This window comes from Microvirga sp. BSC39 (assembly GCF_000739015.1).
In the GTDB taxonomy this organism is placed as follows: Bacteria; Pseudomonadota; Alphaproteobacteria; order Rhizobiales; family Beijerinckiaceae; genus Microvirga.
Genome location: NZ_JPUG01000022.1, coordinates 1 through 50,646, shown reverse-complemented (window position 1 = coordinate 50,646; position 50,646 = coordinate 1). Strand labels below are relative to the sequence as shown.

53 protein-coding genes and 2 pseudogenes are annotated in these 50,646 nt (G+C 60.5%); 26 read left to right on the top strand and 29 right to left on the bottom strand.

Features of this window, described 5'->3' with window-relative positions:
• From MA07_RS01925 to MA07_RS01915, 3 genes and pseudogenes are all read left to right on the top strand, one after another.
• A partial coding sequence (locus MA07_RS01925) for a helix-turn-helix domain-containing protein (RefSeq protein ID WP_036346257.1) occupies window positions 1–224 on the top strand: 224 nt, incomplete at its 5' end.
• 43 nt (window positions 225–267) lie between these two features.
• A pseudogene (locus MA07_RS30630) lies at window positions 268–423 on the top strand (IS630 family transposase); the annotation flags it as partial.
• Window positions 424–1,076: 653 nt separating this feature from the next.
• Complete coding sequence (locus tag MA07_RS01915) at window positions 1,077–1,373, top strand: hypothetical protein (protein WP_152568685.1); 297 nt, start codon at window positions 1,077–1,079, stop codon at window positions 1,371–1,373.
• A 100-nt stretch (window positions 1,374–1,473) separates the two neighbouring features.
• Here MA07_RS01915 and MA07_RS01910 read toward each other — a convergent pair whose 3' ends face one another.
• The gene (locus MA07_RS01910; protein ID WP_036346250.1) at window positions 1,474–2,346 is read right to left on the bottom strand and encodes a hypothetical protein; all 873 of its coding nucleotides are present in this window, start codon (window positions 2,344–2,346) and stop codon (window positions 1,474–1,476) included.
• Between the two features lie 204 nt (window positions 2,347–2,550).
• On the opposite strand from MA07_RS01910, the gene MA07_RS01905 reads away from it, so the two are divergent.
• Window positions 2,551–2,841 carry a hypothetical protein gene (locus MA07_RS01905; protein ID WP_036346247.1) on the top strand — a complete coding sequence of 97 codons (291 nt, stop codon included), beginning with the start codon at window positions 2,551–2,553 and terminating at the stop codon, window positions 2,839–2,841.
• 207 nt (window positions 2,842–3,048) lie between these two features.
• On the opposite strand, the gene MA07_RS01900 is transcribed toward MA07_RS01905, so the two are convergent.
• The 10 genes from MA07_RS01900 to MA07_RS01850 form a co-directional block, all read right to left on the bottom strand.
• The gene (locus MA07_RS01900; RefSeq protein ID WP_036346245.1) at window positions 3,049–3,447 is read right to left on the bottom strand and encodes a PRC-barrel domain-containing protein; all 399 of its coding nucleotides are present in this window, start codon (window positions 3,445–3,447) and stop codon (window positions 3,049–3,051) included.
• A gap of 753 nt (window positions 3,448–4,200) precedes the next feature.
• The gene (locus tag MA07_RS01890) at window positions 4,201–4,380 is read right to left on the bottom strand and encodes a GlsB/YeaQ/YmgE family stress response membrane protein (RefSeq protein WP_244445128.1); all 180 of its coding nucleotides are present in this window, start codon (window positions 4,378–4,380) and stop codon (window positions 4,201–4,203) included.
• A gap of 181 nt (window positions 4,381–4,561) precedes the next feature.
• Complete coding sequence (locus tag MA07_RS01885; RefSeq protein WP_052002735.1) at window positions 4,562–5,989, bottom strand: trehalose-6-phosphate synthase; 1,428 nt, start codon at window positions 5,987–5,989, stop codon at window positions 4,562–4,564.
• 165 nt (window positions 5,990–6,154) lie between these two features.
• The gene (locus tag MA07_RS01880) at window positions 6,155–6,394 is read right to left on the bottom strand and encodes a DUF2188 domain-containing protein (protein ID WP_036346238.1); all 240 of its coding nucleotides are present in this window, start codon (window positions 6,392–6,394) and stop codon (window positions 6,155–6,157) included.
• Between the two features lie 61 nt (window positions 6,395–6,455).
• Window positions 6,456–6,677, bottom strand: a complete 222-nt coding sequence (locus MA07_RS01875) for a hypothetical protein (RefSeq protein ID WP_036346236.1) — start codon at window positions 6,675–6,677, stop codon at window positions 6,456–6,458.
• A complete protein-coding gene (locus tag MA07_RS27425; protein WP_052002734.1) occupies window positions 6,674–7,105 on the bottom strand; it encodes a hypothetical protein in 432 nt (143 codons plus the stop codon). Before MA07_RS27425 ends, MA07_RS01875 begins: the two co-directional genes overlap by 4 nt.
• A 33-nt stretch (window positions 7,106–7,138) precedes the next feature.
• The gene (locus MA07_RS01865) at window positions 7,139–7,360 is read right to left on the bottom strand and encodes a hypothetical protein (RefSeq protein ID WP_036346234.1); all 222 of its coding nucleotides are present in this window, start codon (window positions 7,358–7,360) and stop codon (window positions 7,139–7,141) included.
• A gap of 56 nt (window positions 7,361–7,416) precedes the next feature.
• A complete protein-coding gene (locus MA07_RS01860) occupies window positions 7,417–7,635 on the bottom strand; it encodes a hypothetical protein (protein ID WP_036346297.1) in 219 nt (72 codons plus the stop codon).
• 159 nt (window positions 7,636–7,794) lie between these two features.
• Window positions 7,795–8,049: a hypothetical protein gene (locus MA07_RS01855; RefSeq protein WP_036346232.1), complete on the bottom strand. Its 255-nt coding sequence runs from the start codon at window positions 8,047–8,049 to the stop codon at window positions 7,795–7,797.
• A gap of 9 nt (window positions 8,050–8,058) precedes the next feature.
• Window positions 8,059–8,403 carry a hypothetical protein gene (locus tag MA07_RS01850; protein WP_036346230.1) on the bottom strand — a complete coding sequence of 115 codons (345 nt, stop codon included), beginning with the start codon at window positions 8,401–8,403 and terminating at the stop codon, window positions 8,059–8,061.
• 569 nt (window positions 8,404–8,972) lie between these two features.
• Between MA07_RS01850 and MA07_RS01845 the strand changes: the two genes are divergently transcribed.
• Window positions 8,973–9,194: a hypothetical protein gene (locus MA07_RS01845; protein ID WP_036346228.1), complete on the top strand. Its 222-nt coding sequence runs from the start codon at window positions 8,973–8,975 to the stop codon at window positions 9,192–9,194.
• Between the two features lie 398 nt (window positions 9,195–9,592).
• Here MA07_RS01845 and MA07_RS01840 read toward each other — a convergent pair whose 3' ends face one another.
• Window positions 9,593–9,946 carry a hypothetical protein gene (locus tag MA07_RS01840; RefSeq protein ID WP_152568684.1) on the bottom strand — a complete coding sequence of 118 codons (354 nt, stop codon included), beginning with the start codon at window positions 9,944–9,946 and terminating at the stop codon, window positions 9,593–9,595.
• Window positions 9,947–10,181: 235 nt separating this feature from the next.
• Window positions 10,182–10,583 (bottom strand): phasin family protein, encoded by a 402-nt coding sequence (locus MA07_RS01835; RefSeq protein ID WP_160195356.1) that lies wholly within the window; start codon window positions 10,581–10,583, stop codon window positions 10,182–10,184.
• Between the two features lie 396 nt (window positions 10,584–10,979).
• Here MA07_RS01835 and MA07_RS27420 point away from each other — a divergent pair.
• Window positions 10,980–11,102 (top strand): annotated as a pseudogene (locus MA07_RS27420) (cytochrome c); the annotation flags it as partial.
• Window positions 11,103–11,115: 13 nt separating this feature from the next.
• On the opposite strand, the gene MA07_RS01830 reads toward MA07_RS27420, so the two are convergent.
• From MA07_RS01830 to MA07_RS27415, 4 genes are all read right to left on the bottom strand, one after another.
• On the bottom strand, window positions 11,116–11,553 hold the full coding sequence (locus MA07_RS01830) for a universal stress protein (protein ID WP_036346222.1): 438 nt from the start codon (window positions 11,551–11,553) through the stop codon (window positions 11,116–11,118).
• Between the two features lie 51 nt (window positions 11,554–11,604).
• Window positions 11,605–12,447, bottom strand: coding sequence for a universal stress protein (locus MA07_RS01825; protein ID WP_036346218.1), 843 nt, complete (start codon window positions 12,445–12,447; stop codon window positions 11,605–11,607).
• A gap of 327 nt (window positions 12,448–12,774) precedes the next feature.
• The gene (locus MA07_RS01820) at window positions 12,775–13,239 is read right to left on the bottom strand and encodes an Hsp20 family protein (RefSeq protein ID WP_036346215.1); all 465 of its coding nucleotides are present in this window, start codon (window positions 13,237–13,239) and stop codon (window positions 12,775–12,777) included.
• 565 nt (window positions 13,240–13,804) lie between these two features.
• Window positions 13,805–15,655, bottom strand: a complete 1,851-nt coding sequence (locus tag MA07_RS27415; RefSeq protein ID WP_081928711.1) for an HWE histidine kinase domain-containing protein — start codon at window positions 15,653–15,655, stop codon at window positions 13,805–13,807.
• A 518-nt stretch (window positions 15,656–16,173) separates the two neighbouring features.
• Between MA07_RS27415 and MA07_RS01810 the strand changes: the two genes are divergently transcribed.
• Together MA07_RS01810 and MA07_RS01805 are read left to right on the top strand one after the other, a co-directional pair.
• On the top strand, window positions 16,174–17,934 hold the full coding sequence (locus MA07_RS01810) for a histidine kinase famiy protein (RefSeq protein ID WP_052002732.1): 1,761 nt from the start codon (window positions 16,174–16,176) through the stop codon (window positions 17,932–17,934).
• A gap of 57 nt (window positions 17,935–17,991) precedes the next feature.
• Complete coding sequence (locus MA07_RS01805; protein WP_160195355.1) at window positions 17,992–19,386, top strand: PAS domain S-box protein; 1,395 nt, start codon at window positions 17,992–17,994, stop codon at window positions 19,384–19,386.
• A gap of 1,024 nt (window positions 19,387–20,410) precedes the next feature.
• Here MA07_RS01805 and MA07_RS01795 read toward each other — a convergent pair.
• The 3 genes from MA07_RS01795 to phaC form a co-directional block, all read right to left on the bottom strand.
• Window positions 20,411–20,638, bottom strand: coding sequence for a DUF6489 family protein (locus MA07_RS01795; RefSeq protein WP_200879308.1), 228 nt, complete (start codon window positions 20,636–20,638; stop codon window positions 20,411–20,413).
• A gap of 133 nt (window positions 20,639–20,771) precedes the next feature.
• Window positions 20,772–21,857: a phasin family protein gene (locus tag MA07_RS29915; RefSeq protein WP_052002730.1), complete on the bottom strand. Its 1,086-nt coding sequence runs from the start codon at window positions 21,855–21,857 to the stop codon at window positions 20,772–20,774.
• Window positions 21,858–22,171: 314 nt separating this feature from the next.
• Window positions 22,172–24,013: a class I poly(R)-hydroxyalkanoic acid synthase gene (phaC, locus tag MA07_RS01785; RefSeq protein WP_244445126.1), complete on the bottom strand. Its 1,842-nt coding sequence runs from the start codon at window positions 24,011–24,013 to the stop codon at window positions 22,172–22,174.
• A 591-nt stretch (window positions 24,014–24,604) separates the two neighbouring features.
• Here phaC and MA07_RS01780 point away from each other — a divergent pair.
• The 4 genes from MA07_RS01780 to MA07_RS01765 all read left to right on the top strand — a co-directional run bounded on the left by MA07_RS01780 (window position 24,605) and on the right by MA07_RS01765 (window position 26,724).
• Entirely contained in the window at window positions 24,605–25,618 is a 1,014-nt protein-coding gene (locus tag MA07_RS01780; RefSeq protein ID WP_036346206.1) for a magnesium and cobalt transport protein CorA, read from the top strand.
• 141 nt (window positions 25,619–25,759) lie between these two features.
• Window positions 25,760–25,957: a hypothetical protein gene (locus tag MA07_RS30625; RefSeq protein WP_036346203.1), complete on the top strand. Its 198-nt coding sequence runs from the start codon at window positions 25,760–25,762 to the stop codon at window positions 25,955–25,957.
• Complete coding sequence (locus MA07_RS01770; RefSeq protein WP_244445125.1) at window positions 25,929–26,336, top strand: response regulator; 408 nt, start codon at window positions 25,929–25,931, stop codon at window positions 26,334–26,336. Before MA07_RS30625 ends, MA07_RS01770 begins: the two co-directional genes overlap by 29 nt.
• A 1-nt stretch (window position 26,337) precedes the next feature.
• Entirely contained in the window at window positions 26,338–26,724 is a 387-nt protein-coding gene (locus MA07_RS01765) for a response regulator (RefSeq protein WP_036346200.1), read from the top strand.
• A gap of 49 nt (window positions 26,725–26,773) precedes the next feature.
• On the opposite strand, the gene MA07_RS01760 is transcribed toward MA07_RS01765, so the two are convergent.
• From MA07_RS01760 to MA07_RS01735, 6 genes are all read right to left on the bottom strand, one after another.
• Window positions 26,774–27,574, bottom strand: coding sequence for a DUF72 domain-containing protein (locus MA07_RS01760; protein ID WP_081928709.1), 801 nt, complete (start codon window positions 27,572–27,574; stop codon window positions 26,774–26,776).
• 6 nt (window positions 27,575–27,580) lie between these two features.
• On the bottom strand, window positions 27,581–27,832 hold the full coding sequence (locus MA07_RS01755) for a hypothetical protein (RefSeq protein WP_036346197.1): 252 nt from the start codon (window positions 27,830–27,832) through the stop codon (window positions 27,581–27,583).
• A 298-nt stretch (window positions 27,833–28,130) separates the two neighbouring features.
• A complete protein-coding gene (locus tag MA07_RS01750; RefSeq protein WP_036346193.1) occupies window positions 28,131–28,418 on the bottom strand; it encodes a hypothetical protein in 288 nt (95 codons plus the stop codon).
• Window positions 28,419–28,523: 105 nt separating this feature from the next.
• Complete coding sequence (locus MA07_RS01745) at window positions 28,524–29,075, bottom strand: sigma-70 family RNA polymerase sigma factor (RefSeq protein ID WP_036346189.1); 552 nt, start codon at window positions 29,073–29,075, stop codon at window positions 28,524–28,526.
• Window positions 29,072–29,290, bottom strand: a complete 219-nt coding sequence (locus tag MA07_RS01740) for a NepR family anti-sigma factor (protein WP_036346188.1) — start codon at window positions 29,288–29,290, stop codon at window positions 29,072–29,074. The genes MA07_RS01745 and MA07_RS01740 overlap by 4 nt, the downstream gene beginning before the upstream one ends.
• Before the next feature lie 264 nt (window positions 29,291–29,554).
• Window positions 29,555–29,803 (bottom strand): hypothetical protein, encoded by a 249-nt coding sequence (locus MA07_RS01735; RefSeq protein WP_036346186.1) that lies wholly within the window; start codon window positions 29,801–29,803, stop codon window positions 29,555–29,557.
• A gap of 463 nt (window positions 29,804–30,266) precedes the next feature.
• Here MA07_RS01735 and MA07_RS01730 point away from each other — a divergent pair, with 463 nt between their 5' ends.
• Window positions 30,267–31,073, top strand: coding sequence for an alpha/beta fold hydrolase (locus MA07_RS01730; protein ID WP_244445124.1), 807 nt, complete (start codon window positions 30,267–30,269; stop codon window positions 31,071–31,073).
• A 264-nt stretch (window positions 31,074–31,337) separates the two neighbouring features.
• On the opposite strand, the gene MA07_RS01725 is transcribed toward MA07_RS01730, so the two are convergent.
• Window positions 31,338–32,372, bottom strand: a complete 1,035-nt coding sequence (locus MA07_RS01725) for an alpha/beta hydrolase (RefSeq protein ID WP_200879307.1) — start codon at window positions 32,370–32,372, stop codon at window positions 31,338–31,340.
• Window positions 32,373–32,973: 601 nt separating this feature from the next.
• On the opposite strand from MA07_RS01725, the gene MA07_RS01720 reads away from it, so the two are divergent.
• The 3 genes from MA07_RS01720 (at window position 32,974) to MA07_RS01710 (ending at window position 36,882) form a co-directional block, all read left to right on the top strand.
• Entirely contained in the window at window positions 32,974–33,951 is a 978-nt protein-coding gene (locus tag MA07_RS01720) for an adenylate/guanylate cyclase domain-containing protein (protein ID WP_244445123.1), read from the top strand.
• Between the two features lie 383 nt (window positions 33,952–34,334).
• Window positions 34,335–36,545: a glycogen debranching protein GlgX gene (gene glgX, locus MA07_RS01715; RefSeq protein ID WP_244445127.1), complete on the top strand. Its 2,211-nt coding sequence runs from the start codon at window positions 34,335–34,337 to the stop codon at window positions 36,543–36,545.
• 88 nt (window positions 36,546–36,633) lie between these two features.
• A complete protein-coding gene (locus MA07_RS01710) occupies window positions 36,634–36,882 on the top strand; it encodes a hypothetical protein (protein ID WP_036346181.1) in 249 nt (82 codons plus the stop codon).
• A 312-nt stretch (window positions 36,883–37,194) separates the two neighbouring features.
• On the opposite strand, the gene MA07_RS27410 is transcribed toward MA07_RS01710, so the two are convergent.
• Window positions 37,195–37,935 (bottom strand): YidB family protein, encoded by a 741-nt coding sequence (locus MA07_RS27410; RefSeq protein WP_052002726.1) that lies wholly within the window; start codon window positions 37,933–37,935, stop codon window positions 37,195–37,197.
• A gap of 176 nt (window positions 37,936–38,111) precedes the next feature.
• On the opposite strand from MA07_RS27410, the gene MA07_RS01700 reads away from it, so the two are divergent.
• Entirely contained in the window at window positions 38,112–38,603 is a 492-nt protein-coding gene (locus MA07_RS01700; protein ID WP_081928708.1) for a DUF2382 domain-containing protein, read from the top strand.
• 38 nt (window positions 38,604–38,641) lie between these two features.
• A complete protein-coding gene (locus MA07_RS01695) occupies window positions 38,642–39,532 on the top strand; it encodes a YsnF/AvaK domain-containing protein (protein ID WP_244445122.1) in 891 nt (296 codons plus the stop codon).
• A 266-nt stretch (window positions 39,533–39,798) separates the two neighbouring features.
• Here MA07_RS01695 and MA07_RS01690 read toward each other — a convergent pair whose 3' ends face one another.
• Complete coding sequence (locus MA07_RS01690) at window positions 39,799–40,749, bottom strand: helix-turn-helix domain-containing protein (protein ID WP_200879306.1); 951 nt, start codon at window positions 40,747–40,749, stop codon at window positions 39,799–39,801.
• Between the two features lie 216 nt (window positions 40,750–40,965).
• On the opposite strand from MA07_RS01690, the gene MA07_RS01685 reads away from it, so the two are divergent.
• The 8 genes from MA07_RS01685 to MA07_RS01650 all read left to right on the top strand — a co-directional run.
• Complete coding sequence (locus MA07_RS01685) at window positions 40,966–42,795, top strand: ABC transporter substrate-binding protein (protein ID WP_244445121.1); 1,830 nt, start codon at window positions 40,966–40,968, stop codon at window positions 42,793–42,795.
• A 41-nt stretch (window positions 42,796–42,836) separates the two neighbouring features.
• A complete protein-coding gene (locus tag MA07_RS01680; RefSeq protein ID WP_036346177.1) occupies window positions 42,837–43,841 on the top strand; it encodes an ABC transporter permease in 1,005 nt (334 codons plus the stop codon).
• The gene (locus tag MA07_RS01675; RefSeq protein WP_036346174.1) at window positions 43,841–44,710 is read left to right on the top strand and encodes an ABC transporter permease; all 870 of its coding nucleotides are present in this window, start codon (window positions 43,841–43,843) and stop codon (window positions 44,708–44,710) included. Before MA07_RS01680 ends, MA07_RS01675 begins: the two co-directional genes overlap by 1 nt.
• Complete coding sequence (locus MA07_RS01670; RefSeq protein ID WP_081928707.1) at window positions 44,707–45,768, top strand: ABC transporter ATP-binding protein; 1,062 nt, start codon at window positions 44,707–44,709, stop codon at window positions 45,766–45,768. The genes MA07_RS01675 and MA07_RS01670 overlap by 4 nt, the downstream gene beginning before the upstream one ends.
• Before the next feature lie 12 nt (window positions 45,769–45,780).
• A complete protein-coding gene (locus MA07_RS01665; RefSeq protein ID WP_052002724.1) occupies window positions 45,781–46,629 on the top strand; it encodes an ABC transporter ATP-binding protein in 849 nt (282 codons plus the stop codon).
• Between the two features lie 65 nt (window positions 46,630–46,694).
• Window positions 46,695–48,248 carry an alpha-N-arabinofuranosidase gene (locus MA07_RS01660; RefSeq protein WP_036346172.1) on the top strand — a complete coding sequence of 518 codons (1,554 nt, stop codon included), beginning with the start codon at window positions 46,695–46,697 and terminating at the stop codon, window positions 48,246–48,248.
• 416 nt (window positions 48,249–48,664) lie between these two features.
• Window positions 48,665–50,398, top strand: coding sequence for an IlvD/Edd family dehydratase (locus MA07_RS01655; RefSeq protein ID WP_036346170.1), 1,734 nt, complete (start codon window positions 48,665–48,667; stop codon window positions 50,396–50,398).
• A 33-nt stretch (window positions 50,399–50,431) separates the two neighbouring features.
• A partial coding sequence (locus MA07_RS01650; protein WP_200879305.1) for a dihydrodipicolinate synthase family protein occupies window positions 50,432–50,646 on the top strand: 215 nt, incomplete at its 3' end.

Genomic DNA, 50,646 nt, shown 5'->3' with positions numbered 1-50,646 from the left:
ACGGCACGGCCCGGCCGATCTGGTCCGGGAAAGTGCCGCGTGCGGATGCTGAGGAAATGACCTTGCAGGAGGTGGCCGACCAACTCGGAACCCACTGGCAGACGGTGTACGGCTGGCTGCGGCGTGGCACGCTCAAGGGCCGGCTGGCTCAGGTGGGCAAACAACGCATTTGGCTGGTGAAGCTCGCGGATAGCCCCGCAGCTCGCATCAAGCCATCAGACTGAACGTCAACAGGAAGCAGTTATTGAGAGGCATTATGGCAAAACGATCGAACAGGCCTTCGCCAAGATCAAGGCACACCTGCGCAAGGTCGAGGCCCGAACGTTCGACGCGCTCTGGCGCGCCCTCGGCGACATCTGCGATTTGTTTGAGCCGCAAGAATGTTGGAACTTCCTCAAGGCCGCCGGCTATGCGTCCGTTTAACCGTCCGATGCTCTAGCGAATGACGCCGGCTGTGGAAAACGCTGGCGGATGTGTCAGCAGGTCATGCGCTTACCGCGCTGCCCCTACAGAGCGATCAGGCGCTGCTTGACTGAAATTCATGTTTCAGTACAGGTCCTCAGCTTTACTGAGCAGAACTTGTGCTTTCCCCTGGATGCCATTTGTAGACTGAGAAGGGCTGACCTCGCTCGGACCAATGGCTCAGCTCCAGTGTACTAACATAAGTTACAAAATTTGCCCTTGTGTCGGCTTCCTGACAGACTGAGCTTCTCCGGCCCGGTATAGGATCGGCACAAATAAAAACACTCGCTGAGGGGGGGTAGATTAAGGCCGGTGAGCTGCCACGCATTTGCTCGATGTTGAAAGAGCGCTGGTGTCACCGCGTGCCCCGAGCAGTCCAATGACAAACAGGAAACGCAAGCCTACCCCTTCTGACCGTCGCCGTATCCTTCAGCTGGAGCGGGAACTCCAAGCCATTGAGGCAGAGATCGCACGTCGCGAGAAGGACAAGAGCTTGGGTCTTGCGACGCAGGATCACTTCATCCTCTGGAGGCGCCCAAGTCTGTTTGCTCCATGGTCAGCCGACCTCCAGTAGGAAGCAGCCAGCCTGGCCGATTTTTTACCCTTTGTGACCGTTGGACATCGCTTATGAACCGACATTCGTTAGTTCGCCTGTTGTCGTGATCATTGAGACAGCACCTGGGCGTAAGCGTCAGTACCCGATCAGAGATCTCTACAAAGCGATGGCCGTGATGCGCTGGTACAAGCTCAAGCCACTGATTGACCTGCGTACTGTCAATCCTGGAGTGTGGCTGGTTGCAACTGCGGCCATGAGCCGAGCGCACGAGCAGCCAGACCCTGTCGCCGTTGAGTACGCCCGGGAGATGTTCGTGGTAGTGGCAAAAGCAGCCGAGATTCTCGATGGCCTGTAGCCAGAAGACTCGCCCCGTAGAGAGTCTTGAAGTGACGCAACCAGGGTAGATGCTGCGCATTCCGGCGCATTCTCAGCTACGTTGTCCTCATCAGGCCAAGCTATCGTTGCAGCACGATAATGCCCAAGCCGAAGCCTGTGTTGTCGTAGGTGAGCCAGGCTTCTCCCTGCCCAAGCATCATCCCCTTGTCTCTAACGAAGATTGTCTCGAAGGTGGAGCTAGCGACCACCTCCCGGAGGTGCGGATCCATGACTGTTTTCTTCGCCGCTACAAGCTGGCCGCGGTTGCGGATTGTCCGCCTAATCGTTCCTGTGACGGCCAGGGGGTATCGGGTGACCCGGGCGAGAAGTTCGACATCACCGGATCGAAAGGCTGCCTTGACACGCCGGAAGCCATAGTAAGCCTCAAGCGGATCGAAGTTCTGAGCACGGTAGCTGGCCTCGATCTCCGGTGTCAGCTTCGGCCGGGAGAACCCCGCTTCAGGCGGTCTCACGGGCAGGTCCATGGACCGCCGCAGCTCCCGCGCCAGAAGGTCCAGCGCCCTATGGCGGTCGTAGAGTTGTTGCAACGCCGGCGCCTGGGTCTGCGCCGCTCCGCTCGCGAGGGATCCCGTGATTTCCTGATCGATTGTCTTTGTGTCGGACCCTGCATTCCGCGACTGCCGGGAGACAGCGGTCTCCTCCAGTTCGCCGACGAGTTGGTTGCGTACAATCCAGAGCCGCTCCTCGACCTCGGCAAGAACCTGCTCGTGTGACGGCCTGAAGCTCGGACCTTGAGCGATGTCGGCCGGCAAGGCCTCCATGGCCTCCTGGGGCGTTGGGCCCTTGAGTTCATTAGGCGGATAGCGAGGATCAACCTTGTAGGTTCTCCCATAGACCTTCACGAAGAAAGGATCCGCAGAAGCCTTAACGACACTAAGGAAAGCCAGCAGGCAGACAGATAGCCCAAGTGCCCTGGCGGTAAAGCCAGTCATCGCCGCCTCCCGCTCCGAAGGAAATCGGTCTACACATTCTACACCCTCGGCGAGGGGAAACAGATTTTATTTATCGCACTCCTCCTGACGCGGCCTTGAACCTTTTGACATAGCAATGCGAGAAAGTCCTCACATGCACGGCCACCATACGAAGACCATCTATCTGAGCTAAAGTCACCGATCCTTTCAGGTTTGGAGGTCGCCATGTACGTTGTTATCCGCAAGTTCAACCGAATGAGATCGGTTGCGGAAGCTGCCCGTCGCGCCGAAAGCGGCCTTGGCCAGATGCTCAAGCAAACGCCCGGGTTTCAGGGCTACTGCGTGTTCGACGCAGGCCATGGAATGGGTGGATCGATCAGTTTGTTTGAGAACCAGGAGGCTGCACTTGCAGCCAACGAGAAGGCATTGGCCTGGATCCAAGCGAGCCGGACGGATGTCATTGATGGTGAGCCTGAGATCACCATGGGCGAGGTTCTAGCCACCGTGACACCTTGAACAGGGTTATTTCAGTTCTCCCGCCAGCATCTCCAACGTGATCAACAACGAGCTTAAGTATTTAGGATTAAGGCCCACGCGCGACTGATGCTGCAGGGCGTACGCTTATTGTAGAACCCTGGTGCGTCGAAGGCTTGATCTAGCCATCCACCCGGGGCCGGACGTGAAGGCATCCGCGCGAAAAAGCGTTGTGGCTCTGCAAGCGGATCAACGCCTCCACTTACCTTCGTAACGGAACTCCGGGGCGGACTTCAGTTGATCAACGTCGGCGTTCATAGTCGCCTGCCACCTGTTCTCGCCCTCCGTATACCGGATCGAGATCGCTGATGGATCGACTGCCACATAGCGTTGGCCACCACCCAGGATCTCACCGACGGATAGCACGATGCCGACAATCTGGCCGCCCTCGAAGACAACGTCTTCGACCTTTCCCATTCCTTTGCCGCCCACGCTTTGAACATCCAGACCAATCAGCCTTGAGCTTAGGATGGCATTGTTGCTGATCGTGATGAACTGCGGCGCACCGGACGCAGGCGGTGTGCTCTGGGCTTGTGCCACACCTAACATGCCGAGAGTGACGAGAACCATAAGAGCTGAAGAACGCATATATATTTATCCTCGGAGCGTGATCCGAAACCAGTAGTCCGCAGGATAGTGGCCGATTTAGGAAGATCGTCTGGTGCAGTGGGCCTTGGGCTTGCCGATCTCCAACGCTGTGGCGAACTACGCCAGAACTCCACGACGAGTTCGGACACTCAACGAAGCGGAGCAATTGTTGTTGGGGAACTGCCCCGAGCCCCCATATACAAGGTTGGGGCTGCGATTTGCTGCTTCGGGAGTGACCTATGCGGATCATAACAGCTACGGCCGTGCTGGCCTTGCTAATCGCGTCCCATCCTGTCTCGGCCAAGGATGCAACTGAGCCAGGAGCAGGGATCCCAAAGGTGTCTGGGTCGAAAGCGTATACGGCTGAGGAATCTGCAGCGATGGGGAGGGCGGCTCGGACCAAGGCGGAGGCGCAGGAGAGGGTCTGGGATCGCAGGATGAAGATCATCACGAGAGGCATCTGCACAGGATGCTGAGCCTTGCACCGAGCTTCGCGGCTCAGTATCCTGATATGGGCATGTCAATCGTCAACCTGCTCTGATAGGCCGAGCCGCTCCAGCACGGCCTCGGTAGTCCGCGCAACGTGGCCGCCGGCTTATGGAAAACCCCAGTGAGGGTGGACGACAGGCTGCTGTGGAGAGACTTCCGCGGTAGGCAGAGCACGTTGGATCTTCGCTTCACCCATCTCCGGACTTAGCCCAAGATGAGCGCTCTCCCATGTTGACCAAGGATGAAGCCGTTAATTGGGGAGTGTCAAATGGAGGAGCTTGGGCGTCGGCTCCTGAAAAGGAAACCCCAAATCAGAAGCAGGACAACCGCTCCGAAGACGGATGCTACCAACCCGGTACTGTCCTCCGGCTGATACCATCCTGCCTCTTGTCCCAGATACGAGGCCGCAATGGCGCCGATGATGCCAAGGAGACCGGTCAGCATGAACCCGAATGGTCCCTTTCTGCCGGGTGCAACCAGTCTGGCGATCACGCCAGCCGCCAAGCCGAGTGCTACGGTCCACATAATGCTCATGAGAGCTCCTGCCGAGAGATATGATCTAGGGAGGCAACCCTAGTGTCCGGGTCAGGTTGCAGCCCGGGATACGGCCCTTCGTCTTCGGCCTCTAGCGATCGTTACTCTCTTTTTTCAGCCCCGTACTCCTGCGGACCCTGCTTGCCTTGTTAGCGGCCAAGTCCTTGATAAACGCGGCCGCCCACCGTGTGACATCAGAGTCCCATAGAACCTTCAGCATCGCCTGCCAGCGTGCGACCCGATCCTCTTGGCTCATGTGCAGCGCGTGCTGAATAGCCTCTGCCACCTCGACCTTGTCATTCGGGTTGACGATGAGCGCATCAGTGAGCTCCTCAGCAGCCCCGGCAAATTTCGACAGAATGAGAACACCGGGATCCTGCGGGTCCTGAGCTGCCACGTACTCTTTGGCCACCAGGTTCATCCCATCCCGCATGGGGGTCACGAGCCCGACCCGAGCCAGCCGATAAAGGCCAGCAAGGATCGCACGAGAATAGGTGCTGGTTACATAGTGGATCGGCACCCATCCCGGCTCGCCCAAGGAGCCATTGATCCGACCCAGCGTCTCATTCACAACTCGGCTGAGGGTTGCGTACTCGGGCACTTCGCTGCGGCTTGTTGGGGCAATCTGCAGATAGGTCACCCGGCCCCGCTGCTCTGGATGGCTGACCAGAAAGCGCTCGAACGCCTCCATGCGCTCAGGAATGCCTTTTGAGTAGTCCAGCCGATCAACCCCGATGATCAGCTGGCGGGATCCCAGACCAGCAATCGTCTGCTTGAGAAGCCGTCCTGATCCAGAGCGTTGGGCTGCCTGCTGGAGTCCATTGACGTCGATGCCGATTGGAGCGCTTTTGATGCGGACCCGGCGGCTTCCGACGTCCAGAAGGTCTGCCCTACGGTGAATTGCGCCAAGTTCCTGCACGAGGCTGCGTCTGAGGTTGTCGGCATCCCGCTCCGTCTGCACACCCACAAGATCATAGTCCGGGATGACGCGCAGGAGCTCGGTGCTGCCTGGAAGAGCTCCAAACACTTCAGGAGCCGGCCAGGGGATGTGGTGAAAGTACCCGATGGGGTTGATTATGCCCACAGCCCGCAGTTCGCTCGCGAGGGGGATGAGGTGATAGTCGTGAACCCAGACGAGATCGTCGGGTTGGATCAGATGCGCCAGGGCACTGGCGAAACTGCGGTTCACCCGCAAGTACCCTGCATAGTCAGCCCGCGAGAACTCGGAGAGACCAATCCGGTAGTGCATGATGGGCCAGAGGGCCCGGTTGGCGAAGCCGTTATAGTACTCCTGCCGATCAAGCGAAGTCAGGTCCATGACGGCATACTGCACCTGTCCCTTGTCGATGATCTTGGGGTGTGCCGCCGGATGGGCCGAGACCTTGCCGCTCCAGCCGAACCACAGCCCCTGGTAAGCTTGAAAGGCCTCATGCAGGGCTACGGCCAAGCCCCCTGCGGCGGCTTTTCCCGCGGCATCCGGGAGAGCCACGCGATTGGAGATGACAACGAGCCGTCGCAAATGCATCTCCCTTATAGCAAGGAAGAGGGTAGCCTAAGGATGAACACCGTGGCAAATAGCGCACCGGCTTAAGTCACATCAAGCAGTAAGAGACTATTCTAGGCCGGGACTCAGCAGGTCAAAACCATTGCTCAAGGTCGCGCACTTCGAGCGGTGCCTGACCGCTCATCCTGTGACGTCCGTCTCCGGCCGATCCGTCCCCCGAGAGACTTCTTCGTGCCAGTCACCTGCTTCGTCCTGGTACTCGATGTCTTCTGTCACGCCCGGCAGCCTCTGTTCGGCGGCTGCTCGTTCCGCCGCCTCGCGTGCTTCCTCATGGGAGGCGTAGCGTTCCGAGAAAACATCCCCGGCTTTGTAGGCCCATCCATCTTCGTGCTCGACAACCCTATAATGAACATAAGCCATAACTATTCTCCTGGGAGCCTCAACGCGGGCGACCAACCTGCGAGGAGTGGCAGCTTCAGATTTAGGCGCTGGGGCGCTCTGGACCCCAGACAAACACCTCATCGCCTGTGTGATCCAGGATCCGCAGGGCATCGGGTTTTTGCGGCATATCCAAGGTCTCAAAGAGGGACAGGGCTCTCACTTTCGCGTCGTCCAGATCCGTTGTGTCATGCTCGACACGATCCAGGATTGCATGAGCCTCGTCCATGTCTCGAACGCGAAAAAATTCGATGATAAACATCATAGAGGCTCCGTTTCGCACAGAACTGCGACATCAGCATCGTTTCGCGCCAGGATTGCCTGCAAAACAGCGAGTGCGGCCTCATCCGCTGCTGCAGTTGCAAGCTCAAAGACGGCAATGGCATAGGCTTCGGCATCGTCGGCACGGGCTTCCAACAGGTGTGACTCGTGGCGTTCCGTCCAAAGAGCCCCACCCGGAACAGGCTCGGCCGTTTTCTCAGCGAGCCATGCTTTGACCCTGACGTTAGCGGCTTCAACGGTGACGCGGTTATCATAAATGCGCTGCTCAACACGGTCGAGACGGCTCTCAAGGACTCCTTGCGAGTTGTCGAAGGTCGCCACGCCGTTCGATTTGAGAGCCTCAAGACGACGATCCATCCCGTGCAGCTTGATCCGCAGCTCGTCACAAAGGCGACCGATCCGCTCACTCATTCGCGTCTCCTGTAAGATCGCATCGGGCGATGATCATAGCGGGAGTGAGTTGACGCTGTCCTTCGACGGCCACTCGGCGCTGAACTGACTGACAATCCCCCTGCTGAAGACCTTGGCTCCTGGTCCGGCAGACTCCGCCTCCGTTATGGCGGCATTGATGGCCTCAACACGGGAGTTATACTCCCCACGGTGTTTGCCGTTCACCCGGATGCGCCAGGCGCCATGATGTCGGACGACGTAAAACTCGGTTGTCATTGACTGATCTCCTCGGGCCATAAGCCTCGCCCACCGATTCAAATCAACCAACGAAGTTAGAACTGCTTGCCCGACATCCAGCTTTGAACGTCGGCCCTGGCCTTGTCATAGGTCAGGCTACAGCGGACCTTTACCACTTCGATCAACTGCTCCTCGTTCTTGATCTGTAACAGATCCGCGGTGGTAAGGCCTCTCCACTGCCGCTTTGCATCGATGCGGTAACCTGTCTTGCGGGTGACGGTCTCATCGCTTTCGCCGCCTCTAAAGCCAAACATTGTAGCCTCCGTCTTTAAGGTGGGCCTCGCCGTGCAGCAGCCGGCTTCAGCCCGTTGCATGAAGCCAATACAAGCCAGCCGACGTGTTGGTGCTCCTTCCCATCCCTGAAAGAGTTCCGTAGACGGTGCGGTTCTCCGCACGAGCGGTTGATCGGGCTCTCAGGCGGACGGCGTTTCCTGGTGGGCTGCCGCCAACTCTTGAGGGTCGACCCTGACCGCCTGCACCGAGCCGTGGTTCCCTTGGACCAGGGGGAGGTAGATGGTGGTCGCAACCCGCCGGTAGGCGAGGAACGACAGCCCCTCAATCAGTTCCTCGTCAATGTCGACCGCGTATGTGCCGGCAGGTTGTACCTTGTCCACCGCCATCAGTGAGAACGGGTGGTCGAAGGTCAGTGTCTCTCGGGTGGTGCGCATGAGGTGCTCCTAAGCGGCGATCTTGTCGGCGCAATCTTTGGCAACCTGGCTGTTGCCTTCCGCGGTGCCTAGCATTGTCGCCCACCCGTTCTCCAGGACCAGGTCGCCCCTGTTCCAGGACGAGGCGGTCTTGATGGCAGCAACACGCTCGGCAAGCTGTGGGTCGCGCTTCGATTGATCGACGCAGATCAGGGATAAAGCCGTGACCACCTCGGCTTTCGATTGATCGGTGGCCATTGTTCGAGCTGTGCCGCCGGTGACCCAACCGCCCCAGGAAAACCCGATAGCGGCAAGCGCGACAGCACCACAGGCAGCGCCGTAGAGGCCAGGCTTCAGCCATTCTGGGGTTTTCATGATGATTTCCTAGGGATGATGAAGGAAGCGCCTCGTTTCCTCAAAGTTCAATATAACACAGTCTAAGATTTTAACTCTGTTTTATATTTGACCCGGGGTCTATTTATTTAGGTTGCTCATAGCCACATCTTTCAACAGATCGATGCAAGCTTCCGGCCTGCGGGATCAGGTGATTAGTGCCCAGGCGACACGACTTGGGTTGCCCAGAGCCTAAGGCATCCCTTGAGACGCTCCGCAATGAGGAGGCTGCCATGAGATTTCTGGTCCAGTTCAAAAGGTTTCGACGTGGTGTTCCCGAGGTTATCGGAACCCTGCCCATCGTGGCCGCTGACGGTGCCGCAGCCTTGGCATTAGTCCGGAGCCTTGCCGGAATGAGACGCTGGCCAACCCGGACCGATGCTCTGCGTCTGATGGACGATGGTGGCCGTACGCTGCTCGACTGGACAGCGCCGGTAGCAGCCGCGGAGCCGGTCTCATACGTACCTACTTCTACTCCGGGGAAGCCAACAGGCGACGTACCCCGCCGCGCTCCGCCAAGAGTGGCAGAGCACCCAGAAGAGAACCAATCAATGCCCGCCTCAGGGGAGCACCTCTTTGCCGTGGGACAAGCCATCTCCTACGCGGAGGATGGTCAGCCCGAGAGCTGGAAGGGCGGCTATGAGATCGTCAGGCTCGATGATCCACAACGTGACCCGCAATACGCGATCAGAAGCGCGGATCAGTCGTATGACCGGATTGTGCATGAGCACGAACTCCGCGAGGACCTGGGCGCCCGCGCCCGGGGCCGTTGAGCCTACATCTCCGGTTGGCCGTCTGGACCCGGTCAAGCAGCTGCACAAGCTGCTGCGGAAGCACAACGGACCCAAGCGGTTGGCTGCACGAAGGAAAGCGAGTGAGACATGGCACAGAACATCCTCAGTTTGGCGACCTCGATTATGCGCAAGGTCTGGGGTGCGTTGACGCCTGCCCCAGTTCCCGCTGTGCAACCACGGCCGCAGCTCAACGGAAGGCGAGGCTACGGAGACGACAGCATCAAGCTGCCCAACTGAGGTCTGAGGGCGTGGTCGCTCGGGGTGGGGCTGCTCATCAACGCCTCTCGCCGCTGGGCGGAAGCTGCAAGAGGAGGAACGTGTCAGTGACAAGGCGTATCTGTCCTGTTACAGACTAGCTCTAAGGGGCGCAGGCTAGACTACTGCGCCCGGGGCAGCCTCGTTTCGCGGCGGATGTTTTCCAGCTCATTGCGGGTATGTTCCATCTCACGCCGCACTGCGCCAATATCCCGGCGCAAGTCCTCGATCGAGCGAACAATCTGTTGCGTCGCTTCCCGCAGGTCACCGCGGGTGATCGATGCGTCAGTGCTGTCCTGCTGAACGCTCGCGCAGTCTGGTGTGCCGTCACGACGGTAGCGCAGGCTCAGGGCATCTCCCACCTTGAGATACACGCACCGGGTATCCGGGTCGCGCCAGGTCGATGGCGGGGCCTCCTGTGCTGTAGCTGGGATGGCGAGGGCCAACAACCCAACAGTGATTGCGACTTTGATCATCAGTCCTCCCTGGGAGAATGTGGGTGCCGGAAAATCCATGTCTCTTCCAAGAGCCGCCTCCTCAATGAACGAACACGGCCTTCGATGTAACCGTAAGGCCCCGCCCTGCTGAGGCAAGTGCTCCTCCCGAGCCATGCCAATGAGGTTCGCAAGAGCATGATCAACCATAGGACGAGAGCCGAGGTTGTTGCCTCGGCCCTCTTCTGGTTTTCTCAGCACGAGGTGCCGCAACGCATCAGGCAGCGCGGCTGGCCTTCTTCGTCTCAGCCTTGAGTGTCAGGCCGGCCTCGTTCGCCACACGTGTGGCAACCTCGGCGATCCGGCGGGTGCCCTCAATGGTCTGCTCAAGATTGTGCCGCATGATGGTGCTCTGGGCTGCCATGAAGTCTGGGAGCGACTGGCAGCGTGCCAGCACACCAAAATCCTCGACGTTCTTCTGCAAGCGCTCCTGCGTAAGGCTGAACCACTCGCGCGAGAGGTCCTGCACTCCACGCGTCAGCATGGTGCTGGCCTGCGTCATCATCTCAAGGTTCTGGGCCCCCTGACGGGTGAGCTCCTCGCGGCCCTCGCCCGTGATGCCGTAAGCCTGAGTGACCTGATCGGTGAAGCGCCGGGTGTTCTCAGAGGCAGAGTTCAAGCCAGACCGCATGGCGTCCTGTGCCTTCTCTGCGTTGTCGCGAATGTGTTCACCCGCAACTTTAGCACGGTCGTTCGCCTGATTGTTTGTATTATGAGCGACAGACATATGGATAATCCTGATATTGATAAATACAAGTACGCATAATCCCAGCCTTGCGAGCCAACTCGGAAACAGCTTGTACTTAATTGTTGTTCATTTCCTCTTTAAGATAGTCGTAGAACATTGCGTTCATAATACGACCATCAGGAGCTTTTACTGCGCAACAGCAATTCATCCTCAATTTTGTTCTTGTGATCCTGCGCACACAAAGGCTGAAGGTCGTTCCGCATAGCGTTTCGCAGGATGCCCGTTTCATGTGCCGCCCGTTCGGGCGCTGCGCAACGGCCATCCGGTGAGGACCTTGCTGAAGCCTTCGCGGAACGCATCAGGACAGGCCACCCCACCATGCCCCAGTTCAAGCTCGATCCGGCCCAGATCAACGACCTGCGCGCCTATCTGGATTCCGTTCAGGGCTAGAGCCTGAGTTCACTCAGCGCACCACGAGGACCGGAACCTTCGAGTGGGAGAGCACCTTCATGGTCTCGCTCCCGAGGAAAAGGGCCGAGACCCCGCCGCGTCCATGCGAGGCCATCACGATCAGGTCGCAGCGCTGGCCTTCCGCCGTGCGGATGATCGCCTGGTAGGGCGCGGCGTCTTCCATGTGAAGGGTCATGGCATCGACACCAAGTTTGCGCGCAATCTCGGAGGCTTCCGCCAGGGTGCGCTCGGCGTGCTTTTGCATATGCTCCCTGAACGAGGCCGGCGTTTCCCCGAGTTGATCGGCCTCAAGCGCAAAGACATGGAAGCGCTCAGCCACAGTGAGCAGCAGGACCGTCGCTCCCACAGCCTTTGCCAGGTTGGTTCCATGCTCGACGGCACGGGTCGACAAGGATGAGCCGTCGGTCGCAATCAGGATGTTCTTGTACATGCAGGCCTCCCTCGTTGAGGCGTGAAGCCCCCAAACGCAGTGCCGTCTCGTTCAGTACGACAGGAACAGGGGCACCGGGCAGTTCTTGAGCAGCGACCGCGTCGTGCCGCCAAGCATCATCTGGCGCAGGCGCGAATGCACATAAGCTCCCATCACGATCATGTCGGCCCGGATCAGGTCGGCATGGTTGCGCAAGGTTTCCGCGACGTCACCATCCTGGGCGGGCAGGGTCAACTCACCGACCTTGATGCCGTGGCGGGTGAGATGCGGGGCAAGGTCGGCACCAGAGACAGCCGGCTCCAGATCCTTTTCTCCCGTGACGCTGACCAGTTCGACGTGGGAGGCCTCCCGCAGGAGAGGCAGGGCGTCGTTGAGCGCCCGTGCCGCCTTGGCGCTGCCATCCCACGCCACGAGGATCCTGTCTCCAGTGAAGACCTCGTGGCCTTGGGGCACCACGATGAGCGGTCGCCCGCTGTCGGTGAGCACCGCCTCGATCAGCCCGCGGTCAACGGCCAGGGAAATCGGCTCGGCGTCCAAAACCGTCAGGTCGTGGGCTCGTGCCAGGGCGGTGAAGCTCTTCACCAAGTCCGGATAGGCAAGCTGCGGCGCCTGAGTGGTGCAGGCGAGGCCTGAGGCCGCCGCGGCCTGTCGCGATGCATCCGCAGCGGCGTGAGCCAAGGCATCGAGCCGGCGGTTCTCGGCGCCCACGAGTTCTTCGGCGATGTTGCTGATGAAGGCATGCGTCAGGACAAGCTTCAACGAGGCGGCTTGGACGGTGACGTGGGCACCTGCCTCTTTGGCCAGCGAAAGGCCATAGGCCAGGGCCGAGGATCGCTCCTCCGCATCCCCTTCTTCCGTCACCCCGATCAGGATGCTGTGGATGTTCTGGAGCATCAGAATTTTCCTTTGTCAGTTGAGACCAGGCTTACGCTTCCGAGTTCTTGCATGCCAGTGCTGGAGCAGGGGATCAGAACAGCACCGTCTTGCAAACGTCTCGATCCGAGACCTTGCAGAGCAGATCGGCAGCGGCATGAAGTGCACATCGCCTGTCACCGGCATGGCCGATGAACAGCCATCGTCGCAGGGGTTTCCATGAAGTAGGGCGATCTGGGGGATAAGGCTGCGGCGACTGTCAAACCACACTGAAGAAAACCAGCGTCGTCCATGGCTAAAGCGCCCGGGTTTTCCCGGGCACTCTCCACATTCAACCGGGCAGCATCCTCAGGCCGCGATCTGAGGCGGTGTGGCCTCCAGGAGCGTGCTTGGGCTTGTGATTGGGATTGTCCGAGGCTTCATCGCCTCTGGGAGCTCCCGCACGAGCTCGACGTGGAGAAGCCCGTTGTCCAAACTTGCACCCTCGACCGTAACATGGTCAGCGAGTTGGAAGCTGCGCTCAAAGGCCCGTGCCGCGATGCCCAGATAGAGCACATCGGAGGTTTTCTCCTTGGGCTGTCGCGCGCCGCGGATCGTCAGCCTGTTCTCCTTTGCCTCAATCGAAAGATCAGCCTGCGAGAAGCCGGCTACTGCAACCGAGATGCGATAGGCATTCTCACCTGTGCGCTCGATGTTGTAGGGCGGGTAGCTCGGCGCTGAACTTTCCACGCCGCCGGGTTGGTCAAGCATGGACAGCATCCGGTCGAAGCCGACGGTTGAACGATAGAGGGGAGCAAAATCGTATGTACGCATAGCATGACCTCACTGAAGGAGGGGCATGCGAAGGGCCAGCCCTGAGGGCCTGACCGTCCGTATCACGCAGCCAAATGGCCTGCACCTCTAGTATTTGGGGGTGAGGTCGAGTGATTATAAGGAGCAGCGGCAAGTATTTGCCATCATCTTACTTCAAATAAAGACAACGATGTTCCAAGAAAATTTGTGTAATAGGGCGCGACGCACCGAGGGGGTAGTTTATCGGAACATAGCCTGCCAAGATCCGCACGTGACAGAGGGCAAACCTTAGCTGTGTTTCCGCAGTGGGGGGACGGGCTGGCCTCGATGAACTCTGTTTTATGTTGCATTTTGGCTGAGGCTGGATAGGCCGCGGAAGGAAATCATTGATGGAAGTTGAGCGTTCCAGTGGCTCCGCTAATCGGATGAGGGTCATCTGCTCGATCTCAAAGGTCTGTTCCTGGCACGCCCTGGACCAAAGAGCTTGGTCTGCTTCAGCGGGTAAGAGCTGACGTTCATTGAGAAGTCTGAATGTGGAAGTTTGACCCAGAGCAGACCTTCTACCTTTGCTGATGGCTGCCAATCGTCAGGCCAGTGGAGCATTCACGGTGCAGATCACCCCGGTTGGGGCGAAGTTGATGTGAACCTGCCCGCCAAGATCCTGAGCCAGGCTTCGCTCAATCAACCGGGAACCGAACCCTCTGCGGGTGGGTATCCGCACGACGGGCCCTCCGCTCTCCGCCCAACGCAGTTTGAGCGTGGATCGCTCGCCTGGCTCCACGTTCCAGGTGATCGTGATCTGGCCCGTGGCGTTGGACAGGGCACCGTACTTGACCGCATTCGTCGCCAGTTCCTGAAGAGCCATGGCAAGGGGCAGCGCCATGCGTGGCGACAGGCGAACCTTGGGCCCGCTCAGATGAAGCCTGTTCTCGCCTGGGCTGGAGTAGGGAGCCACCGCCTGCTCCACGATCTCGTACAGATCGGCTCCCTCCCAGTTCTCCCGCGTGAGCACGTCGTGGGTTCGGGAGAGGGCAAGCAGGCGGCTCTCGATGGCCGACTTGGCTTCCGCCGCCGTCTCGGTGTTGCGCAGGGTCTGCGACGCAATGGACTGCACCGTCGCCAAGGTGTTCTTAACGCGATGGTTGAGCTCGTTGATCAGGAGTATCTGGTGCTCCTCCCACTGCTTCTGTTCGGTGATGTCCTCGAACACACCGACCTCACGCTCGGGCTGCCCCTGAGCATCCCAGTAGAGTTGGCTCAGGCTGGCAATGTGCCGGATCGAGCCGTCCGGCAAGCGGATGCGGTACTGCGTGTCCAGCCTCCCGGGGCCGCGGAGCGTCGTCTCGATTTCGGCCCGCACCCGCTCCACATCGTCAGGCACGATCCGGCTGAAGTAGTCCTTGGCCCGTCCGCCTTCGCTTTCCCCGAACCCGAATATCTCACGGGTTCGCTCCGACGCCGTGACGGTGTCGTCACGCAGGTTCCAGTCGAAGGTTCCCAGCTCGGCAATCGTCAGAGCTGTTGAGAAGCGTTCCTCACTGTGCCTCAGGGCGATCTCCGCCCGCTTGAGGTCGGTGACATCGTGCCCCTCACCGAAGATGCCGATCACCTGGCCCCGGTTGTCGGTGATCGGCTGGTACACGAAGTCGAAGTAGAGGCTGCGCGGCGGCTCGCCGGGCCGCTGGAGCGTGATCGGCATCTGCCGGCCGACGAACGGCTCGCCGCTGGCATAAACCCCGTCGAGGATCTCGAAGAAGCCCTGGCCGGCCAGCTCGGGCAAGGCCTGGCGCACCGTCATGCCGATGAGATCACGCTTGCCGATGACCTCCAGGTAGGAGGGGTTCGCCAGCTCGAACACGTGCTCGGGTCCGCTGAGCATCACCATCAGGCCCGGCGCCTGCCGGAAGAAGCCCTGAAGGCGGTCCTTCTCGGCCTTCAGAACCGCGCGGGCCTCTACCTCCCGGGTGGTCTCCGTCACGGCACAGAACATGCCGCCGAGGCCGCCCGTCTCGTCATGAACCGGGCTGTAGGAGAAGGTGAAGTAGGCTTGCTCATCAAAGCCCCTGCGCCGCACGACCAGCGGCAGATCCTCTCGGTAGCTGGCCTCACCCGCGAGGGCGTTGCCGATCAGCGGCTCGATGTCTGTCCAGATCTCGGACCAGATGTCCCTGAAGCGCCCGCCCATGGCAGCCGGGTGCTTGGCCCCGAGGATCTCGGCATAGCCGTCATTGTAGAGAAACCCGAGTTCAGGCCCCCATGCCACAAACATCGGGAACCTGGAATTGAGCAGCAGGCTCACGACCGTGCGCAGGCTTTGGGGCCAGGACTGCGGCCTCCCGAGCGGGGATGCGGACCAGTCCATGGAGCGCATGACCGCTCCCGCTTCCCCGTCTCCGCCGAGAAAGTACAGTTCAGGTTTGGTAACATCAACGCGCATATGCACCCTCGGCACCTCGGCACGGCGGACATGGTCCTCTTGCGGCCGTCTCCCCGCGCGCGACCCAAATGGGGCGAATAGCGTCCCTGCCTTCGCGGCAGGGGATCAACGGGCACCTGACCCACGCACTGAGAGACTGGTCCGGGCTCATAAACCCGGGCGAAGAGGAGTTGATGGGCATTGATGAGGATACGACAGGATGGCTGGGAGGATATCGGGTGGCTAAATAAGCCAGGCAGCTACCTATGCAATGAGCTGAGTTGACGCGTTCTGCATGTCTCCCTGCATGCGGGCGCGATCGGTACCCACTGGCCCAGGGTTCGGCAAGGAATGCGAAGGCATCCGTCGCTTGCGACATTCCGGACCCATGCAAGGGCCACGCTGGCTGCCAGGCATAGGTTGACACCTGCCCCGCCTGACATAGCTACCGCTGCTCGCCGACAGGATCGGGCGTTCCAAGCCATCGCCTCCCGTTGTGCCTCCCGAAACTTCGCCTCCACGGGCGCCGTAGGCTACCCATGACTGACAATGACGCGCCCGAGGGCGCGGGAAGCAATCCGCTGTCCCTGGATGTTCAGGGAGACGGGCAAAGCATCGGTGTTCCCGCAGCCGGCGAGCACGAGAACGGCTCCTACAGCCCGACAGGTGGAGTTGGCATCCACCACTGGCAAAGGGCGGCAATCACGAAACCGAGTCTTGATGAGCGGGGCAGCGTGTTCTTCGCCGCCATCGAGATGACCCGGATGCCGATCATCCTCACCGATCCCAACCTGCCGGACAATCCTGTCGTCTTCGCCAACCGCGCCTTCCAGGACCTGACCGGCTACAACGAGGACGAGGTTCTGGGGCGAAACTGCCGCTTCCTCCAGGGCGCCCACACGGATCGGGAGGCCGTTGCCGAACTGCGGCAGGCCGTGGAGGAGAGCCGGGCCGTCTCGGTCGAGCTCCTGAACTACAAGCGGGACGGAACCCCGTTCTGGAACGCCTGCTTCATCGCGCCCGTCTTCGACAAGGACGACAAGCTCCTCTACTTCTTTGCCTCCCAGCTCGACGTGACGCGGCGGCGGACCTCGGAGCAGGCTTACCGCCAGGCGCAGAAGATGGAGAGCATCGGCCAGCTCACGGCAGGGCTCGCCCACGACTTCAACAATCTCCTGCAAGTGGTCTCGGGTAACCTGGAGCTGGCGCTGTCCCGCACGGACGACGAGTCGTTGCGCCGCCCGCTGGAGAACGCCAGTCGTGCGGCCGAGCGTGGTGCCAAGCTGACCAAGCAGCTCCTGGCCTTCGCCCGCAAGACCCGGCTCGAGGCCAAGCCCACGAACCTGAACACCCTGATCACCGAGTTCGGCGACATGCTGGAGAACTCGGTCGGTCCGCAGGTCGAGATCCAGCTTAACCTGCGCTCCCGGATACCTGCGGCCCTGGTGGATCCGGTGCATCTGGAGATGGCGGTGCTCAACGTGCTGATCAACGCCCGCGACGCCATGCCGAAGGGGGGCTGCGTCACGATCGGCACGTCCAAGGTGCACCTCAACGGGAACGCGTCCGCCCATAATCTCCCACCGGGCGATTACGTTGCGCTGACTATCAGCGACGAGGGCGAGGGCATGCCCCCGCACGTGCTCGAGCGGGCGATCGAGCCGTTCTTCACCACCAAGACCCAGGGTAAGGGCACGGGACTCGGGCTCGCCATGGTGCACGGCTTCGTGCAGCAGTCCCTCGGGCGGCTCGAGATCGAAAGCCAACGCGGCAAGGGCACGACCATCCGCATGCTGTTTCCGGCGGCTGACACGCAGGCGCATGCACCCCGTCGGCCGAGCCAGGATCTGGCGCACACGGAACCGAAGGGCCAGGCGGAGACGATCCTCGTCGTCGAGGACAGCAACGACGTGCTTGAACTCGCACACGAGCACCTCACGGCGCTTGGCTACACGGTCCTGACCGCGCGGGACGCCGACGAGGCCCTCACCGTGTTCGACACGGCCCAAGGCAGGATCGACCTCTTGTTCACCGATCTCGTCATGCCGGGCAGCATGAACGGGCTGGCGCTGGCCGATGCCGTCCGCGAGCGCTCGCCCGCCACCGGGGTTCTCCTGACCACGGGCTACAACGATGATCTCCTGACGGAAGGAAGGGCATCGGCCGGAGCTGACGTGCTCGGAAAGCCGTACCGTCGGTCCGATCTCGCCGACCGGGTTCGGGCCGCCCTGAACGCCCGCGGGCGCGAGCGGCGGATACCTGAGGCCGGCGCGTCGCGGGGACCGCGCCACGAGGGTTGAGCCCGTGTTGCCGACGGCGGCTGCGGGATTGCAAGCTCAAGGATGGTTCAGCCGATCATGACGTCGTTCGCCCTAACCGGAAACATGGATTCAGGCCGGCAGGTCCACTTCCAGGCACAGCTCCTCAATGCGGTCGAGCAGGCGGTTATCGCGACGGATCTCGATGGCGTCGTCACCTACTGGAACCGCTGCGCCGAGCGGCTGTACGGGTGGGCCGCCGAGGAGGCGCTCGGGCGCAATATCCTGGAGCTGAACATTCCCCCGGAAGGGCTGCCCCAGGCCGAGGAGATTATAGACTGTCTCAAGGCCGGCAAGGCCTGGTCGGGGGATGTCGTCCTGCGGCACAAGGACGGACATACCTTCCCGGTTCAGGTGACCGACGCGCCGGTGCTGGACGACGGCGGGCAGATGGTGGGCATCGTCGGCATCTCGATGGAGATCGGCGACCGGGTCCGCACCCTGGCGGCGCTTGCCAGCAGCGAGGAGCGGCTGCGGATCGCCCAGCATGCGGGAGGCATTGGTACCTTCGAGTGGAACATCCGCTCAGGCGAGGTGATGGTGACGGAGGAGTTCTGCCGCATCTGGGGGATCGGGCAGCACACGTCGATCCGGGTTGGTGCGTTCGCGGAGTTCGTCCATCCCGACGACCGTGATCTGCTCGCATCCTCGCTGGCCCATCCTCTTGAGGATCTGATTGGCTACACGGAATACCGCATCATCCGCCAGGATGATCGGCAGGTGCGTTGGCTGGCACGGCGCGGGGAGATCGTCCGCGACGAAGCCGGCGAGCCTTCCCGGGTCATCGGAGCCGTCTACGACATCACAGACCGCAAGCGGGCGGAAGAGCAGCGCCAGCTCCTGATGCAGGAACTGACGCACCGGGTGAAGAACACCCTGGCTATGGTCCAGGCGATCTCCACCCAGACGATGCGAAGCGCTGCTTCGCTGGAGGAGGCGGGCACCATCTTCGGCGAGAGATTGACGGCCCTTGCGCGGGCGAACGACACGCTGCTGCAAGAGAACTGGGCCAGTGCCAGCATCAGGGTGATCGTTGCAGGTGCCACCCAGTCGCACAATGATCACGGCCGGATCCATTGCAGCGGACCTGATATCAGACTTAGCCCTAAGGCAGCGCTTGCACTCTCCCTGGCCTTGCACGAGTTGTGCACCAATGCGGCCAAGTACGGGGCGCTGTCGGCCGACACCGGGCAGGTCGGGATCACGTGGCACGTGGCAGGGGACGGGGATGCTGCCCTGTTCCAATTCCGATGGCAGGAAAGTGGCGGTCCACCCGTCAAGGCTCCCGAGCGCAAGGGCTTCGGCTCGCGCTTGATCGAGCGAAGCCTCGCGGGGAGCTTCGGTGGACAGGCCGGGATCCGCTACGAGCCAGCCGGAGTCGTCTGGAGCATTGAGACCCCGCTGTCGGCCCTTCAGGAGCCAACCTCGGGCTGATCGGGCTCTGAGGCGCCGGCACGTCACCACTGTCAGCTTGTCCGTCGGCCGAGACGTTGAGCCGACTGCCGACGCTCTTGCCGTGGCAGTAAAGGTGCGAAGGTCCTGTTCTGGCACGAAGCTGCCCCTATCCGGATTTCCGCTTTAGCCGTGTCAGCGGACCTTCATTTAGTTTGCTCCAGCGAGTTATGACTCACTGCCAACCTTCTGTATCAGGCGAGCTGGAACCCCTCAGCTAACGGATGCGGTGATTATCCGGATGAACTAGGCCGGCTTTTCGTCCGATGCGGGAGCAGCAGGCTGTGGTTCGCTAATCTTTCCGTGCGCAGGATTGTAGCCGCTGTACCGTCACGAGATCAGCCGGAGGCGCTCATGACCCAGGCGCTGACCGCCAGGGGGCCTGGCGCCTGCTGAAGTAGGCTAGAAAACGTGGCTATCTTACCAAGGGCGAGTTCGACCAGATGTTTCGGCCAGACCTGCCGCCGGACTGCTTAGAGGCTCTCAAGCGCGAGCTGTGGAAGCTTCACATCAGCATCTTTGGTGATAGGGGATAAGCGCTGAGGTCACACACAAGGAGGTGAGGGAAGGGGCTCTGTTCCCTCAAACCAGGCGTGGATTGCGGCCTCGCGGGCGGTCTGCTCGTCCTCAAAGCCACAGTCGGTGGGCTTCTCGAAGCCGCAGACGTGGCACTGGACAGCAGCAGTGAAGCCAAGGTTACCCGTGGCAAAGCTCAGAACGGATGCTGCGTCGCAGGAACACTGTGGACAGAACCTCTGGCCCATGTGGTTCTTCCTTTCCCCAGCGATTGCTGCTGGTTGAGGTGAGACTAGCGCGAATGGAGACGCTTTCGAGCCGGGTAGTCTGCGACAAATTTGTGCAACGCACAATAACCAAGAGAGAATGTGGTGCTCATCAGAGCGGGGCATAAGGCCCTCGTTTGGGCCTACCATCTTGCCGCCCGGGATCCGACGGTTAAGCCGGTCGGGCACCGCTCCGTTGTTGGCAGTTCAGCACTTCGCTTCGCCTACTCTCGTTTTGCGCCGGTCATCTGGGACATAAAGATCTCCTGCATCTGCTCGAACCCTTTAAGGGTGGCAGGCAGCCAGGTTCTCAGCATGGCTTCAGGCTCCATAGCCCTGATGTTCGCGGCCATGCGGTCCTGCACCTCTCGCATGAGCTGCTCTTGCATGGGCTTCACGTCTGGCAGTCCGAGAAAGGCCCGTGCCTCCTCGGGTGTGCACTCAACGTCCATGGTGATCTTCATCTGACATCTTGCTCCAGCATTGAGACATAGGCTGCCGATCTTTGGTGTCGTACCAGACCTGAATATGCAAACGCCCCTGGCTTTGGACCAGGAGCGCGTCTCTAGGGTCAATCAGGCCAGACTACGCGGCCCGATTGGCCTCAGCCGTAGCGGCCCGGGCCGCATTCTCGGCGACACGGGCGGATAGCTCGGCTATCCGGCGGCTGTTGGCGAGGGTCAGCTCCAGATTGTCGCGCAAGAGCGAGCTTTGAGCCGCCAGGAACTCCGGGAGGCTCCGACAGCGAACCAGCGCATTCACTCCATCCAGGTTCTTCTGCATCCGCTCCTGGACCATCTCCAGGCACTCACCTGAAGCCTCCTGGATCCCACGAGCCAGAACGGCGCTGGACTGGGTGACTGCCTGCAGGTTCTGCGTCGCACGCTCGGTCAGCTGCTGCGTGCGCTGGCGGGCTGTCCCGGATACCTCTGCAACCTGATCTGTTATGCGCTGCGCTACTTCCGCGCCTGTGCTAACGCCTCTCCGCACCACCTCCTGGGCGGCCGTTGCAGCCTGCTGGGCGGTTCTTGGAGCTGCCCAGGCGGTGTTCACAACCGTCTCAGCTGCCTGCTGCACACGCTTGGCTTCCTCGCGCTCCCGGCGGGCAACCGCACGACGCTCCTCCGCCTCTGCACGCTCAGCGGCTTCGATCCTGGCCTGCTCGGCCTCAGCCTTCTCGCGCTCACGGCGGGCTTCGGCGCGGCGCTCCTCAGCCTCAGCGCGCTTTGTCTCCTCGATCTCAGCCTTCTCGGCTTCGATCCGCTCGACCACGGCTTCGGCTTCCTCATCACTCAGAGCCTTCAGAACAGCCGGGAGGAGTTCCTTCTTGTCATCCCGGACATGCTGCTGGAACACCCGCCTGAGCTCAGCCACTCGCGTGGCGAACTCCTCACTCTCCTTCGGCGTGTGGTCAAGCTCCGTCAGGAGTTTCCGGGTTGCCTTGTTGTCGTTGAGAGCCACGCGCACGAGGTCCTTTAGGTCCTTGTGCTTGCGCAGCACCGGAAACAGGTGCTGTTCCTCAAGGCTTGCGAGCAGCTCCAGCTCCTCCTTGAGATCAGAAAACAGCCTCTCGCGGGTCTTCACTGCATTCTCAGAGGTGTCAACGAGCTTAGCGAAGAGTTCGTTCGCGCGGGCTGGGCTGGTTTGGATCAGTTGGCGGATCGTTGTCATAGTCCCTCACGTGATCAGCCGATGCGTGTGGCTCGCGCATGTTTCGGCGCTGAGCCGGTGAACGCATTGGTAGCGGATTGGAATAGGCCTATAATGCAACGCTTGGGCCCGGCGGCTCGCGCTCTGTGGGATATCTCGCACAACAGAGCAATCGAGACAGTATGCTGCACTGCAGCATAGGTCAACGGCTGTTCTTGCGAATGGTTCCAGGCTGCTCCTCGGCTGAGCAATTCGGTAGGCCGGTTTGAGCTGATGGAGACGAACTCTGTCATTGAGACATTGGAGAGGTCTTTGTGGAGCTTGCCTCAGCCACCCTACTTTTCCATGACATATGTGCCGGGTGCATCCAGCAGAGGCGCGTGCTTGGCGCTGCCCATCGGGGGCGGTGCGCTCTTTCGGCCCGACCGAGATGAAAGCCAGGCGGTCCAATCCGGCCACCAGCTCCCCTCGTGGCGGCTTGCGCCCTGCAGCCACTGCTCGGGATTGCTCGCGGCTGCCGCTCCAGTCTCCCGGGTCCAGTAGGTTCCCTTGCCACCCGGGGGATTGATGATCCCTGCAATGTGACCGCTGGAGGCACGGACGAACCGCACCTCACCGCCAAAAAGCCGGGTGATGCGCCACGCCGCGTCCCACGGCACGATGTGGTCCTTCTCCGCCCCCACCGCATAGGTGTCTTGGCCGATGCGGCCGAGATCAAGCGCCTCGTCCTTGAGCGTGATCTTGCCCGGCTCAATCAGGTTGTTCTCAACATAGGTGTTGCGCAGGTACCAGCTATGGGCAGCGCGGGCCATGCGGGTGCCGTCGCTGTTCCAGTACAGGAGATCAAAGGCTGGCGGCTTGCTGCCCATCAGGTAGTTGTTGACCACGTTGGCCCAGATCAGATCATTCGAGCGCAGCAGGTTGAACATGTTCGACATCTCGCGGCTATCGAGATAGCCGCGCTCCATCATCTGCTGCTCAATCAGATCCACCCCCGGCTCATCCATAAAGACAGCGGTGTCGCCCACGCGCGAGAAGTCCTGCAGGGAGACCATGAAGCTGGCCGAGTTGAAGCGCTTGTCGCCCTTGGCCGCGAGGACCGCCAGTGTCATCGTCAGGAGCGTCCCACCGATGCAGTAGCCCATGGCGTTCACCGTGGGACTACCAGTAATCTCGCGCACCACGTCGCTGGCTTCCAGCGGTCCGAGGTCCATGTAGTCCTCGATGCCGATCTCGTCCATCGACGCATCCGGGTTCTTCCAGGAGACCAGGAAGACCGTGAACCCTTGCTCGACCAGGTAGCGCACCAGGCTGTTCTTGGGCTGCATGTCGAGGATGTAGTACTTGTTGATCCAGGGTGGCAGGATCAGCAGTGGCGTCTTGTGAACCTTCTTGGTTGTTGGCGCATACTGGATCAGCTCCATCAGGCGATTGCGATGGATCACCTTTCCTGGCGTGAGGGCAAGGTTCTTGCCTGGCGCAAAAGCCTCGGTGTCGACCATGCTCAGGCGCCCGGCCTGGAGGTCGGCGGCCAGGTTGGCGGCGCCAGCCGCAATACTGGTCCCTCCGGTCTCGACGGCTCGTTGAAGAGCGACAGGGTTCGACAGCAGGATCAGGGCAGGACTCATGGCATCCACGAACTGGCGCAGGTGGAAGTTGATGCGCTGCTGCTCCGCCTCACTTATGCCCTCCACATCGCCCTGCTGCAGGAGCCAATCGGACGCGAGCAGATAGATCTGCTGGAGAGTGCGATAGACCGGGTTGGCATGCCATTCATGAGCAGCAAACCGCTTGTCTGTGGTGGAAGCTGGTCTTTCGGCTGACGATGAGCCGGCAAGACCAAGCCAGCGCTGCCCTGCTTCGTGCCACACGTCGAGCGCGGAGCGCCACAGATCCTGATTGAGGTCCACGACGTCCAAGGCTGTGCCTGGTTTTCTCAGTGAGCGCAACCAGACGATACGCAGAGCCCGGGCGATCTCGGCCCAGTCGACGGGCACGACATCGCGCAGGGGATTGGCGTTCCACATCTGGTCGATGGAACGTAGGGTGGGATCCTGTGACAGGCTCCTCTGGAGCTGATCGACACCCCCGTCGATCAGACCCGAAACAGGGTTGTCCGTTGTCATCTGCCACCAGGTGGTCCCTGGGGCAGCCAAGGACTTTGCCGGGGTGGACATCTGGTCCATCCAGGAGGCCCAAAGCCTCAGCATCACATCGGGCCCGGGCAGAATCCCGTCCAGTTGAGCTTGGATTTTCTCCTTATCCTGATCCGTCACAGGTTCCTCCGAGACTTTATGGCTGGCGCTCTCAGGCACATCTCTGCTTCGGATTAGCATCTAGATGATGCCGACCGTTCTGCTAGCAGGTTTGGTAGGGTGAACTGGGCGAAAACGGATGAGCCGCGGAACGGGTTCAAACGGCACCGGAAATCGTGATGATGAAAAACGGGGGCACCCTTCGGCTGACTCCCAGCATATCCGCTGTGCTGTCACAGAATGACCTATGATCAGACCGGAAGGTCTATTCTCCCGCGGTGAGCGGACATTTGGCGAGCATGCCTAAACTTCCCAAGTTGACCCTAAGGAGACTTTGGAGCAGGTCACACGTCCAAAGAGATTAGAAAAAGCAAGTGCTCAAGAGATCCATTGTGGAGCGGCGAGCCGTTCCTTGCCTTGAAGGTTGAAGCGGTCCAACCAGAGGGTTCGACCGTACGGAGCCGATGCCCCAAGACTGTGGCACCGGACGCGACAGCTGAGCGTTGGTTGCACATGGCAGATGCTCTTAAGCTTGCTTCAGCGCGGACTGAGGATACACCCGGGGTTGTTGCCTCGGCAGTGTATGCCGATGGCCAAAGGATTGCCGAGGTTCCGATTGAGGACGTCGGCGAGTGGTCTCGCAAGCCGGGGCACGTGGTCTGGATCGGCCTGCACGAACCAAGTTTGGACCTCCTGCGACGCCTCCAGGCAGAGTTCGGGCTGCATGAACTCGCCATCGAGGATGCGCTCAAGGCCCACCAGCGGCCGAAGCTCGAACAGTACGGCGAGGCTTTGTTTGTGGTCGCGCGCACAGCCCAGATGTTGGAGGGCCGAATTGCGTTCGGTGAGACCCATGTGTTCGTGGGGCAGGGTTACGTGGTCTCCGTCCGTCATGGGCCCTCAACCTCCTACACTCCAGTGCGCGAGCGCTGTGAGGCATCGCCAACCGCGCTCTCGGCCGGGGAGGACTACATCCTCTATGCCTTGCTCGATTTCATCGTCGACAACTACATGCCCGTGATCGAAGCGATCCAGACGGAGGTTGAGGATATCGAGGACTGCATCTTGGCCGAGACATACACGCAATCCCGTGTGGGCCGGCTCTATCAACTCCGCCGGGATCTGCTGCGCCTGCGCAATGCTGCCGTCCCCTTGGTAGAGGTGTGCCGGCGGCTTGAGCAACCGGGCCTGCCGGGTATCGATGCCTCACTCTATCCGCTCTTCCGCGACGTCTCCGACCACATCCGCCGGGTGCAGGAGGAGATCGAGTCCCTGCGCGAGGTGCTGGCCTTCGCCTTTGAGACCAGCCTGATGGCCGGGCAGGCGCAGCAGACCGAGATCACCCGCAAGCTCGCGGCCTGGGCTGCCATCCTGGCCGTGCCGACCGCGGTGGCCGGCATCTACGGCATGAACTTTGAGCACATGCCAGAGCTGGAATGGCAGTACGGCTATGCCTTTGTGCTGGTGATCATCGCGTCGGTGTGCGGCTGGCTCTACTGGCGCTTCCGCCAAAACGGCTGGCTCTAAGACTTGCTGTCGATGGAGTGTTTCTGCCGCTACGCTGAAACCCATTGCTGGATCGGCAGTTCCTCTCACTAACTTGTGATAGTCGCCCGCGGCCCGAGCCGGCGCGACGAGCATACGAGACCAGGACCCAAGGAGAGCATCATGTCACACGACGCCTCAGGCGACGTGCGCCTGCCCCATGTCAACGACCTTCACCCCGATGTCGCCACCTTGATGATCGCGCGGGCTTTTGCCGAGACTTACCGGGATGTGCTCGATGCACCGGTCCCGGAGCCGCTCGTCGCGATCCTGCGGCAGATGGAAATCAGGGATGTCGACCATGACCGCGATGCAGCCTGAGCCACACCTTGCGCTGATCGTAGAAGATGATCCTGATGTCAGGGCACTCGCTGCCGTCCTGCTGGAGGAAACCCCGCTCAACGTGGTGGAAGTCGAGAGCGCGGAGGCAGCCCTAGATTGTCTTCAGGAGCGCGGCGGCGAGGTGGCGATGATGTTTGCCGATGTTCGCCTCCCGGGAGAGACGGATGGAGTCCAGCTCGCCAGGGCTGCATGCACGCTCTGGCCAACGGTTCGGGTCGTGCTCACCTCGGGCGATCCGGGCGCCGGGCTGGCTGACCTGCCCGAGTGCGTCACCTTCATGCCAAAGCCCTGGCGCGGCCTCGACGTGCTGGTCCAAGCCGATAAGGCAATCCGTGATCCCCAGCCGCCGGTGACCTGACATGGGACAGGATACAATTGACGAGGCGACAGTCGTCCTTCTGGTGGAGGATGAGCCGCTTGTGCGCATGACGGCCGCCGACGAGCTGGAGGAGGCGGGCTTTCAGGTGTTGGAGGCGGCGAATGCCGACGTTGCCATAGCAGTTCTGGAGAGCCGCTCTGAGGAGGTCCAGGTCCTGTTCACGGACGTCGACATGCCCGGATCGATGGACGGCCTTGAGCTTGCCGAACAGGTTCATCGGTGCTGGCCGCATGTGCTCCTGCTGATCTCCTCCGGCTACGCCCGACCGCATCCCGACGAGATCCCGGACCACGGGCGCTTCATGCCGAAGCCCTACTACGGGCCCACTCTCGTGCGGCATATCACGGAGATGATGCAGGCTCAGTGAGGATTTGAGGAAAGATGATGAGGCCACTCGGCCGGGGAGGAAGTGATCCTCAGCAGCAGCCCTGCACGAGGTTTCTGGTCGCGAGCGCATCGCCTGTAGCGGCAAAGGCCGCCGTGTTGTCGAAGATGCACCAGGTCTCAATGTCCGCTGCGGCGTCCCTGGCGAGCACCCCTGCAATGGCCGTGAGATATTCCAGGCTGTAGGCAGAGTAGTAAATCCGAGGCGAGCCGTGCAGGCGGTAGTACGAGAGGCCGCGCCAGCCACCCGGCTCGTCCGCGCCCTGGACCGGGGCTGGGTCGGCAGCGACGCGGGCAATCCGAAACCCGTCGAGCAGGGCCTCGACTTCGGGTGTGAACCAGGATGGATGACGGGGCTCGCAGACGATGCCGCCATGAGCCCGGTTCCTCAGCTCGCTCAGGAAGCCGTCAGCAACGTCAGGCTGGAAGGTTAGACTTGGGGGCAGTTGGACCAGCAGCGGCCCGAGCTTTGATCCAAGGCCGCTCACCTCCGACAGGAACCGATCCAGCAGGTCACCGACGTCTTTGAGCCGACGCTCGTGGGTGATGGCCTTCGGCACTTTCACGGCAAAGCGGAAATCCTCCGGCACCGAGGCCGCCCAGCGCTCGTAAGTGGCAGTTCGATGCGGGCGATAGAACGAGGAATTGATCTCGACCGCGTTGAGGACGGCGCCGTAGCGCTCCAGGTGCGACCCCGCTACCGGGAAGGGTGCCGCATGCTCCTTCGGGATGCTCCAGGCGGCAGTGCCGGTCCGGATTGTGGCAACCGCTCCGTCTGGGGCTGGACTAGGGCCTCCGGATGCGGTGCGGTCCGGGTCAGGAGGTGCCCGCATGCTCCCTCACTCGGCGAAACGGACCAAGGCGCGCAAACCCTCGATCAGGAGCTTGCGCTGGTCGTCTGGCACGGAGCCTTGGCAGGTGGCATCCACGAGCGCCTCCAGTTCCTGCCGGCTCGGGCGGCGCTCGCGGATCTCACGCGCCCACATGGCGATCTGCGATGCCTTGCCGGCACACGACGGACACTCATCAACGATCTCACGCGCCAGGGTCATGATCTGGTCAAGGGGGCTGGTGTCAGGGTCGGTGGGCATGGGTGGACCGCTGTCGCTCAGGGCTGACTGTAAGCTCCGGTCATTTGGAACAGCCTTACTGCGCCAACGCAAGTATACCGCGGGCTGTTCCGGCTCGCGTGAGATGGAAACCTCTGCACAAGCGAGCTTCGATTGGCCGCGTATAGCACTTCCATGATGTAAGGCCTTGGGCCGATTCCCGGGCCGGAGCAGACCCGAGGAAGAGCATGAGTACTTCAGAATTTGCCTCCGATCCAAGCGTTCGCGAGAAGCCTCCAGGCGGGGTCAGAGGTGAATACTGGCCATTCGGGAGGCGGGTCTACTCCTGCCAAGGCTCCACGAGCCCGGAGCTGTTCGGACGCAGCGTTACGCGGTAAGCGACCTCCTGCCCGGTGACGGCGGAGCCGGCCGGAGCACAGATGACCTTGAATGCCGTGCCCCGATCATCGGGAACGACCTCTATGACCCTCGTGGCCACAGGACAGGCGAACCCGCTGTCCCTGACCCAGGAGGCATATCGCTCCAGAACTGTCAGGGACCAGACATCACTCTGGGCAGCGGAGATGCCGGGGAGGAGGGCGGCGATGACTGCTACGGCTACGCGCATCCCGACCACCTCCCTATGCCCTGCCGCACACCTGGAGGAGCAGGGCATCCGTGACCGTAATCTATGGCGCCTGCACGCCTTGATCGACGAGCGGATCACGCCCAATCAGGATCCAAGCGCTCCCTGAAGGGCAGCCTTGGTCGCCGAGTCGGGCTCGAACTCCTCCCCCTGCTCGACAGAGAGCATCTGAGCGAGCCTGGATCGCGCCCGGTTCACCCGGCTCTTAATCGTGCCGACGGCTACCCCGCACACCTGAGCTGCCTCCTCATACGACAGCCCTTCGGCCCCAACCAGTAGCAATGCCTCGCGCTGGTCGAGCGGGATCCCCGCCAGAGCCTTGCGGAAGTCCTCAAAGTCGAGACGGGCTCCCTGCTCAGGTGGGACCGAAAGCCGGGCCGCGTACGATCCATCAGCGTCCTCAACTTCGCGCCGTCGCTTCCGGTATTCGGAATGGAAGAGGTTGCGCAATATGGTGAACAGCCAGGCATTGAGGTTTGTACCGACCTCGAAACGGTGGATGTTGGCCACGGCCCGCACCAGCGTGTCCTGGACCAGATCGTCGGCGCGGTCAGCATTGCTGGCCAGCGACATGGCAAAGGCGCGCAGGCTCGGAACAGTCGCCAGGATCTCGTCGCGCAGGCGCGGATCAAGCGTCAAAGGGACGTCCTCCGCGCGAGCCCCTGATCAAGAAGGGCCGGGAGCCGTTCCGGCACTGGCTCACGAAGGATGCTGTCGTAGTACCCGCGCAGCTCTTGCCCGAGCCAACTCAGGTCGGCAGGACCGAGTGTGCCGCGCCCGAGCACGAACTCGCAAGCTTCGGGAAGTTCTGCTTCCGGGAAGGCGATCCCGTCTGCCTCCGCGTCATCGTCCATAGGAACTCCACTGTCAAAGCCTAGCCGTGCGGGCGAACGTGTCAGCCAGTACGAGGTTCCTTGCTTTCCCAAAGACTGACGAGCGCCAATCCCTATATCGGGGTGCAGAGGCACTGCTGGAACCCTGCGCCGGCATGACGGTGACCGAAGGCCGGACGAAGCCTCATCGGGAGCGTCGGCATTGAACAGGCGCACCAGCGGCTTATCCTCGACAATCAGGATCACAGGAGGAGCATCGGACGGGTTCGTCGGCATGGCAGTGCCCTACGCATCTGCGCACGTCTTCCGGCGAACCGTCATGGCCACTGCAACAGACAGCACAGGCTCGCCCTGTTCATCCCTGACCCGCACACAGATCTCAGGGCTGAGGCGCTTGGGAAGGTTATATTGGCCGATCTCGGCCGCAGCCCCGACGGCCATAGCTTCGGCGGCATTCAGATCCTCCAGCTCAAGGCCCTCATCATCACGGGTGAAGCTGTCCCCGTCCAACACGTCGAAGTAAAAGCGACGCAAAGCTATTTCTCCTGTTTTGCCTGGTACGTGCGAACCACAGGAGAAGCCGTTTGTTCACCAGAGACGATGAATACTTCGGTATTTTTAAATGTGTTACTTCAAGGCAGTTAACCTATGTGATGCCTGCGGTGGCATAGATCCTTAGAGCCCGCCGCGCTGAGCGGCGCGTTTGACAAGCTGCGGCGTGAGCTGGGCGACCGCTTCAAGAGGTTGGAGTTGCCAGCTAGTGGTGAAAACCTGACGCTTGGTGCCCAGCGTCGAACCGCTGCTTTGGGCAGGTTTTGGCCTCGTTTGCCGCTACATCCCGGGAGAACTTTCCAACAACGCTGCATCAAAAGCCAAGCCAGAGCGTTTGCGTCCAAGCGCGCCGTTCTAAACGTGAGGGACCCGATCCAGTGGCCACAGCCAAAGCAGTCGTCTCTAACCCGTCTCTTCTCCGCGCCGAAGCGGACGGAGGCTGTCAGTGATACATGCTGTGCGCCGGGGACAGGGACGACCCCTGCTCCTCATCCATGGTTTGGGTGGAAGCTGGCGGTCCTGGAGCACCATCCATCTTGCCCTTGCTGACAAGCGGGAAGTGATCGCAATCGATCTGCCCGGCCACGGCGGCACGCCCGCTGGAGTCGAAAGCGGCACCTTCATAGGCCTCGCCAATAGCGTTGATCGCTTTATTGCCGAACAGGAGCTTTCGGGTATCGATGTTGTTGGCAGCTCGATGGGCGCGCGGCTTGTACTGGAGCTGGCCCGCCGTGGGAGCGTCGGCGCGGCCGTTGCCCTCAATCCCGGCGGGTTCTGGCGCGGATGGGAGCGGACGTTCTTTCGCACAACCATCGGAGCATCCATTCGGTTGGTCCGTGGTCTCGAGCCTGCCCTGCCCATACTATCGCGCAACGTCGCGGCGCGGACGGCTCTCTTGGCGCAGCTCTCGGCACGACCGTGGGCCCTTGCTCCCGAGCTTGTCACGACCGAGTTGAAGAGCTATGCCGCGACGCCCACCTTCGACGCTCTGGTTCAAGACTTAGCCGAGGGGCCGGAACAGCAAGGACCAGCCGCACCTGGTTCTGGTCCGGTGATGATCGGCTGGGGCCGCCAAGATCGCCTGTGTCTGCCGCGCCAAGCAGCTCGTGCGCAGGAGGCGTTCCCGACGGCCAACCTGCATTGGTTCGACAAGTGTGGCCATTTCCCGATGTGGGATCAGCCCAAGGAGACGATACGACTCATCCTCGAAAGCACAGGTGGCAACGGCGACAAACCCACTGCAAGAACTTGAACAGCCGCCTTGCATCAGAGGCGAGCATTACTTCTCGGGTAACAAGTGTCAGACTTCAACCACTAGGTCCGCTAATCCCCATCCTGAGCCCCCGCAAAACGTGCTCACGATCGGCCGGATTGATCGTGAAGGTGAGCCCACCCGAGCCGCGGCGTCATCAGGGACAATGTGCCAATCGCATGAACCTTTGTGTGACCGCAAATACACATCTCTCATCGCATAAGTCAGGGACGCAATCTTACGATCCGCCCCTGGGGCCGTGCATTACTGCTTCTTTTCGCCCGAGCGCGTGGTTGTCGAGCCAGTAGTCTTGGCTGAGAATGCCTCTCTCAGTTCACGTGCTGCGAGGTCTTGCGCTTTATCAGCATCTGCGACGGCGGGAGCCATGCCAAAGAACTCATGCGTGGCACCCTCGAAGTTCTGATAAGTCACCTTGGAGCCTGCCGCTTTCAACTTCTCAGATAAGTTTTTGCCCTCGGTCATCAGCGGGTCGATCTCGGCTGTGATCACGGTCGCATCCGGCAAATCCTTCAGATTTGCTTGGACGAGGTTCAGCCTCGGGTCCTTCAGATCAGCCTCAGTCTGCACGGTGTTCTTCGCAAACCACTCCATAGCCTGCTTGCTCAGTGGGATCGCATTCTCATTTTCCTTATAGGAGGCGGTGGTCGTGTCAGTGCCTGCTACAGGATAGATGAGGAGCATGTGGGCAGGTTGCTGGAACTTGCCATCACGGGCTGCAATCGCCACATTAGTAGCCAGATTGCCGCCTGCTGACTCCCCTGCTACGGCAACCCGGGTCGGATCACCACCAAAGGACTGCGCGTTCTTGGGCACCCAGGAGTAGGCCGCAATGGCGTCCTCGTGGGCTGCCGGGAACTTGTGCTCCGGTGCGTGGCGATACTCCACAGACACCACGATGGCATTGGCTTTCTTGGCGAGAGCCATAGCGGAGGCTTCATAAGTGTTGATGTCGGCAATCACCCATCCGCCACCATGGTAGAAGACCACCACTGGCAGCGCACCTTGAGCCCCTTCTGGCTTGTAGACCCGCGCAGGCAGGTCACCTGAAGGGCCTGAATAGGTGATGTCCTGTTTGGCCACCTTCATCTGCGCCATAAGCGCATCTGGGTCCTTGCCTTCGTCCTTCAGCAAAGCTTTGACGGCATCAGCAGGTGTCGGACCTTTCCGGGTCTCTTCGACGGACTGCGTGCCAAGGGGCTTAGCCCCGAGTTCCTGAAGCTTGGCGATGAGACGGCCCATGTCGGTATCGGCACGTTTCATGGTGCCGCTGTCGTCCATTCTGCTGGCTCCTTGCAGCGCTGAGCTGTCCATCTACATGGCCGGCGCTGCAGGGGAGGGCTGAGATTGGCTCTGTTGTGCCTGTGCGGTTGAACTGAGTGCTTGAGCGTTTGCCAAAGCAAAGAGCGAAACAGCGGCAAGAGCCGCTCCTCGGGTCATGGCCATTTCGGAGTCCTTTGGTGGAAACTGCCGATATTAACCTGTGTTAATTTCAGCCAATGTCCGACAACGAGCCCAGTCACCTTAGTGTTCCACACGAACCAAACGTCAACAGCCGTGGTGATCGAGATTTCCATAATGCATAGCAATGATGATCATGGATAGGAATAGAACTGCGAGAGATGCAAGTCGGAGTCGTTCAGCAGCCATTTCTGCCGGGCCTAATAATGCTCAACCACGAGACTGAACCGCGATCAGAAACCCCTTCTGCGCATGGAGAGGTGTATGTCTCTGCCCCACTCATCTGAACTCGATGGCTGCCGCAAAGAGGGACTTTGCAGGACGAGCTTACAAGAGGTTCATCAGTCCGCGGTCTGATTGGGGGTCAACTCAGTCTCGATGGGAACAGCGCTGCGCCTGAGGCGTCTTCGGTGAGTATCTGTTGCCGCTCAAAAATCTGTCGCTGGAGTTTGCCACCTTGGAAGCCCCTCCACTTGAACGCAAGCTCGTCGCCATACTCGCTGCTGATGTAGCGGGCTACAGTCGCATGATGCACCAGGACGAGGACGCGACCCTCGCCACCCTCACCACTCACCGCACAATCATTGATGATCTGATCATCGCTGGGCGAGGGGAGATTTCCGGTACCGCCGGCGACAGCGTCCTGGCCGAGTTTGCCAGTGTTGTCGATGCCGTGCACTGTGCGGTGGCCATTCAGCAGGCCCTGCACAAGGCGAATGCCGCCATGCCAGCCGAGCGCCAGATGAGCCTGCGCATCGGCATCAATGTTGGTGATGTTCTGGTCAAGGATGGCACCATCTTCGGCGATGGCGTCAATGTCGCCTCGCGTTTGGAAGCCCTGGCGGAGCCCGGCAGCGTGTGCATCACGCGCGGCGTGCGGGACCATATCCGCGATCGGGGCGAGTACGAGTTCGAGGATCTCGGCGAGCACAGCGTCAAGAACATTGCCCGTTCCGTTCGCGCCTTCCGGATCATGTTCGATCCGAGTGCTACGACTGAACTCGGAGAGGTTGCCGGGCCCCCGGAGGCGTCCCTCTCGAGCGAAGCCACCTCGAACGTGCCGCAGGATGCAATCGAGCTTGAGTTCTGGCAGTCAGTTCAGACCAGCGGGGCTGTCGAGGAGTACAGTGCCTACCTAGACCGGTACCCGGACGGGATCTTTGCCCCTCTGGCCCGGGAACGTCTCGCCAAGCCTGACACCTTGGAGCGGCCTCAACCTGTGCCGGAGAGCTCTGCCGTCGAACTCGCTTTCTGGGATACGGTTAAGGAGAGCGACAACCCGGCGATGTTCCAGGCCTACCTTGAGCAGTTCCCCGCAGGGTCGTTCAAGGCTCTGGCAGAGATCCGCTTGGCTGAACTGAGCTATCCAGCAGACGGTGGTGAGCAAGCCTCGCCCTAGGTACTGGAAATAATCCTCTCGCCTGATAAATGAAGGTAGTCCTGTTGAACGGAACCGAACCCGTCGTGCTGGCGGGCAGGCGGGTCAAGGCGGCGGCTTCGTGATCGCCCGACATAGCCAGAAGGTTTGGGTGCACATTTGTGGCTCTCACCCTGTTCGTTGCGCTCGGCAAATGAGACTTGCGATCCAAGCTCTCGGTACTGTCAAGCAACGCTCAAGCCTGCTTAGTAGCAAGCGGACCTTCGGTTCAGCATCCGCGTTGATAGATCCTCAGTGCGTGGAGAACGCATTCACACCTCGGGGTGCCCATGAACTTCCAGGATCCGAACACCATCCACGAAGGAGGGCAGCCCACCGATCCTCAACCCACGCGCAAATCCAGAATGAGGGAGGGACGCCCTTACCCCCTTGGCGCCACGTGGGACGGAGTCGGCGTGAACTTTGCCCTGTTCTCAGCCAACGCTACGAAGGTTGAACTCTGCCTGTTCGATCACACCGGCGAGCGTGAGCTGGAGCGCATCGAGTTGCCTGAATACACGGATGAGGTCTGGCACGGCTACCTGCCGGACGCACGTCCCGGGACCGTCTACGGCTACCGGGTCCATGGTCCCTACGAGCCTGCCGCAGGACATCGCTTCAATCCCAACAAGCTCCTGCTCGACCCTTATGCCAAGCAGATCGTGGGACAGATTACCTGGAACCCTGCGCTGTTCGGCTACCAGGTGGAAACGGCCGACGACCTCACGTTTGATCGCCGTGACAGTGCTCCGTTTATGATGAAGAGCCGCGTCATCGATCCAGCTTTCACATGGGGACGCGACCGTCGCTTGCAGACAGCATGGGAGAAGACTGTCATCTACGAGACGCATGTGCGCGGCTTCACGATGCGCCACCCGACTGTGCGAGGGGGTCTGCGGGGCACCTATGCCGGCTTGGCCAGCCAGGAGGCCATGGATTACATCCGCTCCCTCGGCATCACCGCCATCGAGCTCCTGCCCATTCACACCTTCGTCAACGACAGCAACCTGACTGAGAAAGGGCTGAAGAACTACTGGGGCTACAACACCATCGGGTTCTTTGCTCCAGCCCGCCGGTATGCTGCCAACCCGGACTTTGCCTTCGCAGAGTTCAAGGAGATGGTGGCACATCTTCATGCGGCCCAAATCGAGGTCATTCTGGATGTGGTCTACAACCACACCGCTGAGGGTAATGAGCTTGGACCGACACTCTCGTTCAAGGGCATCGACAATGCATCCTACTACAGGCTCGCACCAGATCCCCGCTACTACATTAACGACACCGGGACCGGCAACACGGTCAATCTGAGCCACTCGCGGGTGCTGCAACTTGTCGGGGACAGCCTGCGCTATTGGGTGCAGGAGATGCATGTCGATGGCTTTCGCTTTGATCTCGCAACGATCCTGGCCCGGGAGCCACACGGCTTTGATGAGGATGGGCGATTTCTCGACACCTGCCGGCAGGATCCGGTGCTCAGTCAGGTCAAGCTCATCGCGGAGCCTTGGGACTGCGGACCGGGCGGCTACCAGGTTGGGCGCTTCTCGCCTGGCTGGGCGGAGTGGAACGACCGCTACCGGGACACGGTCCGCGCCTACTGGAACGGAGAGCAAGGCAAGCTGTCCGAGCTTGCCTCGCGGCTTACCGCCTCAGCGGACATCTTCAACAAGCGCGGACGCAGGCCCTGGACCTCAGTGAACTTCGTCACAGCCCATGACGGGTTCACGCTGAATGATCTTGCCTCCTACGAGGCCAAGCACAACGAGGCGAACGGAGAAGACAACAAGGACGGGCACAACAACAACTTGTCTGTGAACTACGGTGTCGAAGGTCCAACCAGCGATCCGGCAATCCGCAATCTGCGCTTCAGGCATATGCGCAACATGTTAGCGACCCTTCTGCTCTCCCGCGGCACGCCTATGATCCTGGCCGGTGACGAGTTCGGCCGTTCGCAAGGGGGCAACAACAATGCCTACTGCCAGGACAACGAGATCTCCTGGCTGGACTGGCAGGGGATCGATCCTGATCAGAAGTGCCTGGCCGAGTTCGTTCAGAAGCTGCTGGCCATTCGGCGGTCCCTGCCCATGCTGCGACGGGGACGGTTTCTGATGGGCGAGTACGACGAGGATCTCGGGGTCAAGGACGTGACATGGCTTGCGCCGGCAGGCGATGAGATGACGGTCGAGCACTGGGAGGATCCTAACGGGCGCTGCATGGGCATCCTGTTGGATGGTCGAGCCCAGGAGACGGGTGTGCGCCGCTTAGGGTCGGACTCGACGCTGCTCGTGATCCTGAACGCCCATGAGGACGTGGTGCCCTTTAAGCTGCCGGCGGCGGCCGGTGGTAGTCGATGGGTGCGCCTGATCGACACGAACCAGGACCGGAACGATGATCTCGAGGACTGTGAATTCGGACGTGTGTACGAGGTGACCGGGCGCTCGCTCCTGCTGTTCATCCTCAGACCGGCGCGCCAGAAGGGGCAGCCAACGGACGCGGATCGCTCATTCCAGCATGTCCTGGACGCTTTTGAGACGGTCACCTCAACGCCAGTCGCCCTTCCGCAAAAGACACTTTGGTGAGCGTAAGCGCCCTGAGCCAGCCTCTGGGGTCAGCCAGCGCTTAGAATTTCGCACTGCCTGGGAGACGTCCTGTCTAAGAGGTGATTGCATGGCGCGCTACTATTTGAATATCCATGACAGGGCACAGAGTGCGCGCGATGACGAGGGCTCCGAGTTCGACAGCCTGGACGCGGCTGTGCAAAGCGCTCTCACGTCGGCGGGTGAGATCGGCCGGAGCCTCCTGGGGAAGGGTGATACCGGCGACATCGTCAACAAGGTTTGGAACGAGCACACCCAGCGGGTCTGCACCGTAACAGCTTCGATGAGGATCGATCGGCACGCTGCACCACCTCGGTGACCTCATCCCTGGAGCGCCTAATTTCGAGAGGCGTTCTCATAGAACTGTACTGCCAAGTTTGAATGTCGTTGATCGATGGACGGGAGAGGGGCCCGGGGACGAGTGGTCTTCGGCAAAGGGAGCCCCGCTCCAGTAACGGAATGGGGCTCAGTCTACGGAGATCGGTCAAGGAGACCTGCCCAAAGGCAGGTTGCCTCCGCAGAGGATCAACCGCACATCCTCATCAACGTTCCTCCCCATCACGGTCTAGTAGAATGGACGGCACAAAGTCCCCAGTAAGATGGATAAGAGCTTTTCACGGATGATGAGCGGCTATTTGCGCTTGTCGTTGTCGAACACCTTAGGGTGGCTCGTAGGTGTCCCGGAGGTCGACGACGGGCCCGTCGTCCCGGCAGTCGTGGGGCGTGACCGTCCGCGCATGAAGTACCAGATAAGGCCGGCAACGATTGCCAGACCAATGATGATCCACAGCCAGGGGGTGTCGCCTCCGTCTGTTGCCGGTGGGGCGGGTGAGCCGGGCGTGGCGGGCGGGGTGGCCTGGGCAAGTGCCTCATTCATCGCAGCGAGCGTCACGATCGTAAAAGCATGGAGCCTGTTGAGCATCATGTTCCTTTCCGCCCGCAAGGGCTGCGGATCAACGTCGGCCGGACGCCCACGTTCCTCACACGGTGAAAGCGCGAGCCTCGCGGCCCTGGGACACCTCACTTGCCATGGGGCAGCCCGTTCGCCGCCATGGGGTGAGCTATCGGTCAGCCCAGCGGGAGGAGACCTCCTCATGGGTCGGCAAGCGCCCGTAGGGGTGAACTGATCGACGGCATCCGGCAGGTGATCCGAGAGCTCCGCCAGCAGTTGCTGCCGCAGCATGCCCGTCTGTTGCTCCAGCTCATCGATGGCATCAGGACCAAGGGCGTGCGAGAGTTCATCCGGTGCAAGCCTGCGGTTCTGGCCCGTGCCCACCCAGGAGTCGGCATGGTCGCCATAGCCGTTCTGGAGGAACTGATCGAGCAGGCTACCCAGCCCACCTCCAGCGGAACTGTGACGGGCGTCGGTCATGGCGGTGCTCCTGTTCGGCCTGCCAACCCCTTGATCTGCGAAAGGTTCAGTAGGGCTGCGTTGTTTGAGGCCGAATATTGCCTCGCCTGGGTCCTTGGGCCCCGCCGTGCTCACACCCGTCGTTGCGGAACTCCCATGCCCAGAACCCGTTGGCCTCGGTTCACCTGAGAGTAGCGATGACCACCCCAACAACACCGACGGGCATACACGCGGCCGACGAGGAGCACATCCCCGTTCTCGATGAGTCCCTGAGGGGCGGCGCTCACACTGTCGCCGAGGAGGTCATCCCGCTCGTTGAGGAGACCGCGAGCATCGGCAAGCGAGAGGTCGTGACCGGGCGCGTGCGCGTGCAAACGGTCACCGACACCATCGAGGAACTCGCCCGTGCGGACGTGCAGCGGGAGAGTGTGGAGGTCACCCGCGTGCCAATCGACAAGGTGGTCGAGACTGCACCCGAGATCCGAACCCAAGGCGACGTGACCATCCTTCCGGTCGTCGAGGAGGTGCTCGTCGTCCAGAAGCTTCTCGTCCTCAAGGAGGAACTGCACATTCGGCGCCGCGTCACAACAGAGACCGTAGAGGTGCCGGTCACCCTGCGCAAGCAGCGCGCCATCGTGGAGCGAGTGGCTCCCGATACCACAGCCCCCGAGGAGGAGGTAACCCAATGAGTTCCGGAATGACGACAGGATCCACAAGCAGTAGGTTGGTGACGGCATTCTTTGACAGCCGCACCGATGCCGAGGAGGCCATCAGCCGTCTTCATGCGGCGGGCATTGCCCGTGACGGCATCCGCCTGACCCCCAGCGAGCAGGACACCGGCACCTCGAGCAGCACGGGTACGCAATCGTTCCCTGAGGCCAGCAACAGCCTGTGGGAGTCGCTGCGCGATCTATTCCTGCCGGACGAGGACCGCCACACCTACGCCGAGGGACTGCGCCGTGGCGGGTACCTGGTGTCGGTGCAGACCCGCGATTCCGACTATGAGCGGGTGATCGACATCCTTGATGATGAGGGCACGATCGACATTGACGAGCGCTCCAGCTCCTGGCGCTCCGAAGGTTGGACGGGCACATCGGATGTGCTGTCCGGCAGCACGGCCAATCTGACCACAGGCGCCTCCCGCACCTCCAGTACCGCCGCGAGCACCGGATCCGCATTGGGTGCGACCTCGGTGAGCACATCCTCAGAGCGTGTCTCGGGACGGGATGAGGTGATCCCAGTCGCCGAGGAGGAACTGCACGTTGGAAAGCGCGACGTGAGCCACGGCCGCGTGCGTGTTCGGTCCTACGTGGTCGAGCGGCCGGTCAGTGAGCAGGTGAGCCTGCGCGAGGAGCACGTGGAGGTGGAGCGGCGTCCCGTGTCCGGCGCTACGCACGCTGGGGATCCCTTCCAGGAGCGCACAATCGAGATCGAGGAACGCGGTGAGGAGGCGGTGGTCTCCAAGGAAGCCCGTGTGGTCGAAGAGGTTGTGGTTCGCAAGGAGGCCGAGCAGCGCACGGAGACGATTTCCGACACCGTGCGCAAGACCGAAGTCGACGTCGAAGACGAGCGCGGCACCGGTGTCAGCGGCACCGGAACGACTGATCGGAAGGTGTAGCCGTCCAACACATCCCGGCGCTCCGCCTCCTTGGACCAACCCTGCCGGAGGCGGAGCGCCATTAGGCCCGAACGTTGGGACACCCACGGAACACCGCGGAATGGCTCTCCAGGCCATTGTGCTCATAAAGGTCAGGAGCTGGCACTTCTCAGAAGCAAGCCGAAGGTCGGCTTCGGGCGGAAACAGCGGACGTTCCTGAAGGCCGGAGATCGTCGCTGGGTGACCCCTTCCGGACGTTCCGGTTCTCTGGGAGCCACTACGTGCCTCTAGGAGCCGAGCTGCTGCTTCAGATGCATACGCATGACGATATCTTGATCATAGTTCCCGAAACCGCGGCCAAAGATATTGATCCCACCAGGATGGCTGGCGGCGTCGTCAATCCCGATCTTCAACCGAATACCGTGATGTTTTTCGAGCTCGAGCTTGTCGAGTGATACATCCGATATCTGGACGTCGTTCACCGAAGTTCCACTCCGGGAGATCTGCCAGGTGACAAGCTTGCCATACTGCGATCCCTCCAACTTCCACCATTGTGGCGTGTAAACACCGCGCTTGTCGCCAAAGTCGCTCGGTGAGATCCAGCTTCCAACTTTCACATTGTTGACCCACAGGCTAATTTCAGACGGCCAGTCAAGGCTCGTACCCGGAACCTCGGACGACAGTTCCATGACAAACTCGAGCTTGTCGATCTTAGCTCCCAGAACCTTGCCGTTGTTAGGGAATTTGTACTCGACGAAGCCGCGTCTGAACCAAATCAGCGATGCGCTCATGCGATTTGGATCGAGAAAGAAATCCGGCACATCCAGAACACCCAAAACATTCTCGGTTGAGCATAGGCCACACGGGGCGCTCACATCGCAGCTCGTGTAGAGCCCAATCGGCATAGATACCTCGACGTGGTCCTTGCTCTTGAGCGCATCCTGATCATCAAATCGGATGATGATTTCGTCATACCGGATTGAGCAGACCTTCTGCTGTCCCTTGGAGGCCTTAAGCGTCTCTGTCTCAATCAGCCCTGAGCGCTCGAGTACCTGGATATGAGTCGCTATTGTCGACTGCGGCAAATCTAGCGCGTCGCTGATCTCATTAACGTTCAGCGGTCCGCGCACACGTAGGAGTTTGAGGATCCTGACACGGGCGGGCGAGGCGATCCCTCGAAGTGGCTCCGAGCTTTCCTCTGCCACAAGTGTTAGGAAGTTTCTTTTGATGTCAGGCATTTAGCTACTCAGCGCGGATGCTCGCCGTGGGTGACCACGGTCTCTCGAACGATAAGTATCGGAAGTTTGGATATATATCAATGATGCCGTTGACCGTTGCGAGAAACTCATGACTAATTAAGAAAAAAGATAATGATCAACCATGGAGGAGCGCCAATGCGAATTCTACGCTTGCTTACCCTTGCGTCCGGTCTAGCTCTCGCTGCGACCACAGCGATGTCCCAAACAACCGTCCCGGGCGTGCCTCGCAACGAGACAATCATTCTTGAAAATCCGGAAGGTACGATCAAGAACCCCGGTTGGTTCAACATCTGGACGATTAACGCGGGAGGGCAGTGGACTGGGCTCCATCAACTCGCGCTCGACACACTATGGTACATTGATCCAGAGCGGGGTCTCGAAGGAGCATGGCAAAACTCGCTTGCGGCGGAAAAGCCGATCTACAACGAGGACTTCACCGAAATGACGGTGAAGTTGCGCCCGGGGATTTACTGGAGTGACGGCGTAGAGTTCACGCCCGATGACCTCATCTATACTGTCGAGACCCAAATCAAAAATCCTGGCATGCGGTGGAGTGCCCTGCTGGCATTGAACGTCGAAAGTGTCTCTTCGCCGGAGCCCTGGACCGTTCGTTTCAAGCTGAAGAGGCAAAACTCCCGCTTCCACTCACTTTTCACAGTCCGCTTCAACGGTATCTGGATGATGCCGAAGCATGTCTTCGAGAAAGCAGCCGATCCTCAGAAGTTTGACTTTAACCCTCCGGTTTCTCTCGGTGCCTACAAGCTCCACAGCTATGATCCCGACGGCAAATGGTACGTCTGGCAGAAGCGCGATGACTGGCAACGCACGGCTCTCGGGCGCTATGGCGAGCCCGGCCCGAAGTATGCGGCCTATATCGACCCTGGCCCACCGGATAAGCGCGTGATTGCCCAGCTCAACCACAACTTAGATGTGGTGCATGACGTTGCGCCCGAGGGCATGTTCACTCTGTCCAAGCAGTCACCGAGCCTGAAGACTTGGTTCAAAAACTTCCCGTTCGCGCATCCAGACCCGACGCTGCCCTCTGTTATCTTCAACATGCAGAACCCAGCCTTCCAGAACCGCGACGTGCGTTGGGCGTTGGCTCTGCTGATCGATGCCAAAGCTGTTTCAATGGCCTCCTATCGCGGCGCTGCGACCTTGTCGCCAATTGGGATCCCTCCGACGGGAACCCATCCGGACGACTACCACATTCCACTCCAAGATTGGCTCGCTTCCTATGAGATCGATACGGGCAAGAGTAAGATCAAGCCGTACGATCCGAACATCGGTAACCAGATTGCCGACATGCTGCGTCCTACGATGAAGGAGCAAATCCCGACTGACCCGGCGGAGATCAGGAAAGCGTTCGGCTATGGGTGGTGGAAGCCTAACCCACAGGCGGCTGCGGAATTGCTCGAGAAAGCCGGCTACACCAAGCGCGGCAACGCCTGGTACACACCAGACGGCAAGCCGTTCTCAATCAAGCTGATGGTCGAGGGTGATTCCCGTCCGATCTTGACCCGCGCTGGCACCATGATCGTTCAGCAGTGGCGCCAGTTCGGCATCGATGCCAAGACGGAGGTGGCTCAAGGGACGATGCTTGACCGTCGGAATGCTGGCGATTTCGAGACGCTCATATCATGGAGCGTGGAGACCTATGGTGGTCATCCGGACCTGTCGTACTTCCTCGACAGCTGGCATTCCCAGTTCGTCGCAGCCCCGGGCAAGACGCAATCGCCCCGCAACTGGCAGCGTTGGAGCAACCCTGAGCTCGATAGAATCATCGAGGAGGTTCGCCGGATTTCCTTCGATGACAAGCGGACCGTCGAACTTGGCCGCGAGTACGCTAAACTCATCGTTCGCGAAATGCCGATCATCCCGCTCATGGCGTACAACGTCTTCACTGCCATGGATGAGACCTATTGGACGGGATACCCAACCGCGGAAGACCCTTACGCAAACCCGGTCCCGAATTGGGGCAACTCCCGCTCGATGATGGTGAGGTTGAAGCCAAAGCAGCAGTAGCGCTCAGACATCTCCTTACTTTCCTCAGACAAGGAGCGGCTATGAGAGCTTACCTGACCTACCTGTCTAAACGGCTGGTGCAGTTCGCGGTCGTCGTATTCGTCGGGATCAACATCACCTATCTGGTGACGCATATGACCCCGATTGATCCTGTCGAACAATCGATCTCGGCAGCCACCTCATTTGGCAGCACCAGCCCGGAAGCCATTGAGATGATGCGGCAGTCGCTGCGCCAGCTCTATGGTCTCGAGGGTTCGCCGTGGGAGCAGTATGTATCGTTCTGGAAACGAATTCTGGTCGGTGACTTCGGCCCCTCCTTGTCGGCCTTTCCAACACCGGTCTCGCAGCTCATCCTGCGAGCCCTTCCCTGGACCGTTGGCCTCTTGCTGGTTTCGACGCTCCTGACGTGGTTCCTTGGTAACTTGCTTGGCGGACTTGCTGGCTACTACAGGAACAGCCGGGTCCTCAGGGCATTCGGCGTGATCAGCATGGCACTTAAACCCATCCCGTATTACGTCGTCGCGTTGGTGCTCCTCATCATCTTCGGTTTCCTTTGGCCTGTTCTGCCGATCAGCGGCGGCGCCACAATGGCCTCGGACCGTTCCAACACGTTTGCCTTCGCGCTCGACGTGGCGGTTCACTCGATACTACCGGTTCTGTCGCTCATGGCCGTTGGTATCGGCGGGTGGTTCATGGGTATGCGCTCGCTCGTATCTAACGTTGTGACCGAAGACTACGTGATCTACGCGGAGCTTGCTGGCGTGAAGCGCAACAAGATCCTGGGATCCTATGTAATGCGGAACGCTCTTGGCCCTCAGGTGACGGGCCTCGCGTTGCAGCTCGGGGCCATTTTTAATGGTGCGATCATCACTGAGTACGTCTTTGGCTACCCAGGCGTCGGATCACTCCTGATCAGCGCGGTCCATGCCGGCGACTACAGCCTGGTTCTCGGTATTACGACCATCTCAATCGTGGCCGTCTCCGCCACCGTCCTGCTGATCGATCTCCTCTATCCACTGATCGACCCGCGCGTGGAGGCACGCTGATGAGTGCGTTCAAGATCTTTCGTGATCTCTTCAGTCATAATGGCGAGTTCGCCATCGGCCTAGTGCTGCTACTCGTTGTGCTGGCAGTCGCCGCGTGCTCCTTCTTCTCGCCCTATCCGCCGATGGATGTTTATGTTGTTCCCCCCGATGTGCCGCCCTCGTGGGAGCATCCGCTGGGCACGACATCGCGTGGGCAGGACGTATTCTGGCAGCTCACTTTCGCGATCCGGAATACTCTCCTCTTCGGGATTGTGGTGGCAATCCTCAGCCGTATCATATCTCTCTTTGTAGGACTGATCTCAGGCTACAAGGGTGGCTGGGTAGACCGCGTCCTGATGTCAATAAACGACACGTTCGTTGTCATTCCACTCTTTCCCATTTTGGTGCTATTCTACTTCATCATGCGGGACCAGATGTCCTGGGCATTACTCGCAGTGATCACCGCGCTGCTGGGATGGGCCTACGACGCGCGATTGATCCGATCCATCGCCATGAGCCTGCGGACCCGGGAATTTACCCGTCAAGCAGTATTCTCAGGTATGAGCACCGGAAAGATCGTTCTTCAGGAGCATCTGCCATTCGTATTGCCAATCGTGTTCTCGACCACCATGAACAACATTAACTGGTCGATTGGCATTGAGGTGACGCTGTCCGTCCTCGGTTTCACCGACATCAACACGCCCACCATTGGCGGCATGATATACTGGGCAAACCAGCATGCCGCCTTGGTATCCGGCATCTGGTGGTGGGTCACCTTCCCGGTTGCTCTCGTCATCATGCTGTTCATCGGCCTGTTCCTGCTCGCTATTTCGATGAATGAATACATCGACCCGCGCAGCCGCCTCAGCCGTCTTGGAGGTCAGGCATGATCACTGAGCTACGCTCCATACCTCTGTCCCCCGAAATGAGGGCGCCGCAGACCGCTCCGCTGCTCGAAGTGGACCGTCTGAAGGCCTATTATAAGACGCAGATGTTCGGTGTTGACCGCGAGGTGAGGGCGGTTGACGACATCAGCCTTAAGGTCAACCGCAACGAGATCTATGGCCTTGCAGGCGAGTCGAGCTCGGGAAAGAGCTCACTTATCAAGACTATCGCAGGCGCTATCCGCCCCCCGCTCAGAGTTGTAGAAGGATCGGTAAGGTTCAACTTTAAGGATGGGGAGCGGGACATCTACAAGCTTTCGCCGCAGGAGCTGTCGGCGATCCGCTGGAGTCATTTGTCCTACATCATGCAGGGTTCCATGAGTGTGCTGAACCCCGTCCGACGGATTAAGCATGCCTTCGTGGACTTCGCATTGCCGCACGTGAATGCGAAGGGAGCCGACTTCACTAGCCTTGTGGAGCGGCACCTCAAGCGGGTCCACCTTGACCCTGCGGTCCTCCAGGCCTACCCGCACGAGTTGTCAGGTGGCATGCGGCAGAGGGTGACAATCGCCCTAGCAACTGTCTGCGGACCCGAATTCATCATCGCAGACGAGCCGACAACGGCGCTGGACGTGATTGTCCAGAAAGGCGTGCTCTTGATGCTGCGGGAGATTCAGCAGGAACTCAGGTCGTCGGTCCTGTTCGTCACTCATGACATGGCGGTTCACGCCAATCTCACCGACCGTCTCGGCATCATGTATGCTGGCCGCCTGGTGGAGGAGGGCAGGACGCGTGACTTGTTCAAGAGACCACTCCATCCCTACACGGCGCATTTGATCTCAAGCCTGCCGCGCATTGGGGACGAGGCGCCGAAGAAAGGCCTTGAGGGCTCACCCCCAAGCCTAGCCAATCCTCCGCCAGGGTGCCGCTTTCACCCCCGGTGTCCGCTAGCCATCGATATCTGCCGCCTCGAGGCTCCTCCCATGATGGAGATCCTGCCTGGGCACCGGGCAGCCTGCCACGTGGCACAGGCCGATCCCACCCGGGTCGAGACGGTCGGATAGGGAGGCGACTGCATGACCCCGAACCTTCTTGACGTAGAGAATGTCGATAAGATCTTCACGAGAGGCGGTATCATCTCACGGAGGGTCAACCATGCCGTGAACGATGTCAGCTTCTCTCTCACAGCGGACAAACCCGAGGTGTTCACCATTATTGGTGAGTCCGGGAGTGGAAAAACCACTCTCGCGGGCATGATCCTGAACAGCTTAGCTCCGACAAGCGGGCGTATCCTGTTCCAGGGAAAAGACCTGCGCGATGTCCGCAGCCGCCGTGATCGACTGGAGTTCATGAGCCATGTGCAGGCGGTCTTCCAGAATCCGTTCGATGCTTTCAATCCCTTGAAGCGCGTCGATCGCTATCTCTTTAGTGCAGCTCAGAATTTCACGGAGTGCCGCACGACCGACGAGGTGGAGGAGCGGGTTGACGACTCGCTTCGCAAGGTTGGCCTCTCGCTTGCCGAAGTCCGGGGGCGCTATCCGCATGAAATGTCGGGCGGGCAGCTCCAGCGTGTGGCGATCGCCCGCGCACTTGTGCCAAATCCGTCCCTGATCGTCGCCGACGAGCCGGTCTCGATGATCGACGCATCACTGCGCATGACTGTGATCAACCTGTTCAAGAAGCTGCGCGATGAACTCGGTGTCTCGATCATCTACATTACGCACGATCTCGCGACCGCCTATTACATCAGCGACCGTCTGATCATCATGCAAAAGGGCAAGGTAGTAGAGGGCGGAGACGCTCGGACCGTGTTAGCCGCGCCACAGCATCCCTACTCCATCAAGCTTCGCCAAGCGGTTCTATCGGTCGACGGAGCTTGGCGTGACGATCCCCTCACGGAGGCCGTGCACGTAGTGGCAAGCTGATCCACCCTTTTGTTCCCACTGACAGTTCAAGATGAGCTTACCTGCTTAACTATTGGAGCCCTCTAATGAAAGTAGCCAAAGTCACCATTGACCGCGATTTCTCCATCGCGGAAACAGATCCACGCCTATTCGGCGCCTTCGTCGAACATTTGGGGCGGTGTGTTTACGGTGGCATCTACGAACCGGGCCATCCAACCGCCGATGAGCACGGATTCCGAGCGGATGTGCTTGAGCTCGTCCGCGAGCTGGCGCCCACCATTATCCGCTACCCGGGTGGAAACTTCGTTTCCGGTTATAATTGGGAGGATGGTGTCGGCCCAGTGGAGAACCGCCCGCGGCGGCTTGATCTCGCCTGGATGTCGACCGAGCCGAACACATTCGGCACCAATGAGTTCATGGACTGGTGCCAGGCGGCCGGTGTGGAGCCTATGATGGCTGTCAATCTCGGCACCCGGGGTCCTGACGATGCCAGGCGCCTCCTGGAATATTGCAACTTCCCGGGTGGTACGGAGCTGTCCGATCTGCGCCGCGCTCATGGATGGGAGAAGCCTCACAACGTGAGGTTCTGGTGCCTGGGCAACGAGATGGACGGCCCATGGCAGATGGAGACCAAGACCGCGTGGGAATATGGGCGGATCGCGGCTGAGGCCGCCAAGCTCATGAAATGGATTGATCCAAATATTGAACTCGCCGCTTGCGGCTCGTCCTCGCGCAACATGCCGACCTTCGGTAGCTGGGAGGACACTGTACTCGAGCACTCATTCGACCACGTCGAATACATCTCTCTGCACACTTATCTAAACAACTATGCGGATGATACTCCGGCATTTCTTGCAAGTCCGGACCTGATGGACAGCTTCATCGAAGAGGTTGTCGCCATCGCGGACGCAGTGGCCGCTCGTCGTCGCTCGCCCAAGCGCATCATGCTGAGTTTCGACGAGTGGAACGTTTGGTACCGCACCCGCCGCAAGAACGAGGGCCGGGTCAAGCTCGGTTGGCCCGTCGCGCCGCCGATCCTTGAGGAGATCTACAATATGCAGGATGCGCTTGCTTTCGGCGGCGCCTGTATCTCCCTGCTCAATCACGCCGATCGGATCAAGTCGGCCTGCCTTGCGCAGCTGGTAAACGCCATCGCTCCGATCATGACCGAGACCGGCGGGCCTGCATGGCGCCAGTCCATTTTCTACCCGTTCAAGGATATGAGTAATCTCGGGCGAGGCACGGTGCTGCAAACGAAGGTGGACTCACCTACCTACGAGACGACGTACTATGATCCACGCGGTACGTCCGAGCTGCGGTTCCCGCTTCCTGCTGTTCCATATCTCAAGCTGTCCGTGGTTCACAACCATGATGAGGATTGCGTCACCATCTTCGCGCTCAACCGTAGCCTGGATGAGAGCCTGTCGATGGAAGCTCTCGTACGCGGCTTCGAGAACATCACGGTCAAGGAGGCGCACCAGCTGCGCAACGACGATCTGATGGCTGTCAACACGAAGGATGCACCGGATACGATCACGCCCGCTCCTCTGGAAGGTGTTGAGATTTGGGGAGAGCAGGTACGGGCCAAGCTTGCACCTGCTTCGTGGAATGTTATCCGACTGGAGGTAAAGAAGCAGTAAGCGGGTTAACGGAACTGCCGCAGAAGGGCTGCTTGGGAGGTCACGCACAGAATATACCTACCAGGAGGGGCTTTGCCCCTCCTGTGCTTTACTGTCTCCAACTGCTTAACTGAACGGATGGAAAAATTTTCTGCATCAAACTTGAAGTATGGGCATTTTGGGCATCGAGGCATCCGCGTCGAACCGTTCACTTCACAACACACAGACTTGGCAGGCCTGCGAATGTAGCTAGAGAAAAAGCGAGCGTGGGCCAGGACCAATTTTTGAGTCTCATACGTAACAGCTCTCATACTGGTCAGTAGATGAAAGCTGAGCTTGAGAGCTTTAAGTCCGCGTGCACGGCGCCTGACCGAAGGTTAGGCCTTAGCTCACCAGATGTGCTTCAACGCGGATGCGAATGGAAGAGGTTTAGACAAATGAGCGAAGACGAGAAGCGCCAGCTCCGGAGCCAGGCTTGGTTTGGGCGCCAGGACAAGATGGGGTTCTATTACCGGTCCTTCCTCAAGAACAGCGGCTTCCCCCAGGACCAGTTCGACGGCCGCCCGGTGATCGGCATCTGCAACACCTGGTCCGAGCTCACCCCCTGCAACGCCCATTTCCGCACCATTGCCGAGCATGTGAAGTATGGCGTGCTCGATGCCGGCGGCTTCCCGCTCGAGTTTCCCGTCTCCTCGCTCGGCGAGGTGACCATGCGCCCCACCGCCATGCTGTTTCGCAACCTCGCCGCCATGGACGTGGAGGAGGCGATCCGCGCCCATCCGCTCGATGGCGTCGTGCTGCTCATGGGTTGCGACAAGACCACCCCTGCCCTGCTCATGGGTGCAGCTTCCGCCGACCTGCCCACCATCGGGGTCTCGGGCGGCCCGCAGCTGCGCGGCGTCTATCGCGGCAAGATCATCGGCTCGGGCACCAACATCATCTCCATGAGCGAGCAGCTGCGCGCCGGGGAGGTCACGCTGGAGGAGTTCCATGAGGCGGAGGGCGGCATGAACCGCTCGGCCGGCCACTGCATGACCATGGGCACCGGCTCCACCATGGCGTCCATGGTCGAGGCGCTCGGGGTCGGCCTGCCGGAGAATGCCGCCATTCCCGCGTCCGATGCGCGGCGCAACCAGCTTGCCCGCATGGCCGGACGCCGCATCGTCGAGATGGTGCACGAGGATCTCGTGCTCTCGAAGGTCATGACCCGCCAAGCTTTCGAGAACGCCATACGCACGCTCGCAGCCGTCGGCGGCTCGACCAACGCCGTGGTGCATCTGCTGGCGATTGCCGGGCGGGTCGGCATCGATCTCACCCTCGACGACTTCGATCGGCTCGGGCGCGACATCCATTGCCTCGTCGATCTCATGCCGTCGGGCCGCTTCCTGATGGAAGACTTCTACTATGCCGGCGGCCTGCCGGTGGTTCTGCGCACGCTGGGCGAACGCGGGCTGCTGCACAAGGACGCGCCGACCGTCAACGGCAAGACGATCTGGGACAACGTCAAGGACGCCCCCTGCTGGAACCGGGAGGTGATCACCTCCTTCGAGGAGCCGTTCAAGCCGGAGGCCGGCATTGCCATTCTCAAAGGAAATCTCGCACCCAACGGCGCCGTCATCAAGCCGTCGGCGGCTTCGCCCGAACTGATGCGGCACACCGGCCGCGCAGTCGTGTTCGAGACGATCGAGGACCTGCATCACCGCATCGATGACGAGGATCTCGACATCGACGAGACCTGCATCATGGTGCTCAAGAATTGCGGTCCGAAAGGGTACCCGGGCATGGCCGAGGTCGGCAACATGCCCCTGCCGCAGAAGCTGCTGAGAAAGGGCGTCCGCGATATGATCCGCATCTCGGATGCGCGCATGTCGGGCACCGCCTATGGAACCGTGGTGCTGCACGTGGCGCCAGAAGCCGCTGCCGGCGGACCGTTGGCGCTGGTCGAGAGCGGCGATCTGATCACCCTTGATGTGGTGGCCCGCAGCCTGCATCTTCATGTGGAGGCGCAGGAGATGGAGCGCAGGCGCGCTGCGTGGGTTCCGCCGGAGCCCCATGCGACACGCGGCTGGGCCAAGCTCTATGTCGAACATGTTCTGCAGGCTGATAAAGGTGTCGATCTGGACTTTCTTGTGGGCCGCACCGGCTCGCCTGTTCCGCGCGACAACCACTAGGCAACGAGAATCAACATCATGAAGGAAGAGATCATGTCCGCAACCGGCAGGAGCTCCACCCGCCCCTATCGTGGCGTGTTCCCGGTGGCGCCAACCATCTTCGACGACGGCGGCCGCCTTGACTTGGAAGGTCAGAAGCGCGCCATCGATTTCATGATCGATGCGGGCTCCGACGGCCTCTGCATCCTGGCGAATTTCTCCGAGCAGTTCCTGCTGCGCGACGAGGAGCGCGAAGCCGTGATGACGAC

Coding starts and splice junctions, on each gene's coding strand:
- MA07_RS01905 (WP_036346247.1), top strand. CDS start 2,551: ATGTACGTTGTTATCCGCAAGTTCAACCGAATGAGATCGGTTGCGGAA.
- MA07_RS01725 (WP_200879307.1), bottom strand. CDS start 32,372: ATGGACGACAGCGGCACCATGAAACGTGCCGATACCGACATGGGCCGT.
- MA07_RS01795 (WP_200879308.1), bottom strand. CDS start 20,638: ATGGACGTTGAGTGCACACCCGAGGAGGCACGGGCCTTTCTCGGACTG.
- MA07_RS30625 (WP_036346203.1), top strand. CDS start 25,760: ATGTCACACGACGCCTCAGGCGACGTGCGCCTGCCCCATGTCAACGAC.
- MA07_RS01780 (WP_036346206.1), top strand. CDS start 24,605: ATGGCAGATGCTCTTAAGCTTGCTTCAGCGCGGACTGAGGATACACCC.
- MA07_RS01750 (WP_036346193.1), bottom strand. CDS start 28,418: ATGCGCGTAGCCGTAGCAGTCATCGCCGCCCTCCTCCCCGGCATCTCC.
- MA07_RS01825 (WP_036346218.1), bottom strand. CDS start 12,447: ATGCTCCAGAACATCCACAGCATCCTGATCGGGGTGACGGAAGAAGGG.
- MA07_RS01910 (WP_036346250.1), bottom strand. CDS start 2,346: ATGACTGGCTTTACCGCCAGGGCACTTGGGCTATCTGTCTGCCTGCTG.
- MA07_RS01740 (WP_036346188.1), bottom strand. CDS start 29,290: ATGGACGATGACGCGGAGGCAGACGGGATCGCCTTCCCGGAAGCAGAA.
- MA07_RS01880 (WP_036346238.1), bottom strand. CDS start 6,394: ATGGCTTATGTTCATTATAGGGTTGTCGAGCACGAAGATGGATGGGCC.
- MA07_RS27415 (WP_081928711.1), bottom strand. CDS start 15,655: ATGCGCGTTGATGTTACCAAACCTGAACTGTACTTTCTCGGCGGAGAC.
- MA07_RS01765 (WP_036346200.1), top strand. CDS start 26,338: ATGGGACAGGATACAATTGACGAGGCGACAGTCGTCCTTCTGGTGGAG.
- MA07_RS01710 (WP_036346181.1), top strand. CDS start 36,634: ATGGCGCGCTACTATTTGAATATCCATGACAGGGCACAGAGTGCGCGC.
- MA07_RS01665 (WP_052002724.1), top strand. CDS start 45,781: ATGACCCCGAACCTTCTTGACGTAGAGAATGTCGATAAGATCTTCACG.
- MA07_RS01865 (WP_036346234.1), bottom strand. CDS start 7,360: ATGACAACCGAGTTTTACGTCGTCCGACATCATGGCGCCTGGCGCATC.
- MA07_RS01810 (WP_052002732.1), top strand. CDS start 16,174: ATGACTGACAATGACGCGCCCGAGGGCGCGGGAAGCAATCCGCTGTCC.
- MA07_RS01670 (WP_081928707.1), top strand. CDS start 44,707: ATGATCACTGAGCTACGCTCCATACCTCTGTCCCCCGAAATGAGGGCG.
- glgX (WP_244445127.1), top strand. CDS start 34,335: ATGAGGGAGGGACGCCCTTACCCCCTTGGCGCCACGTGGGACGGAGTC.
- MA07_RS01760 (WP_081928709.1), bottom strand. CDS start 27,574: ATGCGGGCACCTCCTGACCCGGACCGCACCGCATCCGGAGGCCCTAGT.
- MA07_RS01805 (WP_160195355.1), top strand. CDS start 17,992: ATGACGTCGTTCGCCCTAACCGGAAACATGGATTCAGGCCGGCAGGTC.
- MA07_RS01830 (WP_036346222.1), bottom strand. CDS start 11,553: ATGTACAAGAACATCCTGATTGCGACCGACGGCTCATCCTTGTCGACC.
- MA07_RS01680 (WP_036346177.1), top strand. CDS start 42,837: ATGAGAGCTTACCTGACCTACCTGTCTAAACGGCTGGTGCAGTTCGCG.
- MA07_RS01845 (WP_036346228.1), top strand. CDS start 8,973: ATGCCCGCCTCAGGGGAGCACCTCTTTGCCGTGGGACAAGCCATCTCC.
- MA07_RS01900 (WP_036346245.1), bottom strand. CDS start 3,447: ATGCGTTCTTCAGCTCTTATGGTTCTCGTCACTCTCGGCATGTTAGGT.
- phaC (WP_244445126.1), bottom strand. CDS start 24,013: ATGTCCACCCCGGCAAAGTCCTTGGCTGCCCCAGGGACCACCTGGTGG.
- MA07_RS01820 (WP_036346215.1), bottom strand. CDS start 13,239: ATGCGTACATACGATTTTGCTCCCCTCTATCGTTCAACCGTCGGCTTC.
- MA07_RS01660 (WP_036346172.1), top strand. CDS start 46,695: ATGAAAGTAGCCAAAGTCACCATTGACCGCGATTTCTCCATCGCGGAA.
- MA07_RS01840 (WP_152568684.1), bottom strand. CDS start 9,946: ATGATCAAAGTCGCAATCACTGTTGGGTTGTTGGCCCTCGCCATCCCA.
- MA07_RS01685 (WP_244445121.1), top strand. CDS start 40,966: ATGTCCCAAACAACCGTCCCGGGCGTGCCTCGCAACGAGACAATCATT.
- MA07_RS01850 (WP_036346230.1), bottom strand. CDS start 8,403: ATGAAAACCCCAGAATGGCTGAAGCCTGGCCTCTACGGCGCTGCCTGT.
- MA07_RS01655 (WP_036346170.1), top strand. CDS start 48,665: ATGAGCGAAGACGAGAAGCGCCAGCTCCGGAGCCAGGCTTGGTTTGGG.
- MA07_RS01675 (WP_036346174.1), top strand. CDS start 43,841: ATGAGTGCGTTCAAGATCTTTCGTGATCTCTTCAGTCATAATGGCGAG.
- MA07_RS27425 (WP_052002734.1), bottom strand. CDS start 7,105: ATGAGTGAGCGGATCGGTCGCCTTTGTGACGAGCTGCGGATCAAGCTG.
- MA07_RS27410 (WP_052002726.1), bottom strand. CDS start 37,935: ATGACCGACGCCCGTCACAGTTCCGCTGGAGGTGGGCTGGGTAGCCTG.
- MA07_RS01875 (WP_036346236.1), bottom strand. CDS start 6,677: ATGATGTTTATCATCGAATTTTTTCGCGTTCGAGACATGGACGAGGCT.
- MA07_RS01890 (WP_244445128.1), bottom strand. CDS start 4,380: ATGCTGACCGGTCTCCTTGGCATCATCGGCGCCATTGCGGCCTCGTAT.
- MA07_RS01770 (WP_244445125.1), top strand. CDS start 25,929: ATGTCGACCATGACCGCGATGCAGCCTGAGCCACACCTTGCGCTGATC.
- MA07_RS01860 (WP_036346297.1), bottom strand. CDS start 7,635: ATGTTTGGCTTTAGAGGCGGCGAAAGCGATGAGACCGTCACCCGCAAG.
- MA07_RS29915 (WP_052002730.1), bottom strand. CDS start 21,857: ATGACAACGATCCGCCAACTGATCCAAACCAGCCCAGCCCGCGCGAAC.
- MA07_RS01700 (WP_081928708.1), top strand. CDS start 38,112: ATGACCACCCCAACAACACCGACGGGCATACACGCGGCCGACGAGGAG.
- MA07_RS01755 (WP_036346197.1), bottom strand. CDS start 27,832: ATGCCCACCGACCCTGACACCAGCCCCCTTGACCAGATCATGACCCTG.
- MA07_RS01855 (WP_036346232.1), bottom strand. CDS start 8,049: ATGCGCACCACCCGAGAGACACTGACCTTCGACCACCCGTTCTCACTG.
- MA07_RS01690 (WP_200879306.1), bottom strand. CDS start 40,749: ATGCCTGACATCAAAAGAAACTTCCTAACACTTGTGGCAGAGGAAAGC.